This window comes from Rhodococcus gannanensis, from assembly GCF_042681175.1.
In the GTDB taxonomy this organism is placed as follows: domain Bacteria; phylum Actinomycetota; class Actinomycetes; order Mycobacteriales; family Mycobacteriaceae; genus Rhodococcus_G; species Rhodococcus_G gannanensis.
This window is the reverse complement of the sequence record NZ_JBHUFB010000010.1, coordinates 58,857-116,225: the sequence shown is the minus strand read 5'-3', so window position 1 is coordinate 116,225 and position 57,369 is coordinate 58,857. Positions and strand designations below refer to the sequence as shown.

47 protein-coding genes and 1 riboswitch (1 of these 48 cut by a window edge) are annotated in these 57,369 nt (G+C 68.8%); of the genes, 28 read left to right on the top strand and 19 right to left on the bottom strand.

Going from position 1 to position 57,369, the window contains the following annotated elements:
- Positions 1-920 carry part of the coding region annotated (locus ACFSJG_RS11470) for a cbb3-type cytochrome c oxidase subunit I (protein ID WP_378485360.1) on the bottom strand (this coding region is incomplete at its 3' end). 426 nt of the annotated region lie to the left of the window's left edge, so 920 of the 1,346 annotated nt are shown.
- A 203-nt stretch (positions 921-1,123) separates the two neighbouring features.
- The gene (locus ACFSJG_RS11465; RefSeq protein ID WP_378485359.1) at positions 1,124-2,287 is read right to left on the bottom strand and encodes a serine/threonine-protein kinase; all 1,164 of its coding nucleotides are present in this window, start codon (positions 2,285-2,287) and stop codon (positions 1,124-1,126) included.
- 270 nt (positions 2,288-2,557) lie between these two features.
- On the opposite strand from ACFSJG_RS11465, the gene ACFSJG_RS11460 reads away from it, so the two are divergent.
- The 5 genes from ACFSJG_RS11460 (at position 2,558) to ACFSJG_RS11440 (ending at position 7,194) form a co-directional block, all read left to right on the top strand.
- Positions 2,558-3,328 carry a hypothetical protein gene (locus ACFSJG_RS11460; protein WP_378485358.1) on the top strand — a complete coding sequence of 257 codons (771 nt, stop codon included), beginning with the start codon at positions 2,558-2,560 and terminating at the stop codon, positions 3,326-3,328.
- Positions 3,325-4,923 (top strand): DNA polymerase Y family protein, encoded by a 1,599-nt coding sequence (locus ACFSJG_RS11455; protein WP_378485357.1) that lies wholly within the window; start codon positions 3,325-3,327, stop codon positions 4,921-4,923. Before ACFSJG_RS11460 ends, ACFSJG_RS11455 begins: the two co-directional genes overlap by 4 nt.
- Positions 4,924-5,001: 78 nt before the next feature.
- Complete coding sequence (locus ACFSJG_RS11450; protein WP_378485948.1) at positions 5,002-5,757, top strand: alpha/beta fold hydrolase; 756 nt, start codon at positions 5,002-5,004, stop codon at positions 5,755-5,757.
- A 7-nt stretch (positions 5,758-5,764) separates the two neighbouring features.
- Complete coding sequence (locus ACFSJG_RS11445; protein ID WP_378485356.1) at positions 5,765-6,307, top strand: TetR/AcrR family transcriptional regulator; 543 nt, start codon at positions 5,765-5,767, stop codon at positions 6,305-6,307.
- Positions 6,304-7,194, top strand: a complete 891-nt coding sequence (locus tag ACFSJG_RS11440) for a sucrase ferredoxin (protein WP_378485355.1) — start codon at positions 6,304-6,306, stop codon at positions 7,192-7,194. The genes ACFSJG_RS11445 and ACFSJG_RS11440 overlap by 4 nt, the downstream gene beginning before the upstream one ends.
- A gap of 57 nt (positions 7,195-7,251) precedes the next feature.
- On the opposite strand, the gene ACFSJG_RS11435 is transcribed toward ACFSJG_RS11440, so the two are convergent.
- From ACFSJG_RS11435 to ACFSJG_RS11420, 4 genes are all read right to left on the bottom strand, one after another.
- Entirely contained in the window at positions 7,252-9,381 is a 2,130-nt protein-coding gene (locus ACFSJG_RS11435) for an NACHT domain-containing protein (protein WP_378485354.1), read from the bottom strand.
- Positions 9,381-10,283, bottom strand: coding sequence for a hypothetical protein (locus ACFSJG_RS11430; RefSeq protein WP_378485353.1), 903 nt, complete (start codon positions 10,281-10,283; stop codon positions 9,381-9,383). Before ACFSJG_RS11430 ends, ACFSJG_RS11435 begins: the two co-directional genes overlap by 1 nt.
- A 294-nt stretch (positions 10,284-10,577) precedes the next feature.
- Positions 10,578-12,569: an SDR family oxidoreductase gene (locus ACFSJG_RS11425; protein WP_378485352.1), complete on the bottom strand. Its 1,992-nt coding sequence runs from the start codon at positions 12,567-12,569 to the stop codon at positions 10,578-10,580.
- 66 nt (positions 12,570-12,635) lie between these two features.
- The gene (locus ACFSJG_RS11420; protein WP_378485351.1) at positions 12,636-14,747 is read right to left on the bottom strand and encodes an MMPL family transporter; all 2,112 of its coding nucleotides are present in this window, start codon (positions 14,745-14,747) and stop codon (positions 12,636-12,638) included.
- A gap of 145 nt (positions 14,748-14,892) precedes the next feature.
- Here ACFSJG_RS11420 and ACFSJG_RS11415 point away from each other — a divergent pair, with 145 nt between their 5' ends.
- The gene (locus tag ACFSJG_RS11415; RefSeq protein WP_378485947.1) at positions 14,893-15,897 is read left to right on the top strand and encodes a zinc-binding alcohol dehydrogenase family protein; all 1,005 of its coding nucleotides are present in this window, start codon (positions 14,893-14,895) and stop codon (positions 15,895-15,897) included.
- Between the two features lie 15 nt (positions 15,898-15,912).
- Here the strand turns inward: ACFSJG_RS11415 and ACFSJG_RS11410 are convergent, their stop codons facing one another.
- From ACFSJG_RS11410 to ACFSJG_RS11385, 6 genes are all read right to left on the bottom strand, one after another.
- The gene (locus ACFSJG_RS11410) at positions 15,913-17,538 is read right to left on the bottom strand and encodes an MFS transporter (protein WP_378485350.1); all 1,626 of its coding nucleotides are present in this window, start codon (positions 17,536-17,538) and stop codon (positions 15,913-15,915) included.
- The gene (glsA, locus tag ACFSJG_RS11405) at positions 17,535-18,548 is read right to left on the bottom strand and encodes a glutaminase A (RefSeq protein ID WP_378485349.1); all 1,014 of its coding nucleotides are present in this window, start codon (positions 18,546-18,548) and stop codon (positions 17,535-17,537) included. The genes ACFSJG_RS11410 and glsA overlap by 4 nt, the downstream gene beginning before the upstream one ends.
- Positions 18,549-18,727: 179 nt before the next feature.
- Positions 18,728-19,507 (bottom strand): ABC transporter permease, encoded by a 780-nt coding sequence (locus ACFSJG_RS11400; protein ID WP_378485348.1) that lies wholly within the window; start codon positions 19,505-19,507, stop codon positions 18,728-18,730.
- A complete protein-coding gene (locus tag ACFSJG_RS11395) occupies positions 19,504-20,277 on the bottom strand; it encodes an ABC transporter ATP-binding protein (protein WP_378485347.1) in 774 nt (257 codons plus the stop codon). Before ACFSJG_RS11395 ends, ACFSJG_RS11400 begins: the two co-directional genes overlap by 4 nt.
- The gene (locus tag ACFSJG_RS11390) at positions 20,274-20,642 is read right to left on the bottom strand and encodes a DUF1048 domain-containing protein (protein ID WP_378485346.1); all 369 of its coding nucleotides are present in this window, start codon (positions 20,640-20,642) and stop codon (positions 20,274-20,276) included. The genes ACFSJG_RS11395 and ACFSJG_RS11390 overlap by 4 nt, the downstream gene beginning before the upstream one ends.
- A 2-nt stretch (positions 20,643-20,644) precedes the next feature.
- Entirely contained in the window at positions 20,645-20,974 is a 330-nt protein-coding gene (locus ACFSJG_RS11385) for a PadR family transcriptional regulator (protein WP_378485345.1), read from the bottom strand.
- 228 nt (positions 20,975-21,202) lie between these two features.
- Here ACFSJG_RS11385 and ACFSJG_RS11380 point away from each other — a divergent pair, with 228 nt between their 5' ends.
- From ACFSJG_RS11380 to ACFSJG_RS11365, 4 genes are all read left to right on the top strand, one after another.
- Entirely contained in the window at positions 21,203-22,192 is a 990-nt protein-coding gene (locus ACFSJG_RS11380) for a linear amide C-N hydrolase (RefSeq protein WP_378485344.1), read from the top strand.
- A 134-nt stretch (positions 22,193-22,326) separates the two neighbouring features.
- Positions 22,327-25,635, top strand: coding sequence for an error-prone DNA polymerase (locus ACFSJG_RS11375; protein ID WP_378485343.1), 3,309 nt, complete (start codon positions 22,327-22,329; stop codon positions 25,633-25,635).
- Positions 25,636-25,723: 88 nt separating this feature from the next.
- Positions 25,724-27,391, top strand: coding sequence for an FAD-dependent oxidoreductase (locus tag ACFSJG_RS11370; RefSeq protein WP_378485342.1), 1,668 nt, complete (start codon positions 25,724-25,726; stop codon positions 27,389-27,391).
- A gap of 84 nt (positions 27,392-27,475) precedes the next feature.
- Positions 27,476-29,662, top strand: coding sequence for an MMPL family transporter (locus ACFSJG_RS11365; RefSeq protein WP_378485341.1), 2,187 nt, complete (start codon positions 27,476-27,478; stop codon positions 29,660-29,662).
- Between the two features lie 4 nt (positions 29,663-29,666).
- Here the strand turns inward: ACFSJG_RS11365 and ACFSJG_RS11360 are convergent, their stop codons facing one another.
- Positions 29,667-30,092 (bottom strand): hypothetical protein, encoded by a 426-nt coding sequence (locus ACFSJG_RS11360; RefSeq protein WP_378485340.1) that lies wholly within the window; start codon positions 30,090-30,092, stop codon positions 29,667-29,669.
- Between the two features lie 162 nt (positions 30,093-30,254).
- On the opposite strand from ACFSJG_RS11360, the gene ACFSJG_RS11355 reads away from it, so the two are divergent.
- From ACFSJG_RS11355 to ACFSJG_RS11335, 5 genes are all read left to right on the top strand, one after another.
- A complete protein-coding gene (locus ACFSJG_RS11355; protein ID WP_007529080.1) occupies positions 30,255-30,524 on the top strand; it encodes a metal-sensitive transcriptional regulator in 270 nt (89 codons plus the stop codon).
- 2 nt (positions 30,525-30,526) lie between these two features.
- Positions 30,527-31,120: a class I SAM-dependent methyltransferase gene (locus ACFSJG_RS11350; RefSeq protein WP_378485946.1), complete on the top strand. Its 594-nt coding sequence runs from the start codon at positions 30,527-30,529 to the stop codon at positions 31,118-31,120.
- Between the two features lie 201 nt (positions 31,121-31,321).
- On the top strand, positions 31,322-32,497 hold the full coding sequence (locus ACFSJG_RS11345) for a hypothetical protein (RefSeq protein WP_378485339.1): 1,176 nt from the start codon (positions 31,322-31,324) through the stop codon (positions 32,495-32,497).
- Between the two features lie 64 nt (positions 32,498-32,561).
- Positions 32,562-33,455 carry a LysR family transcriptional regulator gene (locus tag ACFSJG_RS11340; RefSeq protein WP_378485338.1) on the top strand — a complete coding sequence of 298 codons (894 nt, stop codon included), beginning with the start codon at positions 32,562-32,564 and terminating at the stop codon, positions 33,453-33,455.
- Positions 33,456-33,719: 264 nt separating this feature from the next.
- Positions 33,720-35,159 carry an aldehyde dehydrogenase family protein gene (locus ACFSJG_RS11335; protein ID WP_378485945.1) on the top strand — a complete coding sequence of 480 codons (1,440 nt, stop codon included), beginning with the start codon at positions 33,720-33,722 and terminating at the stop codon, positions 35,157-35,159.
- Between the two features lie 99 nt (positions 35,160-35,258).
- On the opposite strand, the gene ACFSJG_RS11330 is transcribed toward ACFSJG_RS11335, so the two are convergent.
- The gene (locus ACFSJG_RS11330) at positions 35,259-36,614 is read right to left on the bottom strand and encodes a sulfatase family protein (protein ID WP_378485337.1); all 1,356 of its coding nucleotides are present in this window, start codon (positions 36,612-36,614) and stop codon (positions 35,259-35,261) included.
- Between the two features lie 126 nt (positions 36,615-36,740).
- Between ACFSJG_RS11330 and stf0 the strand changes: the two genes are divergently transcribed.
- Genes stf0 through ACFSJG_RS11305 form a run of 5 tightly spaced genes read left to right on the top strand, consistent with a single transcriptional unit; the run spans position 36,741 to position 41,989 of the window.
- Positions 36,741-37,544: a trehalose 2-sulfotransferase gene (gene stf0, locus ACFSJG_RS11325; protein ID WP_378485336.1), complete on the top strand. Its 804-nt coding sequence runs from the start codon at positions 36,741-36,743 to the stop codon at positions 37,542-37,544.
- On the top strand, positions 37,493-38,479 hold the full coding sequence (gene cysD, locus ACFSJG_RS11320) for a sulfate adenylyltransferase subunit CysD (protein WP_378485335.1): 987 nt from the start codon (positions 37,493-37,495) through the stop codon (positions 38,477-38,479). Before stf0 ends, cysD begins: the two co-directional genes overlap by 52 nt.
- Positions 38,479-40,377 (top strand): adenylyl-sulfate kinase, encoded by a 1,899-nt coding sequence (cysC, locus tag ACFSJG_RS11315; RefSeq protein WP_378485334.1) that lies wholly within the window; start codon positions 38,479-38,481, stop codon positions 40,375-40,377. Before cysD ends, cysC begins: the two co-directional genes overlap by 1 nt.
- A gap of 52 nt (positions 40,378-40,429) precedes the next feature.
- Positions 40,430-41,212 (top strand): class I SAM-dependent methyltransferase, encoded by a 783-nt coding sequence (locus ACFSJG_RS11310; RefSeq protein WP_378485333.1) that lies wholly within the window; start codon positions 40,430-40,432, stop codon positions 41,210-41,212.
- Between the two features lie 6 nt (positions 41,213-41,218).
- Complete coding sequence (locus ACFSJG_RS11305; protein ID WP_378485332.1) at positions 41,219-41,989, top strand: maleylpyruvate isomerase family mycothiol-dependent enzyme; 771 nt, start codon at positions 41,219-41,221, stop codon at positions 41,987-41,989.
- Here the strand turns inward: ACFSJG_RS11305 and ACFSJG_RS11300 are convergent.
- A complete protein-coding gene (locus tag ACFSJG_RS11300) occupies positions 41,871-42,335 on the bottom strand; it encodes a tRNA (cytidine(34)-2'-O)-methyltransferase (protein WP_378485331.1) in 465 nt (154 codons plus the stop codon). The two genes, ACFSJG_RS11305 and ACFSJG_RS11300, sit on opposite strands and share 119 nt — an antisense overlap.
- A 196-nt stretch (positions 42,336-42,531) precedes the next feature.
- Between ACFSJG_RS11300 and ACFSJG_RS11295 the strand changes: the two genes are divergently transcribed.
- From ACFSJG_RS11295 to ACFSJG_RS11270, 6 genes are read left to right on the top strand one after another with little or no spacing between them, the layout of a single operon-like run.
- A complete protein-coding gene (locus ACFSJG_RS11295) occupies positions 42,532-45,861 on the top strand; it encodes a transglutaminase family protein (protein WP_378485330.1) in 3,330 nt (1,109 codons plus the stop codon).
- A gap of 45 nt (positions 45,862-45,906) precedes the next feature.
- Positions 45,907-48,474 carry a circularly permuted type 2 ATP-grasp protein gene (locus ACFSJG_RS11290; protein ID WP_378485329.1) on the top strand — a complete coding sequence of 856 codons (2,568 nt, stop codon included), beginning with the start codon at positions 45,907-45,909 and terminating at the stop codon, positions 48,472-48,474.
- Positions 48,471-49,358 carry a transglutaminase family protein gene (locus tag ACFSJG_RS11285; protein WP_378485328.1) on the top strand — a complete coding sequence of 296 codons (888 nt, stop codon included), beginning with the start codon at positions 48,471-48,473 and terminating at the stop codon, positions 49,356-49,358. Before ACFSJG_RS11290 ends, ACFSJG_RS11285 begins: the two co-directional genes overlap by 4 nt.
- Positions 49,351-50,400 carry a zinc-binding metallopeptidase family protein gene (locus ACFSJG_RS11280; protein ID WP_378485327.1) on the top strand — a complete coding sequence of 350 codons (1,050 nt, stop codon included), beginning with the start codon at positions 49,351-49,353 and terminating at the stop codon, positions 50,398-50,400. Before ACFSJG_RS11285 ends, ACFSJG_RS11280 begins: the two co-directional genes overlap by 8 nt.
- 43 nt (positions 50,401-50,443) lie before the next feature.
- Positions 50,444-51,049, top strand: coding sequence for a pentapeptide repeat-containing protein (locus ACFSJG_RS11275; protein ID WP_378485326.1), 606 nt, complete (start codon positions 50,444-50,446; stop codon positions 51,047-51,049).
- A 43-nt stretch (positions 51,050-51,092) separates the two neighbouring features.
- Entirely contained in the window at positions 51,093-51,530 is a 438-nt protein-coding gene (locus ACFSJG_RS11270) for a hypothetical protein (protein ID WP_378485325.1), read from the top strand.
- A 24-nt stretch (positions 51,531-51,554) separates the two neighbouring features.
- On the opposite strand, the gene ACFSJG_RS11265 is transcribed toward ACFSJG_RS11270, so the two are convergent.
- A complete protein-coding gene (locus ACFSJG_RS11265) occupies positions 51,555-52,076 on the bottom strand; it encodes a GNAT family N-acetyltransferase (protein ID WP_378485324.1) in 522 nt (173 codons plus the stop codon).
- 31 nt (positions 52,077-52,107) lie between these two features.
- Between ACFSJG_RS11265 and ACFSJG_RS11260 the strand changes: the two genes are divergently transcribed.
- A complete protein-coding gene (locus ACFSJG_RS11260) occupies positions 52,108-52,968 on the top strand; it encodes a bifunctional methylenetetrahydrofolate dehydrogenase/methenyltetrahydrofolate cyclohydrolase (protein WP_378485323.1) in 861 nt (286 codons plus the stop codon).
- Positions 52,969-52,973: 5 nt separating this feature from the next.
- A complete protein-coding gene (locus ACFSJG_RS11255; RefSeq protein ID WP_378485322.1) occupies positions 52,974-53,279 on the top strand; it encodes a DUF3017 domain-containing protein in 306 nt (101 codons plus the stop codon).
- 66 nt (positions 53,280-53,345) lie between these two features.
- Here ACFSJG_RS11255 and metX (ACFSJG_RS11250) read toward each other — a convergent pair whose 3' ends face one another.
- The 3 genes from metX (ACFSJG_RS11250) to ACFSJG_RS11240 are packed head-to-tail and all read right to left on the bottom strand — an operon-like array spanning position 53,346 to position 57,045.
- Positions 53,346-54,518: a homoserine O-acetyltransferase MetX gene (gene metX, locus ACFSJG_RS11250; protein ID WP_378485321.1), complete on the bottom strand. Its 1,173-nt coding sequence runs from the start codon at positions 54,516-54,518 to the stop codon at positions 53,346-53,348.
- A 41-nt stretch (positions 54,519-54,559) separates the two neighbouring features.
- Positions 54,560-55,708 carry a homoserine O-acetyltransferase MetX gene (metX, locus tag ACFSJG_RS11245; RefSeq protein WP_378485320.1) on the bottom strand — a complete coding sequence of 383 codons (1,149 nt, stop codon included), beginning with the start codon at positions 55,706-55,708 and terminating at the stop codon, positions 54,560-54,562.
- 32 nt (positions 55,709-55,740) lie between these two features.
- Positions 55,741-57,045, bottom strand: coding sequence for a bifunctional o-acetylhomoserine/o-acetylserine sulfhydrylase (locus ACFSJG_RS11240; protein ID WP_378485319.1), 1,305 nt, complete (start codon positions 57,043-57,045; stop codon positions 55,741-55,743).
- Positions 57,046-57,179: 134 nt separating this feature from the next.
- Positions 57,180-57,294, bottom strand: a riboswitch (SAM riboswitch).
- Positions 57,295-57,369 lie beyond the last annotated feature (75 nt).

Sequence of the window (57,369 nt, the reverse complement as noted above, 5' to 3'; positions counted from 1 at the left end):
ATGCCGAGGGTGGCGTAGACGAGGCCGCTGTAACCGAAGATCGGCTTACGCGAGAAGACCGGGAAGATCTCCGAGACGATGCCGAAGAACGGCAGCGCCAGCACGTACACCTCCGGGTGGCCGAAGAACCAGAACAGGTGCTGCCACAACATCACTCCACCGTTGGCGGGGTCGAAGATGTGCGCGCCGAAGTGCCGATCGACGAACAGCGCCAGCAGCGCCGCCGCGAGCAACGGGAAGATCATGAGGGCGAGCAGGCTCGCGACGAGGGTGTTCCAGGTGAAGATCGGCATCCGGAACATGGTCATGCCGGGGGCGCGCAGGCAGACGATCGTGGAGATGAAGTTGACGGAGCCGAGGATGGTGCCGAGTCCGCCGAGGGTCAGGCCGATGATCCACAGGTCCGCGCCGACCCCGGGGGAGTGCGCCATGTCGGTGAGGGGTACGTACGCGGTCCAACCGAAGTCGGCGGCGCCGCCGGGGGTGATGAAGCCGGCCATCGCGATCAGTCCGCCGAACAGGTACATCCAGTAGCTCACCGCGTTCAGGCGCGGGAAACAGACGTCGGGAGAACCGATCTGCAGAGGCATGATGTAGTTCGCGAAGCCGAAGAAGATCGGCGTCGCGTACAGCAGCAGCATGATCGTGCCGTGCATGGTGAACATCTGGTTGTACTGCTCGTTCGACAGGAACTGCATGCCGGGAACCGCGAGTTCGGTGCGGATCAGCAGGGCCATCAGTCCGCCGGCGAGGAAGAAGGCGAACGACGTGACGATGTACATCAGGCCGATCGTCTTGTGATCGGTGGTGGTGAGCAGCCTGACGATCACCGATCCCTTCGGCGCTGCGGTGGCAGGTGCGGGCCGGGCGGCGTCGGGGTGGTCGACGGAGGTTCCGGGGCGAGGAGCGAGATCAACCATGCCGCACGCTCACTCGGCCGCCATGGACTGTTCCCGGATCTCCGGATCTTCTGTGCTCACGCATGACTCGGAATGATCGTCCGCCGCGCGGGCGTGAGACAGAGTCGAAGGTCCCGACGAGATTGGGACGTCGGTCACAGTTCCCGGTTCGGCGGACCGATCCGGGACCTGCCGTCAAACATGTTGTACCGTGGCAGTTTTCGTCAGGCCAGGACGGCGATTGCCAGGATCACGACCAGCAGGCCCGCCGCAACGAGCGCGACGATCAACGGCAGGGGCAGGCCCGCGCCCGCCTTCTTCTTCGGCTCGAAAGCCGGTGGCTGTGGCAGGCCGGGGCCGGGACGTCTGACGGACTGCAGCGGCTCCGCCTGCGGCGCGGCGGGGAGGCCGCTCACCGTGCTGTGGTGCAGTCTGCGGGCGGACTCGGGTGCGGCGCCTCGGCGGGCCCAGAAGGGCACCGCGCCGTCGGCGTCGCGCAGCGGGGTGTCCAGGACGTAGTCGATGCCGACGCTCCCGCCGGTTGCCGTGTGCGCCAGGAGGTCACGAGCCTCGGCCATGGTCGGTCGCCGGCTGGGGTCGGGCTCGAGCATCCGCAGGAGGGCGTCGGTGAGTGCGCCGCTGCGGGCCGGTCGCATGATCTCGGCCTTGGCGACCCGGTGCAGCAGGGCGATGGTGTCCTCGTCGATGCCGAACGGGGGCTGTCCCTCGGTCGCCGTGTAGAGAGTGGAGCCGAGGGCGAACACGTCGGACGCCTCGGTCGGATCGCCGCCTCGGGCGACCTCCGGTGCGAGGAACGCCGGTGTGCCGACGATGGACGAGGAGGAGCCGGGCTGGGTCTCGCCCTTGGCGTGGGAGATTCCGAAGTCGCTGATCTTGACGGTTCCCGCCGCCGGGCCGCGGTCGGCGATCAGGATGTTGCCGGGCTTGACGTCGCGATGGACGATGCCTGCCGCGTGGGCCTGGGCGAGGGCGTCGGCCACCTGCGCGCCGATCTGGGCGACCAGTGCCGGTGGTAGGAACTGGGTGGCGTTGAGCGCCTGCGCGAGGCTGCGCGAGGGCATGTACTCCATCACGAGCCACGGATCGTCGCCTTCCAGGGTGACGTCGTACATCGCGATGGCGTGCGGGTGTGTGAGCCGAGCTGCGAGCCTGCCCTCGCGCATGGCACGGGAGCGGGCCTCCTTCACGGCCTCGTCGGTGAGGTCGTCGGGGAAGGAGACCTGCTTGATGGCGACCTCGCGGTCGAGCAGGGTGTCGCGGGCCAGCCACACCGAGCCCATCCCGCCTCCGCCGAGCTTCGAGCGCAGCCGGTAGCGGCCCGCCACGAGATGGTCCGGTCCGACGATTCGCTGCCCCTGCTGCGCCACACCGCGAGGGTAGACGACGCGCTGTCGGGGGCGTTCCCCGGAGCCGTGAACAGGGGATATCTCCTGTCTTGACGACGCGGTCGGGACGGGCTTTACTGAACAAGTATCGAAAGTGTGTTCGATGCGTTTCGGTGGTCCCCGCGTCTTCCCCGCGGCGGTGCCACGGCAACACCGGGGTGTTCGTGGACGTGTCGTTCGCGGGTCGCCGACCGGCCGTCGTGGTCCTCGCGCGTGGGCGGTGTGTGTGGACGGAGTGTGTCTGTGGTTGGGATGAGTGCTGCCGCGCCGGAGGTTTCGGTGGCGCCCGAGACGCCGGGGCTCTCCCGGCGGGAGCGAATCGAGCAGTTGCGCAGTCGGATCGCCGCAGTGCCTGCGCGTGGCGAGTCCGTCGCGGCCCGGCAGGACCGGGCCCCGGGTGTCTCCGCTCGGGAGGTGCTCCCCGTGCCCGGTCCGCTGGCCGAGTTGCTTCCGCAGGGCGGATTGCCCCGTGGGTCGGTGGTCGCCGTCTCGGGTGCGACGTCGCTGCTGGTCGGTCTGCTCGCGTCGGTGACGGGGTCCGGTGGGCACGCCGCCGTCGTCGGCCACCCCCGGCTCGGGCTGCTCGCGGCGTCGGAGATGGGCGCCGACCTCGGGAGGCTGGCGGTGATCCCCGACCCGGGCCCGGACCCGGTCGAGGTCGCGGCGGTGCTCCTCGACGGACTGGACCTGGTCGTGCTGGGCCTCGGTGCGGCGGTGGTCCCGCCGTCGCGGTCGCGGGCGGTCGTCGCCCGCGCGCGCAGCAAGGGCGCGACGCTGCTCGTGACGGGCGGTGGATGGGGTGGAACGGAGATCCGCCTCGACGCCTCTGTGCACGAGTACGACGGACTCGGCCCGGGGTGCGGCCGGCTGCGCGGGTTGCGGTTGTCGGTCGGAGTCGAAGGACGGGCGTTCCAGCGCCGCACCGCCCGCATCGAGCTGTACCCGCGTCGCGGTCGGGTGGAGTGGGTTCCGGAAAACGCCGAACCGCAGCCACTCTCGCGTGTCCCGAGCGGTGCGGCATGAGCTCGGAGGATGCGCCGAAGGCACCTGCGCGTGTACTGGCGTTGTGGTGTGCGGACTGGCCCGCGGTCGCGGCGGCGGCGGCCGAGGACCTGCCGCCGACCGAACCGGTGGCGGTGTTCTCCGCGAACCGGGTCGTCGCGTGCACCGGCCCGGCCAGGGCGGCGGGAGTGGTGCCGGGACTGCGACGCCGGGATGCGCAGGGGCGCTGCCCGCGCCTGCACGTGCGGGCCGCGGACGAGGGGCGTGACGCCCGGGTGTTCGAACCGGTGGCCGCGGCGGTCGACGCGGTGGTGCCCGGGGTCGAGGTGCTGCGTCCCGGACTGCTGGTCCTCGCCGCCCGGGGAGCGGCCCGGTACTTCGGTTCGGAGGAGGCCGCTGCGGAGCGACTGGTGGACGAGGTGGCCGCGGTCGGGGTGGAGTGCCAGATCGGAGTGGCCGACGAGTTGTCCACGGCGGTGGTCGCGGCCCGTCGAGGGGTGCTGGTCCCGCACGGTGAGGGGGCACGATTCCTGGCCCCGCTTCCCGTTGCGGAACTCGCCGCCGAGCCGGCGCTGGCGGCCCCGGACCGCGTCGACCTCGTCGACCTGCTGCGCCGCCTCGGCCTGCGCACCGTCGGGGACTTCGCCGCGTTGACCCCAGTGGCGGTGGCCTCACGGTTCGGGGCGGACGCGGCCGCGGCTCATCGCAGTGCGCGAGCGCAGCCGGAACGTCCACCGTCGGCGCGGGCGCTGCCGCCCGACCTGACGGTGGAACTGCGGCTGGACCCGCCCCTGGACCGGGTGGACGCGGCTGCGTTCGCGGGTCGCACCCTGGCAGAGCGCCTGCACGAGCGGCTGTCGGCCGCCTCGGTCGCGTGCACGAGGCTGGAGGTGTGTGCGAGTACCGGCCACGGGCAGAGCCTTTCGCGGATCTGGCGGTGCGCGGAGCCGCTGACACCGGACGGCACCGCGGATCGGGTGCGCTGGCAATTGGACGGCTGGCTGACCGGCCGCAGCGAGGCGAGGCCCACCGCGGGAATCGAGATGCTGCGGCTGGATCCGGTGGAAGTGGTGGCGGCCGGCGCGTTGCAGCTCGGTCTGTGGGGTGGCGTCGGGGCCGAGGACGAACGCGCTCGCCGAGCCCTGGTCCGGGTGCAGGGACTGCTCGGAGGGGACGCGGTCCGGATCGGTGTGCTCAGTGGCGGTCGCGGACCGGGGGAGCGGGTCACCGTGGTACCCCTCGGCGACGAGAAGGTGCCTGCCACCGACCCGGCGGCGCCGTGGCCGGGGCGTCTGCCCGCACCCGCGCCCACCGCGGTGCTGCCGGTTCCGTTGCCTGTCGCCCTCGAGGACTCGTCGGGTCGCCCGGTGTCGGTCACCGATCGTGGAGAGTTCGACGGTCTCCCCGCCCGACTGCGGTGGGGGCGGCGGAGCTGGGACCTTATCGGGTGCGCAGGACCCTGGCCGGTGGACGAGCGATGGTGGGATCAGGGATCCGCACAGCGACTCACCCGTGCCCAGGTCCTGCTCGGACCTGCGGCAGGGGAGGCCGGCCCTCGTGCGCTGCTGGTGCGGTCCGACGGGTCCGGTTGGTGTGTCGAGGGTGTGTACGAGTGACGCCCACCGAATCGCCGTCCCCGGAAGCCGACTACCCTTTCGACGAGGACCAGCACGAGGAACGGACACGGCTCGATGATGACGACGGCGACGGCGACGTTCGGCGATGTCGACATCCACTACCGCGATTCACGCGGCGCCGATCCGGTTCCGGTCCTCCTCGTCCACGGGATGGGCAGCGACGGCGCCACGTGGGACCGGTTCGCCGGGTCGCTCGCGGGACGGGGCCGCCGGGTGATCGTCGCCGACCTGCGTGGCCACGGCCGCAGCGCGCACGCACCGAGTTACCGATTCGACGAGTTCGGCGCGGACCTGCTGGCGTTGTGCGATCACCTGGCGCTCGATCGCGTCGATCTGGTCGGGCACTCCCTCGGTGGGCATGCGGCGTCGCTGGTCGCCCAGTCGCAACCCGACCGTGTGCGGCGCCTGGTCCTCGAGGAGGCGCCGCTGCCGTTGCGGGCAGGGGAGGAACTGGGCACCCTCGCCCGACGGCTGCCGAGCCCGGTGGAGCTGTGGCACGCGACGACGAGCCTGCTGCGCAGCCCCCGCGCCACGTTCGCCTTCGACCGATCGATGACGCGATCGCTGCTCGAACAGTTCCGCACCCCGCAGCCCGACTGGTGGTCGGCGCTGCCGTCGATGTCGGCGTCGACGCTGATGGTCAGCGGTGGGCCGCGGGGCATGGTCGATCCGGCCCGTCTGACCGCCGCGATGTCGGGTATCCCGGACGGTGGCGCGGTGACGATCGAGGTCGGGCACAGTGTGCACCGCGACCGGCCGCGGGAGTTCGAATCGGTCGTTTCCGGATTTCTGGACCACGGCGGACGGGGATAATGGCGCGATGCGGTCGCGGAAGAAGATCTTGGACGCCACGCTCGATCTGATCGGGCGCAACGGTTTCGAGGGCATCACCATCGCATCGGTCGCGCAGGCGGCCGGTGTGACGAGACAGACCGTGTACGCGAACTTCGGCAGTCGCGAGGAGGTGGTCTCGCAGGCGATGGTCAGCCGCCTGACCGAGGTCGCCGCCGAGATCCAGCGTGAATTGACGTCCGCTGCCGACCCCGGCGACTATGTCGTCGAACTCGTCGTCGCGGGCCGCCGGGCGGTGCGCACCGACCCGGTTCTCACCGCACTGCTGCGGTCCGAGACCAACAACCCGCTGTTCGACGAGGACGCCGTCACCCGAGCGAAGGTCGTCACGGGCGTTCTCCTCCAACCACTCGGCGAACTGTTTCCCGACGTCGTCGACCGGATCGACGACTTCGCCGCGATCGCCGCGCACCTGGGTCTGTCGGTGGTGTGTTTCGACGACGCCGCGCTGCGCGACGACGACGATCTGCGCGCCTTCCTGTTCCGATGGCTCGCACCGGGAATCGCATGAGTACCGCTGCCGCTGGGCTCCGAGCGGACACCTGCGCCGCGATTTCCGCCGTCGACGAGCCGCTACCCGGGACGGCCGCCCAGGTGACAGCGTGGCTGTGCCTGGAACATCCGGGTCCGTGGGGCCGGGACGTGTTCGCCGGGGAGGCATTCGGCCCGCAGCTGTCGGAGCGTCTGCAGGCACACGTGGACGCGGCCGGGGTCCGGCTCCTGCTGATCCGCAGGCCCGGACGATCGGAAGCTCAGGCCGTCAGAACGGTGCTGTTCGCGAGGTCCGCGCCGGACGGATCGTGGTGCGAGCGAATCGAAGTCGCCTCGCCCGAGGACCTGCTCGACCTCGACCTCACTGCCACGGCCTCGCCGCCGCGCCTCGGCGAGCCCGTCACCGAACCGGTCGCGCTGGTGTGCGCACACGGCAAACGAGACCTGTGCTGCGCGGTGCTCGGCCGGCCCGTCGCGGCCGAGCTGTCGGAGCGTTTCGGCGATGCCGTGTGGGAGTGCTCGCACACCGGTGGTCACCGGTTCGCGCCGTCGATGATCCTGCTCCCCACCGGCTACACCTACGGTCGGCTCGGGCCCTCCGAGTCGACCGACGCCGTGGACGCTGCTGCCCGTGGCGAGGTGTATCTGCAGGGTCTGCGTGGTCGCAGCTGCTGGAGCCCCGCCGGTCAGGTCGCGGAAGTCGCCGTCCGGGAACAGGTCTCGGCCGGAGTCGACGACCTCACCGTCGAGGGCCCGGAGGGCAGTCCGGTGGTGCGGCACCGGGACGGCCGCACCTGGACCGTCCCGGTCGCAACCGTCTCCCTAGCACCCCGCCCCGCCAGCTGCGGCGCCGACCCCAAACCATTGTCGAGTATCTGTCGTCAGTCCACGAGCGGACCAGAATGATTCGTTACCGGAAGTGCATCTGACTGACGGTCGTTTAACGCTGGCTAGCCGGTGTAATCATGCTCCGATCTCTCGCACAGCCTCATTTATCAGCCGCTTGTAATTTTGATCAGAAAAATCCAAATTGCGAATCGACCCAATGTTGAATTCGCCGTCCAACCGATAGTATGGCTCGTCGATCCAAATGTACCCTCGCATTTTAAGATACTCGAACATCGCTATCGATGCACGCCCCTTCGATAGGATGGCATCCATTTTTTCGCGCGAGAATCGCATACCGCCTCGACCAAACCAAACCGCGATTCGCCTAAGTGCGAGCGCGGTAAATAGGATGTCCGACTCTGCTGGGTCCTGATTTGGGGAGTCGACAACTCTAAAGGGCTGCCACGGATGGGGGGCCGTGGGCACTCGAACGGCGAACTCCTCTCTCGCTCCTGTAATTCGACGGACCACCCCGTCAATTCGATCCGTCCAAAGCGTAACTCCGTTGGATCGATTTCCTGCATTCGATCCTATTGTCTGGACGGAATTGTTGATATGCACCTCGGAACTTTGTCCTACAAACTTCTCCACCTGCATAGACAGGCGCGGCCCAAGGTCGCATTCGGCCGATTCTTGCCCGATCATGACTGTCGATCCAGGCAGGGAAAATACCGAATACGCGGCGGATCTTCCGAGTCTAACGCACTCTCGGTCCACTTGTATCAGTACGCCGGCAGTTTCCGCTGGATCGTTCTCGAACGATATCGAGATCTGGTCGTCCATGCTAACGGACTCCAGATCTGAAAACTCTCCGTTCCGCCATTCGACATATGCCAGCTCCGAGGTTTCCGGAACTTGCTGCGTATGCGAGTCGATGAGAAAAAGGAGTGACTCAGGGTGAAGAATCGTACCGTCGCGAACCTGCGGCGAAGACCTAATAAAGCGTGAGAGCATTGGGGAGGGAACGACCTCAGGTTGAAGCCAGTACGCAACGAGTACCTCCAGATAATCCCTATCCGGATTGGTAAGGTAGCGTCCAAGTACGTAGTCGCGAAACGCAGTACTGGTAAAACCGAGTAGTACATTCCTGGCGTGGTCGCCGTTTACTGACTTTAGGAATGGGTGGTCCTCAAACTGATCCCTGAGTCGTTGATCGATATCGTCCAGCCATTCAGGTTTCACTGCGAGGTCTAGGTCTGGTTCGGCGTGTAAGGATACCAGATCATCCGCGAGAAGCCACTGTATCTGCGTGGTGGTCGAGTAGGCTGACGCCGCAAATTTCTGCTTAGCAGCATTATTCCCGCCGAAGCTTGCGGCAAATTTGTTGGTCTCCCTTTCGAGGATTCTGTCAAGCATCTCGGCTATTAGGGACCACGTGCGGGAGGACTCTTCCGCGAACCTGCGCAACTCCTTGAATGGGTTTTCAAATCTGGTCGCGAATAGTGCCATTGAATCGAGTACCGGCGCGTATCCCAGGAAGGGGCCCACGGACTGCCAATCTTCGGAGCCGAATGCTTCACGCACCCGTGTAAAGAATGATTCAACGAACTGGTCTAGTTCATTGACGGGCTCACCGGACGGCCCGACCGACTTGAGGTGAACGAAGGATTGGGCTGCGGACTCGGAAAAGTACGCGACCTCCAGTACCTCGGTATCTACATCAAGTTCACTTAGATAGAGGTGCGTGTCGATAATGGTTTCGGGACGGCCGAGAATTACTGCGCAGGCATTGGGGCTTTTGGCGCCAACAATAATCTCGGCCAGATTCTGTAGCGCCGCATTATAATTGGTCGACGTAGACGCGACAATTGCCTCGTCGGCGGCATCTAGAATCAGGCAGGCGTACCCGGACCTTAGTTCGTCGATCACTGCGGCATAGTTGCGTACACCATACGAGGTGGACAATATTCCTGAGAAGAATCCTGAACCCATTGAGAACTTCCCGAGGTCCCAGTATGGATTTCCGGTTATTCTCGCCAAGTTCGTCGCTAGGGTTGTTTTTCCGACGGCTGCGGAGGCCGAGATCAAGATTACCCGGGCGTTAGCGTCCGGTGAGTGAAATCCCTCAGCAAGTTGAAGATCAGGAGCAATAAACTTTGCTCCGGCCTCTTCGGAGGGGATCATGACACCTGGAGGCGCGTCTGGTTCCTCAGTCAATCGATTGCTCCGATTTGGCAAGCGTTCGATCAGTTTCTGAAGTTCCACTAGTCTTGTCCTTCTCTTTCGGATACTTCGGAATTGGACCACCGTCGAACCCACGCCCTGCCGCCTAGTGCTATGGCGAAGGCGGCCATGATCGAAATTGAGAGGGCAGGTATTCCGGGGAGATCGAACGGGAATTCGGCTGACGGCAGAACATTCGACCCCAGGAATGCAAACAGAAGCATGGGGAAAAGTGTGACGGCGCCGAGGTCTGCAATTCGGCGGTCTCTCTCGCGCTCCTGTTTCTCCTTTTGGTCAGTGACCGCAGCCAAATGCTGAGTTGCGCGTTCAAGTATGGCAGTCTGCCAAACCGTCAAGCTCATGAGCGCGGCTTCGACCCTATCGGATGCACTACGCACGATGTTCGCGGTGACTTCGTCGTCAGTCGCTGTCCTTGCGATGGCGTATACATCGATGAGGGCCGCCCTCGAGGTAATCAGCGGATGAAGTTGTAGCAGTAGATCTGTCGTATGTGGCTTTGTCCCCCACTGGAGGGCGTTGTGGTAAGGCACGCGAATCGTTTCATTGAGATTGATGTCGAGATCCTCATAGAACCATCGGCGTATATCACTCTGGAAGGTGTCGAAGCGTTTGTTTCGGGAGCACCTCGCGAGTGATTTCTTTACCGCATCGCATATATCGGTAGATTGATTCGACTTTGTGCTCTGTTGTGAAGAATTTGGGCCAGTGATATGTTGCTCAGTTGTCACGAGTGTGCGGTGATGGCACGATTCGATCGTTGCAATGTGGACGACGAGTGGAGGACTCGCAGCGGCCCTGACTGTCATGAGCTTCGCATGCGAAGCTGGACACGAGTCCTTGCATGGCTCAATGCCGAACTGTGCATCGCCGAAGTCATGGTTCTCCGCGATGGCCAAGATGTGGTCATCACTCGTGGTGTCCACCGGGCTGTTGATAGGCCGAGCAACGCCGCTTCTGATTCGAAACAGCTTGGTCAACAGGTTTGATCCTTCCGGTCCGCATCGGGGTCGCATCATAGTAGACGGCAAGAAGTGATTCGCCTGCATGAAACGCGGTTGGAGTGCGGATTGCATGAGTGGCTTATGTGAGCGTGCTTCTGGCGCTCCGACGCAGGTCTAAGAACACCATTGCGGTTCGAGGTTGGTGGCTTGATCCGCTCGATGGGATGGTGGGCTGCTGTGGAGAGGTGAGGAACGTTGCGTTTTGGAGTTTGGGCGTCACCAGTGGGTGCCGGGGACGAGTCGGGCGAGGCGGCGGCCGGCGCGCACGGCGCGGTTCGGGCGGCGCCGTCCCGACGATCCCGGCGCGCGGGACGGATCAGGTTCTGATTGCGAATTTCCTTGGGCTGCGGGTGAATCGGGGAAGGCTCGGTACATCTGGTGCCGCACCAGTTCAGCGGTGCGCGGTGCGATCAGCTGGCCGTACTCGCCGAGGGTGCCGATCGGCACGTCGATCCGCTTGGGACGCTGCACCAGTGCCCGCACCACCATCGCGGCCGCCGTCTCGGCGCTGATCGCGCGGCCGGGATTCGCCCGCCCGGACGGCGCGATCATCGGGGTCCGCACCAGCGGCATGTGGATGGTGGTGAACGTGATTCCGTCGGACAGGGTCTCGGCGGCGACGGTGTCGGTGAACGCGTCGAGAGCCGCCTTGCTGGCGACGTACGCCGAGTAGCGCGGGACCCGGCTCTGCACCCCGGCGGTGCTGATGTTCACGACGTGCCCGAAACGCCGCTCGCGCATCGTGGGCAGCAGTGCCAGCACGAGCCGGACCGCGGCGAAGTAGTTGACGGCCATGGTGCGTTCGTAGTCGTGGAACCGGTCGGTCGACGCGTACACCCCACGGCGGATGGACCGTCCCGCGTTGTTGACCAGCATGTCCACGTGCCCGTGCTCGGCGAGCACCCGCGTGACGACGGCGTCGACGGCCGCCTCGTCGGTGATGTCGCACGGATAGGTGTGCGCCCGACCGCCCGCGGCCCGGATCTCCCCGGCGACCTCGTCCAGCTCGTCGCCGCGTCGGGCGAGCAGCAGCACGGTGGCGCCGCGTTCGGCCACCGCCAGCGCCGACGCCCGCCCGATCCCGGACGACGCTCCCGTGATCAGGACGATCCGGCCGACCAGCGGCCCCTCGGGATCGGGTCGTCGGTGCCGTGCCGGGTCGAGGTGCTCACGCCAGTATCGCCACAGGACGTCGGCGTAGGTGCCGAACGGCGGCACCGTGATTCCCGCGGGGTCGAGGACGCGGCGGGCTCGGGCGTCGTCGAAGGTGCTCGGCAGGGCGAGGTGTTCGAGGATCACCGCTGGGATGCCGAGCCCGGCGAGCAGGCCGTTGCGGACGGAGGTTGCCGAACCACGCGGAGGGTGCAGTACCGGTGCTGCGATCATCGCGGGCAGGTCGGCGACGGGTCGCGGCGCACCGGCCGCGGAGGCGAGTGCCGCGTACACCTCCCGGATAGGTTGCGGCCGTGGGTTGACGAGGTGCAGGGCCTGTCCGTCGAGTCCGGGTGCGGCCATCAGTTCCACCATCGCGCGGGCGACGTAGTCGACCGGAACGATGTTGGTGGCGCCGAGGTTCGGGACTCCCACCGGCAGTCGCGACGGCAGTGCGCCGAGTCGGGAGATCAGCGGGAAGAGATAGTAGGGGCCGTCGATCTTGTCGATCTCGCCGGTGCGGGAGTCGCCGACGACGGCGGCCGGCCGGTACACCCGCCACCGCAGGCCCTCGCTCTCGCGGACCAGCTTCTCGGCCTCGAACTTGGTGCGGTGGTAGGCGGTGGGGAACGACTGACCGAGGTCGAAGTCGGCTTCGGTGAACGGGCCGCGGTGGTCTCCCGCGACGGCGATCGACGACACGTGGTGCAGGGTGGCGCCGAGGTCGCGGGCGAGTGCGATCACCGCGGCGGTGCCGTCGACGTTCGTTGCGGACTGGTCGTCGCCTGCGGTGAGGTCGTAGACGGCGCCGAGGTGCAGCACGTGGTCGGCTGCGGGCGGCGGGCCGTCGAGACCCAGTGCGGGGAGGGTGAGGTCGCCGAGCAGTGGCGCGATCCGCTCGCCGCCGTGCCACTCCGCGGACAGGCGGGAGAGCCTGTCCCCGGAGGCCGGGCGGACGAGGACGTGGATCGTCGCGTCGGGATGACGGGCCAGCAGCATGGGCAGGACGTGGCGGCCGAGGAATCCGGTTCCGCCGGTCACGATGAACGTGGACATGGCACTCCTGACGAGGACGGCTGCCGCCTAACTTACTTCAAAGTAAGAAAGGTGGGAAGGTCCCGATCAGTGTCCGATTCCGACCTTCTCGTACACCCGCCGCATCCATGCCGGAGCCCACCAGTTCGCCTCGCCCATCAGCTTCACCAGCGACGGGACCAACAGCATCCGGACGACCGTCGCGTCGATGATCAGCGCGATGATCATGCCGACGCCGAGGAATCGCATGATCGACAGTCCGGAGATGGTGAACGCGCCGGTGACGATGATCAGCAGCGCTGCCGCGGCGGTGACGATCCGTCCGGTGCGAGCCGTGCCGATCCGGACGGCCTCCTCGGTGTCCGCGCCGGACTGCCGGGCCTCCACCATCCTCGACATGAGGAACACCTCGTAGTCGGTGGACAGGCCGAAGACGACGGCAAGGATCAACACCACGAACGTCGGTTCGAGCGGATTCGGTGTCACGCCCAGCAGGCTTGCCCCGTGGCCTTCCTGGAAGATCCAGGTGAGGATGCCGAACGTCGCCGCGAGACTCAGGCCCGCCATCGCCACCGCCTTGATCGGCAACACCACCGAACCGAAGGCGAGGAACAGCAGGATCAGCGTCGAGACCACCATGATCGTGATCATCAGCGGCAGGTGGCTCACGATCGAGGCGTTGGTGTCCTGGGTGAGCGCGGCACCGCCGCCGACCATGACGTCGGTGCCGTCGGGCGGGTCGAGGGCCCGGATGTCGCGGACGAGTTCCCCTCCGGGCACGTCGTTGTTGAACGTCGCGGTGAGCACCGACACGTCGTCGGTGGTCGCGACGAGGCGCACCTGGTCGATGCCGTCGACGGCCCGCAGGTCCTGGCTGAACTCGGACAGCTGAGCGGTCGTCGGCGGCTGACCGTCGGAACCGCGGAGCAGGATGCCTGCGGCGTCGCCTGCGCTGGCGAACTCGGTGTACATCGTCTCGGTGGCGGCCCGTGACGGATCGTCGGCGGGCAGCGCGGTGTAGGTGATCTCGCCGAGCGTGACGCGCAGCAGCGGCGACGCCAACACCAGCAGGCCCGCGACGATCGTCACCGAGAACACCACCGGACGACGCATCACCTTGGTGACCACGCCGCTCCAGAACCGCTCCGCGCGGGCGTCACCGCGTTCGACGGCGCCCTTCCGCCAGGCGAGCGAGTTGATCCGGTGCCCGAGGATCGCGAGCAGCGCCGGGATCGCGGTGAGCGACAGGATCGCGGCGCTGGTGACCGACGCGATCGCACCGAAGCCGAGCGACCTGATCACCGGCTGCGGGAAGACCAGCATGCCCGCGAAGGCGCACACCAGCAGCAGACCGGAGAACATCACCGTGCGGCCCGCGGTGAGCACGGTGCGCCGGACGGCCTCGGCGGTGTCGCTGCCGCGGCCCAGTTCCTCCCGGAACCGGCTGACGATGAACAGCCCGTAGTCGATGGCGAGGCCGAGGCCGAGGAGGGAGGCGACGTTCAGGGCGAACGAGGAGATCTCGGTGATCTCGGTGAGCAGTCGCAGGGTGCCGAGCGCGCTGAACACCGTGAGCATGCCGACGAACACCGGCACCGCGGCGGCGGTGACGGTTCCGAAGATCACCACGAGCAGCAGCAGCGTGATCGGAATGGCGATCGCCTCGGCCTTGAGCAGGTCCTGCTGCAGGTGCTGGTTGAACGAGTGACCGACGAGCGTCCCGCCGGCGAACTCCGATTCGACGCCGGGGACCGTGAGATCCTCCGTCATCGCGTCGATGTCGGCGAGGTCGACGTCGGAGTCCCAGTCGACGACCACCGTCGCGATCGCTTTGGTGCCGTCGAGCGAGAGCATCGGTTCCGCGGCCGACCCGCTCACCGACCAGTAGGAGACGACCGAGTCGGTCGGCCACTCCTGCTGGAACGCGGACAGGCGCTCCTGCACCTCGGGTCCGATGTCGTCGACGGTGCGGCCGTCCGGTGCGGTGTAGATGGCCACGATGTCCGGGGACTGCTGCCCCAGCTTCTCGTTGATCAGCGTGGTGACGCGGGCGGATTCGCTGTCCGGGTCGAAGTAGCCCTCCTGGCTCATCTTCCCGAACACGCCGAGGCCCCACAGCCCGGACAGCACGACGGCGGCAACGGCGACTGCCAGTACCCACCATTTCCGCGAAACGACGAAGGCGGCCCAGCGCGTCATTGAATCTGCATCCTCGAAGTGGTGGGTGTTCGGGTCACGAGCGCCCCGACTCTACCGACGCCTTCCTGAGGCGAAGCTGAGGCCGTCACCGGTGGCGGAGCGCCCCCGATCGGGGGACAGTGGACGGGTGAACGTCCCCGGCACGATGACGGGTTGGCGGGTGCGCGAGCCCGGACCGATCCGGGCCCGGCCGCTCGCGCAGTTCACCATGCCGGTTCCCGAACCGGGTCCCGACGAGTTGCTGGTGCGGGTCCGGGTCTGCGGGGTGTGCCGGACGGATCTGCACGTCGCCGAGGGGGATCTTCCGGTGCACCGGCCGTCGGTGGTGCCCGGGCACGAGGTGGTGGGTGAGGTCGTCGCGTGGGGTGATCGCGTCGGGGGAGATTTCGGGCTCGGCGACCGGGTCGGGATCGGCTGGTTGCGTGGGACCTGCGGCCGCTGTCGCTACTGCCTGCGCGGCGACGAGAACCTGTGCCCCGAGTCGCGGTACACCGGCTGGGACGAGGACGGTGGGTACACCGAGTACGCGGTGGTGCCCGCCGCGTTCGCGCACCGACTGCCCGACGGCTACCTAGACGAGGAGCTCGCGCCGCTGCTGTGCGCCGGGATCATCGGCTACCGCGCGTTGCAGCGCGCCGAGCTGCCCGAGGGCGGTCGCCTCGGCATCTACGGATTCGGCGGCAGCGCGCATCTCGCCGCCCAGGTGGCACTCGCCCGCGGTGCCGAGGTGCACGTGATGACGCGTGGGGAGCGGGCCCGGAAACTCGCCCTCGAGCTGGGGGTGGCATCCGTGCAGGGGGCGACCGACTCGCCTCCGGTGGCACTGGATTCCGCGATCCTGTTCGCGCCCGTGGGAACCCTGGTTCCACCCGCGATGGGGGCACTGGACCGGGGCGGAACCCTCGCCGTCGCGGGCATCCACCTCACCGACATCCCCAGGCTCGGGTACCAGGCGCACCTCTTCGAGGAACGGACGCTGCGCTCGGTCACCGCCAACACACGCCAGGACGCCCGCGAGTTCCTGGAGTTCGCCGGGAAGCACAGGCTGCTCGTCACGGCGAACGCCTACACGCTCGACGAGGCCGACCGCGCCCTCACCGATCTGAAGGAGGGGCGGGTCGTCGGGGCCGCGGTCCTCATCGCGGGCTGAACGACCCGCCCCGGTTCACGCGTCGGGGTCGGGGATCTCGTGCGGCCGGTAGTCGGGGAGCCGGGATGCGGGGAGGATCGCCGTCGCGCTGACCGCCGCGAGGATCAGCAGGCCGAGCTTGAGGGTGCGAAGGCGGGCGTCCTCGTTCACCGTGACCGCGGCGTCGACCTGTTCCGGCGTCGCATCGGTGTTCGCCTCGAGCACCTCGCGGAGTTGGTCGTTGCTGACGAAATTGACCTGGTCGAGGTCGACCTGCGCGACGAGGTTCTCCGGCAGGTCGACGTTCGACACGACGGCCTGACCGACGCTGAAGCTCAGAATCGTCACGAGCAGTGCGCCTGCCACGGCCGTCCCGACCGCGGAGGCCAGGTTCTGCGTCGTTCCCCGCACGGATCCGACGTCACCGGCGAGTTCTCTCGGTGAGGCCGTGACGAGGACGTTGAACACGAGGGTGACCAGGGCGCCCTGGCCGACGCCGAAGACGATGAGGCCGGCGATGGTCGGCACCGTCTCCCAGTTGTTGGTTACGACGAACGCGAGCCAGGCCAGTGCGACGGTGGTGAGGGTGAACGAGAACACGCCGATGGTGCGGGGGCTGTACGTCTTGTAGAAGCGGACCACGAGGGTGGCGGTGACGAAGACCGTCAGGTTGAACGGGATCATCGCGAGAGAGGTGTCGAACGGTGTCCGGCCCTGGACGATCTGGATGTACAGCGGGACGGTGAAATTCAGTGCCGCCTCGAGCGCGACGACGATGAACATCGCGTAGACGGCGGCGCGCTCGCGGGAGCTGCCGAGGACTGACAGGTCGACGAGTGGTGCCTTTCCCTCCCGCATCCGTTTGCGCGTCCACAGGAAGAACGCCTGCCCCAGGATCACGCCGAGCAGGATCATCAGCGGTGCGGGCGACATGCCGAGCACGTCGAACGGGGCGTCCTTCGACGCGAAGAACACACCCCACGAGTTGAGGTTGTTGAAGCCCAGCGTGAGCAGGACGACGGCCGCGCCGACGAGGACGGCGGCGACGAGGTCGATCTCGATGCCGGCGTGGCCACGGTCGGACCGCAGCGTGAAACTGAGCGCGAAGACGAGAACCGCGAGGGCCAGCACGATGCCGAACACCGGACGCCACCCGACGAGGGTGCCGAGCGCGCCGCCGAGGAAGAAGGCGCTCATTCCGGAGATCGCGCGTGCCGAGCCGAGTGAGCCGATCGCGGTGGCCTGCTGTGAGCCGCGGTAGTTCTCGGCGATCAGTGCGACGAGTGAGGGCACGATGATCGCGGCGGATGCGCCTGCCACGGCCTGACCGGCGATCGCCCACCCCACCGACGGGGACAGGATCATCATCAGGGCCGAACACCCGAAGGTCGCGACGACGACCCGGAAGACGAGGACCCAGCCGACTCGCTGCCCGAGCTTGGAGCCGACCATCACCAGGGCCGCGACAGCGAGGCCGTAGACGACGATCGTCGTGCTGGCGGTGGTGGGCGCGACACCGAAGTCCTCGACCATGCCTCCGAGCGACACCGGAAGCGCGGCGACGTTGAACGACATCAGGATCTGCGCGAAGAACAAGCCCACCATCGGTAGCCACGAGCGCCGCTCGGCGTCGACCGAGGTGTCGTCGATATCGGTTGTCATCGAGTTCCTTCCAGGTCCGTCGGATGGGCTGCCGACGCGAACACGTTGAGCCCGAGCGTGCGCGAGAGGTATGCGGTGGCGTGCTGGCCGCGAACGCTGTTGCCCGCGGAATCGAGGCGAGGGGAGAAGGTGCCGATGGCACCCTTGCCGGGCGCGACGGCGACGATGCCGCCGGACACACCGGATTTCGCGGGTAGCCCGATCTCGAACAACCATTCGCCGGACCGTTCGTACATTCCGGTCGCAGCGAGTACGGAGAGCGTGTCGCGGCACACCTGCGGCGAGACGACGCGTTCGCCGGTGACGGGATTGACGCCGCCGTCGGCCAGTGTGGCTCCCATGACGGCGATGTCGCGGGCGGTGACGTTCAGCGAGCACTGCCTGGTGTAGGTGTCGACGACGTCGAGCGGATCGAGGTCGATACGGCCGTAGCTCTCGAGTAGTCGCGCGATGGCCTTGTTGCGCTGGTTGGTCAGCATCTCGGAGTGGTAGACCTCGCCGTCGAGCTCGAGCTGTCGGCCCGCGAAGCGGGACAGCCCGGCCCGGATCCGTTCCCATTGCTCGGCAGGCGTCGCGCCGGGTACGAGCGCGGTGGTGGCGAGCGCGCCCGCGTTCACCATCGGGTTCATCGGGTGCCCGTCGTTCAGTTCGATCGCGATGACCGAATTGAACGACAGCCCGGTGTTGTTCACGCCGACGCGTTCACGCACCACGTCGTGGCCCAGCGCATCGCTCACGAGCGCGTACACGAAGGCCTTCGAGATCGACTGGATCGAGAACGCCGTGTCCGCGGCACCGACGGCATGCACGGAGCCCGACACTTCCGCCACCGAGATCCCGAACAGGTCCGGGTCGGCGGCGGCCAACGCGGGGATGTAGTCGGCGACGGCGCCCTCGGTGCGAGGCAGGTACCGCTCGTGCGCGTCGACGACATGAGCCTCGACCTGCTCCCACCCCGGCAGTGACCCCGTGGCGACTGCCTGTTCGACTTCGTCGACGTCGGTCTGCATCCGGCCCTCCTCGTCCGCGATCGTCTCGACCGTAGCGGCGAAGCCGGTTGTTGCGTGGGTAACACGGCTGTGTCGTTCCGACTGCACGCGACGTGAAAGCGGTTGATCGGGATTCCGGATGGATTCCGATCAACCGCTTCGTGTCGAGTGCCTGCCGGCGGCGCTGTTCCAGCGTGGGGTCAGGCGAACTTGCGTCGGTAGATCGCCGTCGCGGCCAGGTACGAGACGATCAGGATGCCTGCGCACCAGGCGAGGGCGACCCAGATGTCCGAGCCCGCAGGGTGTCCCGCGAGGAGGTCGCGGATCGCGTTCACGATCGAGGTCACGGGCTGGTTGTCGGCGAACGCCCGTACCGGCCCGGGCATCGACTCGGTGGGAACGAACGCGGAGCTGACGAACGGCAGGAAGATGAGCGGGTAGGCGAACGCCCCCGCGCCGTCCACCGAGCTCGCCGAGAGGCCGGCGATCACGGCCAGCCAGGTCAACGCCAGCGTGAACAGGATCAGAATGCCAGCCACGGCAAGCCATTCGAGGACGTTCGCTCCCGAACGGAAACCCATGAGCAGGGCGACACCGACGACGATCACGAGGGCGCTCACGTTGGCGACCAACGAGGTCAGTACGTGTGACCACAGCACCGACGGGCGGGCGATCGGCATCGACTGGAATCGCTCGACGATGCCGCCCTGCAGATCGTTGAACAAGCGCACCGAGGTGTACGCGACACCCGAGGCGATCGTGATGAGCAGGATGCCGGGCAGCAGGTAGGTCGCGTACGCGCCGGTGCTCGTGCCGGTGCCGGTGCCGGTGTCGATGGCCCCGGCGAACACGAACACGAACAACAGCATGATTGCCACGGGCGTGACGGCCGTCGTGATGATCGTGTCCGGACTGCGGGTGATGTGGCGCAGGGAGCGCCCTGTGAGTGCCGTGGTGTCGGCGAGAACGTGGGTGGTCATGACTGGTCCCTGCTTCCTGTTCCGGCGCTGACGATGCTGAGGAAGACCTCTTCGAGGGTCGGTTGCTTCTCGACGTACTCCACCGTTGCCGGTGGCAGCAGTCGCTTGAGTTCGGCGAGTGTGCCGTCGACGATGATCCGACCCTCGTGGAGGATCGCGATCCTGTCGGCGAGCTGCTCGGCCTCCTCCAGATATTGCGTGGTCAGCAGCACCGTGGTGCCGCTCGCCGCGAGTTCCCGCACGGCCTGCCACACCTCGTTGCGGGCCTGGGGGTCGAGCCCCGTCGTCGGTTCGTCGAGGAAGACGACCGGTGGGTCGCCGATGAGACTCATGGCGATGTCGAGTCGCCGACGCATACCACCCGAATACGTCGACACCTTCCGGTCCCCGGCGTCGGTGAGCGAGAACCGCGCGAGCAACCCGTCCGCGACCGCCTTCGGATCGGCGAGGTGCCGGAGCCTGGCGATCAGCGTGAGATTCTCCCGGCCGCTGAGTATCTCGTCGACTGCCGCGAACTGCCCTGTCAGGCTGATGGATTCGCGTACCTCCGCAGCCTGGGTGGCGACGTCGTATCCGTTGACGGTGGCGGTGCCTGCATCGCTGCGGAGCAGGGTGGCCAGGATCTTCACCAGGGTGGTCTTGCCCGCGCCGTTGGAGCCGAGCAGGGCGAAGATGCTGCCCCGCTCGATCTCCAGGTCGACGCCGCGTAGCACGTGGAGCTGCTCGTACGACTTCTCGAGGCCCTGGACTCGGATGGCTGCCGTGGTCATTGCCGCTCCTCTCGTTCTGCATCCTCGATCGCCTGCACGAGGCGGGCGCGTTCCTTGTCGATCCACTTCTTGCCGCTGTACGACTGCACGAAGGTCTCCGCGAACTCGACCGGGTCGTCACCGACGATCCCGCGAACCGGAGTGCCGTCTGTGGCGGCGCGTTCCCAGAGGTCGGCGAAGTCGCCGAACATCGTCAGCAGCGTGTCGCCGTCGGTGATGCCCCCGTAGTACGTGAAGTACCGCTGCAACGCCTTCGCGGCGGCGGCGTACGGCTCAGGGAGCGCGTCGATCCGGGCCGCGTACTGCCTGAACTGCTTCTTCTGCTCCAGCGAGCCGGTGATGGTCTCGATCCACTTGGCAGCCATGGTCACTTCTCTCCTTCGTGGAGCTGTTCGATACGTTCCGCGAGGAAGCTCCAGTTCCTCCAGAACTCGTCCAGTTGGTCTCGTCCCCGCGCGTTGAGGGTGTACACCTTGCGCGGCGGTCCCTTCTCGGATGGAACCTTCTCCACGTCGACGAGGTCACGCTGCTCGACTCGGACGAGCAGGGCGTAGACGGTGCCCTCTGCAATGTCCGCGAAGCCCTGCTCGCGCAGTCGCGTGGTGATCTCGTATCCGTAGGCGGGTCGCACCGACAGGATCGCCAGCACGATGCCCTCGAGGACGCCCTTGAGCATCTCGGTCGCCTGCTTGCCCATCGCACCTCTCCCACTACTTGGTGTTGCTGAGTACCGGTACAAAGTAACACTGAGTACCGGTACCTAGCAACAGTTGGTAGTGGGCAATTTCGGTGTCGCCACGGTCGGTGTCGGGTCGCCGATGCATGTCCGGTGTGAGAGCTTGATGACGGCGCACTTCTGTCCGATTCGGGAGAACTGGTCGCGACCGCGTTCGGATTCTCCTTCGAGCAATGGAGGCGAAAATCGATGTGCACGCGAGTGATCTGGCCGGATGCGGCGGGTGCGGTGCTGGTCGGGCGCAACATGGACTACCACCGCGACACGCGGACGAACCTGTGGTTGCTGCCCCGTGGGATCGCGCGTACCGACGGAGTCGGTGGGGCGCTGCACTGGTCCGCCGAGTACGGCAGTGTCGTGGCAGGCGCGTTCGACATGATGACCGTCGACGGAATGAACGAAGCCGGTCTGGCGGGCCACATCCTGTGGCTCGCGGAATCGGACTACGGCACGCGTGACGAGTCCCGGCCGGCGTTGAGTATGGCGATCTGGCTGCAGTACTTCCTGGACAACCACGCCACGGTGGCGGATGCGGTCGCGTGGATCGCGGAGACGGGAGTGCAGGTCGTACCCCTCGGTGACCCGGAGACGGGCGAGGTGCCCACCGTGCATCTCGCACTCGACGATGCCGGTGGTGACTCGGCGATCATCGAGTACATCGGCGGTGAGGCCACCGTCTGGCACAGTCGCGACCACCGCGTGATGACCAATTCGCCCACCTATGACCAGCAGATCGAACTGCTCAAGGAGATAGAGGGATTCGGCGGGACCGCTCCGCTGCCGGGATCGACCGGGGCGGTCGACCGGTTCGCCCGTGCCGCGTACTACGTGGGTAGATTGCCCGAGCCGAAGGGCGAAGTCGAGGCGGTCGCCGGGATGTTCAGCGTCATGCGCAATGTCGCGCAGCCGTTCCGCATTCCCGATCCCGACAAGCCGAACGCGTCGCAGACGATCTGGCAGACGGTCGCCGACCTCACCAACAAGCGCTACGTCTTCGACTCGACGACCCGTCCCAACATCGTGTGGGTGGATCTCGACAAGCTGGACTTCGCCGAGGGTGCGCCGGCCGGCAAGCTCGACCTGATGGGTGACGTCGCGCTCGAGGGTGGACTGGCGGGCAACGTCTCCGGCCGCTTCGAGGAGACCGCCCCGCTGCGCTTCCTCGAACTGCGGTCCTGACGGGGGTGGCCGGCGCGACCGGGGCGAGTTGACGAAGGGTCTGCCCGCGGTCCAGTATGGGAACGTATGTTCGAAGCGTCTTCCCCGCTTCGCCGAGTCCGGAGGTTCCGGCGAGCGACGGGAGGAGCCTGCGCATGGGCTGGAACAACGGTCCGCCGACGTGGTCGGAGATGGAGCGGGTGCTCTCGGGCAGGTCGGGGCGCAATCCGCCGGAGGCGATGTACCCGGGCGACGGAAGCGACAGCCCGGCCTGGTCCCGTAAACGCAGTCCGTACCGGGCCGGGGAACGGAGGTCCGGCGAGGCGCCGACGGTGCCGTACGCGGAACTGCACACCCATTCGTCGTTCAGTTTCCTCGACGGCGCCAGCGGCCCGGAGGAACTGGTCGAGGAGGCGGTTCGGCTCGGTCTCGAGGCGATCGCCCTGACCGACCACGACGGGCTGTACGGGGTGGTGCGCTTCGCGGAGGCAGCCAAGGAACTGCGCATGCGCACCGTCTTCGGCGCCGAACTGTCGCTTCCGGCCGGGGGTGCCGAGGTCGCCCCGCCGCGCACCGGAACACCCGATCCGGGCGGGACCCACCTGCTGGTGCTGGCCCGGGGGCAGGAGGGGTACCGGCGGCTGTCCCGGCAGATCGCCGCCGCACACCTGGCGGGCGGGGAGAAGGGGAAGCCGACCTACGACATCGATTCTCTCGCCGAGGCCGCCGGTGGGCACTGGCAGATCCTCACCGGGTGCCGCAAGGGGCACGTACGTGCTGCGCTCGACTCGGACGGTGCATCGGCCGGCGAGGTCGAATTGCGGCGACTGATCGAGAGATTCGGCGCGGACCGGATCGCCGTCGAACTCACCGCGCACGGCGTCGCCGAGGACGAGGAACGCAACGCGGCGCTCGCCGACATCGCCCACCGCTGCGGGGTTCCGGTGGTCGCCACCACCGCCGCGCACTTCGCAGGCCCCGACCGGCGCCGGCTCGCGATGGCGATGGCCGCCGTCCGGGCGCGGCAGTCGCTGGACGAGGCCGCCGGCTGGCTCGCGCCGACCGGTGGCGCGCACCTGCGCTCCGGTGCCGAGATGGCCCGGCTGTTCGCCGCGCATCCGTCCGCGGTACCCGCCGCCGTCGACCTCGGCCGGGACTGCGCCTTCGACCTCGCTCTCATCGCGCCGAAGCTGCCGCCCTTCGACGTCCCCGACGGGCACACCGAGGACAGCTGGTTGCGGGAGCTGACCATGGAGGGAGCACTCCGCCGGTACGGCACCCCCGGTGAGCGACCTGATGCCTACCGGCAGATCGAGCACGAGCTGGCCATCGTCGCCCAACTGGGATTCCCCGGCTACTTCCTGGTCGTCCACGACATCGTGTGGTTCTGCAAACGCAGCGACATCCTGTGCCAGGGCAGGGGATCGGCGGCGAACTCCGCGATCTGTTACGCCATCGGCATCACCAATGTCGACCCGGTCGGCAACAAGCTGCTCTTCGAACGGTTCCTGTCCCCGGAGCGGGACGGCCCGCCGGACATCGACGTCGACATCGAGTCCGACCGTCGCGAGGAGGCGATCCAGTACGTCTACAACCGGTACGGCCGCGAGTACGCCGCGCAGGTCGCGAACGTCATCACCTACCGCGGCAAGATGGCGGTCCGCGACATGGCCCGTGCCCTCGGCTACTCGCAGGGGCAGCAGGACGCGTGGAGCAAACAGGTCAGCCGCTGGTCCGGCGTGAAACACGAGACCGGGACCGACATTCCGCCCGCGGTGCTGGACCTGGCCGGGCAGATCGAGGGCTTCCCCCGGCATCTCGGCATCCACTCCGGCGGCATGGTGATCTGCGACCGACCCATCGCGGACGTGTGCCCGGTCGAGTGGGCGCGGATGGAGAACCGCAGCGTCCTGCAGTGGGACAAGGACGACTGCGCCGCCGTCGGACTGGTCAAGTTCGACCTGCTCGGCCTCGGGATGCTGTCCGCGCTGCACTACATGATCGACCTCGTCGCCGAGCACAAGGATCTCGAGGTGGATCTCGCGAAGCTGGACCTGTCCGAACCCGCGGTGTACGAGATGCTCTGCCGCGCAGACTCCGTCGGCGTGTTCCAGGTGGAGTCGCGCGCGCAGATGGCGACGTTGCCGCGGTTGAGGCCGCGCACCTTCTACGACCTGGTGGTGGAGGTGGCGCTCATCCGTCCCGGCCCGATCCAGGGCGGGTCCGTGCACCCGTACATCCGGCGGCGCAACGGCCGTGAGGCGGTCACCTACGACCATCCGAGCCTGCAGAACTCGCTCGAACGCACCCTCGGTGTGCCGCTGTTCCAGGAACAGCTGATGCAGATGGCGGTCGACGTCGCCGGCTTCACCGCCGCCGAGGCCGACCAGTTGCGCCGCGCGATGGGGTCGAAGCGGTCCCCGGAACGGATGGAGCGGCTGCGCGACAGGCTCTACGACGGGATGCGGGAACTGCACGGCATCACCGGCGCGGTGGCCGACCGGATCTACGAGAAGCTGTACGCGTTCGCGAACTTCGGCTTCCCCGAGAGTCATTCGCAGTCGTTCGCCTCGCTGGTGTTCTACTCGTCATGGTTCAAGCTGCACCACCCGGCCGCGTTCTGCGCAGGCTTGTTGCGCGCCCAGCCGATGGGCTTCTACTCGCCGCAGTCCCTCGTTGCCGATGCCCGCAGGCACGGTGTCGTCGTGCACGGACCCGACGTGAACCTCTCGCTCTCGTACGCCGGACTCGAACTCGGCGGTACCGAGGTGCGGCTCGGACTCGGCGAGGTGCGGCACATCGGGTCCGCGCTGGCGGAGAAGATCGTCGCCGCGCGCGAGGAGGGTGGACCGTTCACCTCGCTGCTCGACCTCACCGGCCGGGTGGAACTGTCCACCGCGCAGGCGGAGTCGCTGGCCACCGCGGGGGCGCTGTCCGGGTTCGCCGGCACCCGCAGGCAGGCACTGTGGGCGGCGGGTGCGGCGGCGGGGGAGCGGCCAGACCGGCTGCCCGGCACCGGCGCGTCGGTGGCCGCGCCCACCCTGCCGGGGATGAGCGATGTCGAGCTGGCGGCGGCGGACGTGTGGGCCACCGGCGTCTCCCCGGACTCGTACCCGACCGAGTTCCTGCGGCCCCAGCTGGACGCGCTCGGGGTTGTCCCGGCCTCGCGGCTGCTGTCGATACCGGACGGGGACCGGGTGCTGGTCGGCGGCGCCGTCACCCATCGCCAGCGTCCCGCGACGGCGGGGGGCGTCACCTTCGTCAACCTCGAGGACGAGACCGGGATGGTCAACGTTGTCTGCTCGGTGGGGTTGTGGGCCCGGTACCGCACCCTCGCGCAGACCGCACCCGCCCTGCTGGTGCGCGGCCGGGTGCAGAACGCGGAGGGCGCGGTGACGGTCGTCGCGGACCGGCTGCAACGCATGGATCTGCGGATGGTGGGGAAGTCGCGCGACTTCCGGTGACCTGCACCACCGCGGGGAACGGCCCGAACGTCCTCGCCGTTACCATACCCCAGGGGGTATATTGCCAAACGAACGAAGGGAGTGGGCGATGAAGGTCGTCATCGTGGGTGGGGTCGCGGGCGGTATGTCCGCCGCGACCAGGCTGCGCCGGCTGAACGAGGATGCGCAGATCGTGGTGTTCGAGCGGGGCGCACACGTCTCGTTCGCCAACTGCGGCCTGCCGTACTACGCGGGCGGGGTGATCGACGACCGTGACGCGCTGCTGTTGCAGACACCGGCGTCGCTCGCCGCACGGTTCGCGCTCGACGTGCGGGTGCGCACCGAGGTGACCTCGATCGACCCGGCCGCCCGCACCGTCACCGTCCGCGACCTGACGACCGGCGCCGAGACGGTCGAGACCTACGACGAACTGATCCTCAGCCCCGGCGCGAGCCCGATCGTCCCCGACCTGCCCGGAGTCGAACGGGCGCTGGTGCTGCGCGACGTCGAGGACGTCGACCGCCTCGTCGCAGCGCTCGACGCGCAGGCCGCGACGAAGGATGCGGCCCATGTCCCCGCCCGCACCGCCGTCATCGTCGGTGCCGGCTTCATCGGGATCGAGCTGGCGGAGAACCTGCGGCGCCGCGGACTCGACGTCACCGTCGTCGAACTCGCCGACCAGGTGCTCGGCCCGCTCGATCCGGAGATGGCCGCGCCCGTCGCGGACGAGCTGCGCGCCAACGGAGTTCGTCTCGAACTCGGTAACGAGGTGACCGCGATCGGCGCCGACGACGTCACCCTCGGCGACGGTGGAACCGTGCCCGCGGACGTCGTGGTCATGGCGATCGGTGTTCGCCCCGAAGCGGCGCTCGCGGTCGCCGCGGGCATCGCGACGGGAACGCGCGGCGGCATCGCCGTCGACGAGTCGATGCGCACCTCCGCCGACCACGTCTACGCGGTCGGTGATGCAGTGGAGAAGATCGACGCCGTCTCCGGCCGGTCCGGGCTCGTCCCGCTCGCCAACCCCGCCAACCGGCAGGGCCGCCTCGTGGCCGACGTGATCTCCGGGTTGTCCGTGCGTCCGCGCCCCGTCGTCGGCACCGCGATCGTCGGTGCGTTCAGCCTGATGGCGGCGGCGGTCGGCTGGAACGAGAAGCGACTGCGCGCCGACGGGCGGCCGTACCGCGCGATCCATACCCACCCGCAGTCGCACGCCGGGTACTACCCGGGTGCGCAGGGCATGTCGCTGAAGTTGCTGGTCGATCCGGAGACGGACGCGATCCTCGGTGCTCAGGGCGTCGGTGGTGAAGGCGTCGACAAGCGCATCGACGTGATCGCCACGGCGATGGTCGGCGGCATCACCGCATCCGAACTCGCCGACCTGGAGCTCGCGTACGCGCCGCAGTTCGGTTCGGCGAAGGACCCGGTGAACATGCTCGGCTACGTCGCCGACAACCTGCGCGTCGGCACCGCCGCCACCATCCAGTGGCACGAGCTGTCTGCTGCGCTCGATGCGGGAGCGACCCTCGTCGACGTCCGCACACCTGCGGAGTTCGCGGCCGGATCGATTCCGGGCGCCGTCAACGTCGAGCTGGACGCACTGCGCTCCCGCGCGGGTGAACTGCCCGAGGGGGAGCTGATCGTGCACTGCCACGTCGGCCAGCGCGGCCACACCGCCGCCCGCATCCTGCGACAGCTCGGGCGTGAGGTCCGCAACCTGGACGGCGGTTACCGCACCTGGGCCGCCGGCGCCGCCCGCACCGACGCGCTCGTCTGACCTTCACGAGAACCCCCGGTTCGCCGGGGGTTTTCTCGGCCCGTTCATATACCCCCACCCGTATTGATAAGGATGTTCGATGCCATGACCACCGACACGCACGCGCCCCCGACCGAGCAGGCGCCCGGACCGATGGCCCGTCTCGGCGCCGCGATGGCCGACCGCTTCGGCCTCGTCGTCGTCGCCTGGATCGCCGTCGTCGTCGCACTCGGCGCCGCCGCTCCCAGCGTCTTCACCTCGCTCGCCGGTGCGGGTTGGCAGGCCGACGGTTCCGAGTCCGTCCAGGTCCGCGAACTCGCGGCCGAGCACTTCGGTGGCACCGGGTCCGACGCGCTGCAGGTCGTCGTGCACTCCGAGACGCACACCGTCGACGACCCCGAGATGGTCGCGGCCATCGCAGGCGTCACCGACGTCCTCGCCGCCGACCCGCGCATCGCCGGGGTGGTGGCGCCACAGCAGGGGATGACGATCAGCCCCGACGGACACACTGCGATCGTGATCGGTGGAGCCGCCGCCGATCCCAACGAAATGGTCACCGCCGCGGGGGATCTCGCCGATCCTCTCGCGGCCGTCGCAGCGGGCACATCACCCGAGGCGGCTTCGCCCGAGGGCATCGGAGTGGAGATCCATCCGACCGGCGCATCGGCACTGTGGAGCGACTTCAACGCCGCCAACCACGACGCGATGATCAAGGCCGAGATGGTGTCGTGGCCGGTCACCCTCGCGATCATGGTGCTCGCGTTCGGCTCGCTGGTCGCCGCCGGGCTGCCGCTGCTGCTCACCATGGCCGGGCTCGTCGCATCGGCAGGTGCACTCGTGCTGCTGGGCGAACTCACCCCGATCTCGGTGTGGGCCATGAACTTCGCGATGATGTTCGCCCTCGCGCTCGGCATCGACTACGCGCTCTTCCTGGTGGTCCGCTTCCGGGACGCGCTGCGCAAGGGGGTGAGCGCCCGCGTGGCTGTCGTCGAGACGATGGACACCGCGGGCAAGGCCGTGCTGCTGTCGGGCCTGACGGTCCTCGTCAGCCTGTCCGCGGTCCTGCTGGTGCCCGCCCCCGCGGTCCGCACCATGGCCGTCGGAATCATGTTGGCGGTGCTGTTCGTCCTCGCGGCGACGCTCACCCTGCTGCCCGCTGTGCTCGGCAAGCTGGGCCCGAAGGTGAATGCGGGATCGCTGCCGTACGCGAAGCGTCAGCAGCACCGCTCGCCGTGGTTCGGTCGCTGGGGAGCCGTCGTGCACCGACGTCCGTGGCCGTTGGCGATCGGCGCGCTCGGAGTGCTCGTGCTGCTGTCGATCCCGGTGTTCGGGCTCAAGGTCGCGATGCCGTCGATCCATGTCGTCCCCGAGGACGCCGCGGTCCGGCAGGGCTACGAGATCGTGCAGGAGCAGATGGGCGACGGTGTGCCCGGCACCCTGCAGATCGTCGCGGACGCGCAGGACGCGGAGGGCGTGACCCGGATCGCGGCCGCGACCGAGGGGGTGGCGCAGGTGAGCCCGGCGATCCCCGCCACCAGCGGAGGCCGGGACGGCGAGGGGCCGGTTCTCGTGCAGGCCGTACCGGACGTCGACCCGTCGGACCCCGCGCTGGCCGACGTCGTGGACCGACTGCGCGCGGACCTGCCCGAGTCCGCGATCGTCGGCGGTGCACCTGCGGAGAACCTCGATCTGCAGCGGGCACTGAACGACTACCTGCCGATCGTGATGGCGGTGATCCTCGTGCTCGGGTTCCTGCTGCTGCTCGTCGCGCTGCGGGCCCCGCTGGTGGCGCTGATGGGCACCGTCGTCAGCCTGCTGTCCACGGGCGCCGCGTTCGGGGTGGCGAAGCTGATCTTCCAGGACGGCCACGGCGCCGGCCTGCTCGGCTTCGAACCGCAGGGCTTCCTCGACGGCTGGGGTCCGGTGTTCTTCTTCGCGATGATCTTCGCGATCGCGATGGACTACACGGTGTTCCTGCTCGCGACGGTCAAGGAGCACTACGAGCGCACCGGTGACGCCACGGCCGCCCAGCGCGAGGGCATGGCGCACTCGGGTCGGATCATCTTCGCCGCCGCCGCAGTGATGGTCGGTGTGTTCTTCAGCTTCGCGCTGGCGGAACCGCTGCCGCCGAAGGAGATGGGCATCATCCTCGGCGTCGCGGTCCTGCTCGACGCGGTGCTCGTGCGGCTGGTCCTGCTGCCCGCGCTGCTACGGCTCACCGGCCGGGCGGCATGGTGGTCGCCGTCGTGGCTGCGCCGGATGCTGCCGGAGATCAGCTTCTCGCACGGCTGAGCAGTCAGTGCTCAGGGTCGGGCTCGACGTCGGCTTCGGCGTCGGCGCCCGATCCGGAGCCGGTGTCGTCGTCGAGTGCGCCGACCGCGATGCCGTACGGAAGGAAACGAACCCGTCGCTGCGGATCGGTGTTGGTCTTGTTCGCACGCAGGGCGTCGAGTTCGGTGGCGTGTACCTGCTCGACCGTCGCGGTCCCGTCCTCGGCGACCAGGACGATCGCCCAGACGCCGTCGCCGGTGTCACCGGTGGTCGCCTTGCGGCGGGGGTAGGCCATGACCACGCCGGGCCGGGTCTCCCACACGGTTTCGAAGCCGGCGTCGTCGATGAGCTTGCCGATGCCGCGGAGCGTGTCGCGGATGCCCTCGCCCAGCGCGCGGGCCGTGCGGTCGAAGTCCTCGGGGTCGAAGCCGAAGGGGCGGTTCTCGGTCATCGGGCTCTCCTGTCGCGTCGGGGCGGCTGCACCACCTGTGTCTCCAGTGTGGTCGCGGAGGGGCCTGTTTCGCCAGGAAACCTCGTGATACCCCGAGGGGTAAGCTCAATTTCAGTCGTTGTCCGAGCGTTCGGACCGAGCGGTGACAAGGAAGGTACGTCGATGACCGGAGACGAGGAGAGCATCGCGCAGGTGCTGAACCGCCTGCGCCGCGCACAGGGTCAGCTGGCCGGTGTGATCTCGATGATCGAGAACGGCCGCGACTGCAAGGACGTCGTGACGCAGCTGGCCGCCGTGTCCCGGGCGCTGGACCGCGCCGGGTTCAAGATCGTCGCCACGGGGCTGCGGGACTGCCTCGACGGGACCCGCCGCGACAACCAGGAGCCGATGACCGAGGCGGAGCTCGAGAAGCTCTTCCTGGCGCTGGCGTGACCATGGACGCCGCAGACTGGGATGCCCGCTACCGCGATCGGCCCGACCCGTGGGGCAGCGAGCCTGCCGACACCGTTCGGCAGCGACTCGCCGGCGCCACCGCGGGCACGGCTGTGGACCTGGCCTGCGGTGACGGCAGGCACGCCCGATGGCTGGCCCGCATGGGGTGGACCGTCACCGCGGTCGACCACTCCGAGGTCGCGATCGAACAGGCCAGGGAGAAGGACACCGACGGACTGATCGACTGGCGCGTCGCCGACGTCACGGACTGGTCGCCCGACCGCCCCGTCGAGCTGGCCCTGATCAGCTTCCTGCACCTGCCCGCGGACGATCTGCGGGCACTCGTCGCCCGGGCTGCGGGCTGGATCGCGCCCGGCGGCCGCCTGCTCTATCTCGGCCATGCGAGCGAGAACTATCACCGCGGAGTCGGAGGCCCGCCCGATCCGGCGATCCTGCCCGGGATCGCCGATCTCGCATCCGCCGCCGTCGGCCTGCGCGTCCATGCGCTCGAACACGTGCTCCGGCCGCAGGGGGACGGCACCGCGATCGACATCCTCCTCGACGCGTCACCCTGGCAGTTGCTGGAGCATCGCTGACGGGTTCGCCCGGTTCGCTGCCCTGAGTTCGCTGCGGTCGTGAATGATGCTGCTTGTTTGCTGCGTGCGCGGCGCCGGCGGCGGTCGCGGCGGGGCGGTGAGATCTTCGGCGCGACAGCGTGTGTCCCGGCCGTCGAGTTCGGGAATGGCCCCGCCGAGCGCGTAGATTGCTCTGATGTTCGTCGCTCGAATGGAGTACGCATGTCTGTGGGAATTGGGCTACGGGTCGGCAGCCTCGTCTCGACCCTCGTCGTGGCGTCGAACGAGCCGGGCACACCGGACCCGATAGTCATCGTCCGGGACACCGTCCTCTACGTCTGCTCCGACGGCGAGGTGCTCCTCGGCGGCGGTGACCCACCGGACGGAAGCGACTTCGTCGGCACCGTGACGGGTTTCGTCGCCCGGGTCGGAGATCCGGAAGGTGTGGCCGCCAGCGACGGCACCAGGTACCGGGCCGAGGACGTGGTCGCCTCGGCCATGCGGTCACTGGTTCGCGAGTGCGAGCCGCTGCCGACCTTCGGTGGCCGCGACGGCGGCACGCCGGCGGTGGTCGCGGCGTACCCGTCGATGTGGGATGCGGACAACATCGCGGATCTGCGCAACTCCCTGAACTATTCGGGACTGGGTGAGGTCGCGCTGGTCTCCGATGCGGAGGCGGTGTGCGCCTGGTTCGAGTCGGAGGTTGCCTCGAAGCCCGGTCAGCTGATCGGTGCCTACCACGTCGACGACGCCGGAGCCACCGTCACGCTCGTGCGGTCGGGAGTCTCCAGCGGAAAGTCGTTCCGGTTCGCCGCCGGTCGCGGTTCGTCGCCGACCTCCCAGTTGTCCACGGCGCTCGGCGCATTCGGCTGGCTGCCGTCCAACCTCGACGCCGTGGTGGTGACCGCCGACGGCCTGGTCGCCCGCGACGACGATGCGTTGCGGGGCGTCGCCGACGCGCTCGCCGCGAAGTTCGGAGTGCACGTCGTCGTCGGGCCGGGTCCGGAGCAGGCCGCGGCCCTCGGCGCGGCGATCGTCGCGGCCGGGTTCCGCAGTGCGACGCGACCGAACAAGCCCATCGGTTTGCCGCCGTCCTATGACGTCACCGAGGTGCTGACGGCGATTCGTGGCCCGCTTCTCCCGCCCGAGATGCTGGCCGATCGCGAGGCCGCACTCGTCTCCAAGGCCGGGGTGGTCGAGGTTGCCGAGGCGCTGCCCGTGGTCGACGCGGGCGGCTCGGGTGAGGTCGGTGCCGACGCGGCGGGCGTGGGTGCCGCCGAGGAGCCGGAGAAGGCCGGGGAGGTCGAGGGATCGGGTGCCCGGACCGCGGTGAAGGTGCTGGTGGCGGTGGCCATGCTCGCGCTGCTGGCGGCGGTGGTGGTGTTCCTGCTGCTGTGAGGTGGGTGTCACACCCACCTTGTGTCCCCACAACACGGCTTTGTGGCGCGGGTACTGTGTCCCCATGCCCCTCTCGCCCCGCGTCCCCGAACTGGCCGCACTCGACGTGCTCCTGTCCGTCGCGCGGCTCGGCAGCATGGGTGCGGCGGGCCGTGAGCACGGCCTCAGTCAGCAGGCGATCAGCGCCCGCGTCCGGTCCGCGGAACGTCAGCTCGGCATCAAGGTGTTCGACCGTGCGACCACCGGTGTGACCCCCACATACGAGGGTGGGCTCGTCCTCGAGTGGGCTGCCGGAACCCTCACCGCCGCAGAGCAACTCGCCTCCGGAATCTCCGCGCTGCGCGGCGAGCGGGAGGCTAATCTCACCGTCGCCGCGAGCATGACGATCGCCGAGTACCTGGTCCCCGGCTGGACCGTCACGATGCGCCGCAAGCACCCGACGGTGGTCACCTCCGTGCGGTTGCTCAACTCCACCGACGTCGTCACCCAGGTGCTCGCCGGCCACGCGGAACTCGGCTTCGTCGAGGGCCCGGAGGTGCCGGCCGGCCTCGACTCCAGGGAAGTCGCGCGGGACGAGCTCGTGGTGGTGGTCCCGCCCGCGCATCCCTGGGCCCGCTCCGGCCCGATCAAGCCGGACGAACTCGCGCGGACGCCGCTGATTCAGCGTGAATTCGGGTCCGGCACCCGCAACACTCTCGAGAAGGCGCTGCCCGGTTGCGTGGCCCCGCTTCTCGAGCTGACGTCCTGTACGGCGGTCAAGGCTGCCGTCGTCGCGGGCAACGCCCCCGCCGTGGTGTCCTCGCTCGCGGTCGCGGCGGACCTCACCGACGGCCGGCTCGTTCGCGTCGAACTGCAGGGGCTGGCATTGCCGCGCAAACTGCTCGCGGTGTGGGATCGGGGTCGGGGGCTGCGCGGATCGGCCCGGGAATTCCTCGATCTCGCAACGGGTGCTCGGTAGCGTCGCGTAGGTTCCGTCGGACAGTGCAACGTGTCCGGCGCACGGTTCCGGTGCCTGGGCGCCCGCGGTGCGCGGAATCGTCTCCGTCGACGGTCGACGCCCGGTCGGCGCCCATCTTCATGTCGAACTATGGACTCATAGTTATCTAGGTGAGTATTGTCACGCCCAGACCTAGCCGCATGGTCCGTCCCTCGACGGGTCCGATGGTGGCGGCTTCGTGCCCCGAATGTCGCGACGAAAGGACGAATGACAGTGACCAACACGATGGACGTCGATTCCGCGGTGCAGAATCGCGGCTCGGGCGGAATCATCCCCGTCTTCAACCCGTCGAACGAAGAGCGGATCGCGGAGGTCCTCGACTCCGACCAGGCAACCGTCGACGCGGCGGTCGCGCGGGCCCGGGAAACCTTCGAGTCCGGTGTGTGGCGCAAGCTGCCCGCGGCGCACCGGGCGAACGTCCTGTTCCGCGCGGCCGAGATCATCAAGGCCCGCACCGAGGAACTGGCCGAGATCGAGGCCCGGGACAACGGCATGAACGCGATGGCCGCGCAGCAGATCATCAAGGTCGCCAACGAGATGCTGGTCTACTACGCAGGCTGGGTCGGAAAGATCCACGGCGAGTCGGCCAACCTGGTCTCGGACGGACTGCTCGGCCACTTCGAGGAGTACCACACGTTCACCCAGCTGGAGCCGGTCGGCGTCGTCGGGTTGATCATCCCGTGGAACGGCCCGTTCTTCGTCGCGATGCTCAAGGTTGCACCCGCGCTCGCTGCCGGGTGCAGCGCGGTCCTCAAGCCCGCTGAGGAGACGCCGCTGTCGGCGCTCAAGCTCGAGGAGATCTTCCGCGAGGCCGGCCTGCCCGACGGCGTCCTGAACGTCGTCACAGGCTACGGCGAGACCACCGGCGCGGCGCTCACCGCCCACCCCGACGTCGACAAGATCGCGTTCACCGGATCGACGGAGGTCGGGCGCCTGATCGTCAAGGCCGCCGCAGGCAACCTCAAGCGGCTGACCCTCGAACTCGGCGGCAAGTCCCCGCTGATCATGTTCGACGACGCCAACCTCGACAAGGCGATCATGGGCGCGGGCATGGGCCTGCTCGCCGGATCCGGCCAGAACTGTTCCTGCACGTCCCGCATCTACGTCCAGCGCAAGATCTACGACCAGGTCGTCGAGGGTCTCGCCGGGTTCGCCCGGATGCTGCCGATGGGCGGTTACGAGGACCCGACGTCGGTCCTCGGTCCGCTGATCAGCGAGAAGCAGCGCACGCGCGTCGAGGGGATCGTCAACGACGGTGTGGCCGGTGGCGCCGAGATCATCACCGGTGGCAAGCCGATGGACCGCAAGGGCTACTTCTACGAGGCGACCATCGTCACCAACACCACCCCGGACATGCGTCTCATCAAGGAGGAGATCTTCGGTCCGGTCGGCTCGGTGATTCCGTTCGACGAGGAGGACGAGGCGATCGCCGCGGCCAACGACACCGAGTACGGTCTCGCGGGCGCCATCTGGACGGAGAACCTCGGTCGCGCCCACCGCGTCGCGAACGCCCTTCGGGGTGGCCAGATCTGGGTGAACTCCGCACTCGCGGCCGACCCGTCCATGCCGATCTGCGGTCACAAGCAGTCGGGCTGGGGTGGTGAGCGAGGGAAGAAGGGGCTGGAGGCCTACTTCAACACCAAGTCGGTGTACATCGGTCTCTGATCGGCGTGACGATCCTGCGGTTCCGGGTGACGGGTGCACCGCGCGCCGAGTCCGGAACCGCAGTGCGCGACTGTGGCGTCGCGGTCGCCGGAGGTGCGATCACGCCGTTGTCGCCTCGTCGAGAATTCCGCGATCCACGCTGAGCGCGGAGCGAACGTTCGGCGGCGACTCGAGCTTCGCGAGATAGTCCGCCATCGCCCGTTCGGCATAGGCCGTTCCCTCGGCTTCGCTGGGGATCACGTCACCTGTCTTCGCACGCCACCGGAGCAGCTCGCCGGCCAGCTCCGCCTGTACTGCTGCCAGAGCCGGAGTTCCCGCGAGGTTCGTGACCTCGTCCGGATCAGCGGTGAGGTCGTACAGTTCGTGCTCGGCGCGGGGCGTGAGGTGGCCGGTCCCCAGTGCGGCCCGCGACGGACTGTTCTCGATGTCGAGCGGCAGATCGAGCGCGGGCCGAGTCGCGTAGTTCTCGATGTAGCTGTATCGCGCCGACCGCACGGCCCGGATCGGGTCGAAGCTGTCGTGGTAGGTCTTCTCGGTGAACAGCAGTTCGCGAGGGGAGTCTGCGCTCCGTCCCAGCCAGCGCTGCGCATGCGACACCCCGGTCACGGACTCGGGCACGTCGACCCCGAGCAGCTCGAGGAGGGTCGGCACGAAGTCGACGCCGCTGAACAGGTCGTCGTCGACTGCCGGATCGAGACGCAACCGGCGCGGCGGGCGCACGACCATCGCGATCCCGGTGCCGCGTGAGTACAGCGTCGACTTCGCCCGGGGGAACGCCTCGCCGTGATCGGTGAAGAACACCACCCATGTGCTGTCGTCGAGCCCTTCGGCGGTGAGTGTCTCCAACAGCCTGCCCACCGCCGCGTCGGCGACCTCGATCGACCCGTGGAACGCCGCGAGGTCGTCTCGTACCTGCGGATGGTCCGGCAGGTACGACGGCACGTCGAAGCCGTTGGGGTCCTCGAGCGGATACAGGTCCGGCGGATAGGGGCGATGTGTCTCGAAGAAGCCCGTGGTCAGCATGAAAGGTGTCGGGGGGTGCCGGGTCAACCAGTTCGATGCCCGGTCCACGACGAAGTCGCAGTACGAATTCGACACGTCGTACTCGTGGTAGCCGAGGCGACTCGGGTAGGCCGTCTCGTGCTGCATCCCGAAAAGCGCTGTGTACCAACCTGCCTCGGACAGCACCGAGGGAAGGGTGCGGACGTCGCCGTGGTACTCCCATCCGTGGTGAGCCAGCCCGATCAGTCCGTTGTCGTGCGGGTACCGCCCGGAGAACAACGCGCCACGCGACGGTGAGCACAGCGGCGAAGCCGCGTGCGCATTCGTCAGCAGGATGCCTTCCGACGCCAGTCGGTCGAGGTTGGGGCTGTGCACGCCCGACTCCCCGTAGCACCCGAGGTGGCGACCGAGATCGTGCCAGTGCACGACCAGGACGTTGTCGGGTGCGGACATGCGGAACTCCTTCGGGCGGGTGGACAACGGTCGATTGTGGCGGCGCCGCGCGATGCGTTCAATAGTTCGGCTCACCTCGATTCTCACCGGTCGCGGGCCGGTTGCTCGGGATCTAATCTTCCCCGCATGTCCGAGCCCAGTTCGTATCTTGTCTGTGCGTCCCAGCGCAGTGGGAGCACCCTGCTCGTCGAGTCCCTGCGGGCCACGACGGTCGCGGGTAACCCCGAGGAGTACTTCCAGTATCTGCCGTCGACCAGCCGTTCGCCGCAACCCCGGCAATGGTTCGAGGGCATCACGGACGAGAGCGTGCTGTCGCTGCTCGCGCCACTGGAGCAGGGCATCGTCGACACCCGCACCTCGGAGCAGTGGCGTGACCAGCTGCGCAGCCTCGGCAAGACGCCGAACGGCGTCTGGGGCGGCAAGCTGATGTGGAACCAGGTGCCGCTCGTGCTCGATCGCGCCGCCGGACTTCGGGACCGGTCCGGGGAGGGGCTCCGCGCCGCGCTCGACGACATCCTCGGGCCCGGGCTCACCTTCGTCCACGTCTTCCGCGGCGATGTCGTCGCGCAGGCGGTGTCCATGTGGCGGGCCGTGCAGACCCAGGTGTGGCGGGACGATGCGACTCCGCCCAACCTGCACGACGGCGCCGAATATCACGCAGACGGTATCGCCCACCTCGTGCGGATCCTGAGTGAACAGGACAGACAGTGGCGCTGGTGGTTCGAGGCCGAGGGGCTCGACCACGTCGACGTCAGCTTCGACGACCTGGTCCGGAACCCGCAGGCGACGGTGGCGAAGGTGCTGATCGAGCTCGGCCTCGACCCGCAGCTCGCGCCGCCGCCGCCGCTCAAGAGACAGAGTGACGGCCGGTCCAGGGAATGGGTGGAGCGGTACCGCGAAGAAGCAGCCGAGAAGGGACTTCCGCTGTGACGACGATTCCGACCGAGCTCGCCGTGGACAACCCGGTGTGGGTCGACGAACTGCGCGCACTCGAGGCGGAGGCGGTTCACATCATCCGCGAGGTCGTGGCCGAACTCGAGCGTCCGGTCCTGCTGTTCTCGGCAGGCAAGGACTCCATCGTGCTGTTGCGATTGGCGGAGAAGGCGTTCCGGCCTGCGCCCCTGCCGTTCCCGATCCTGCACGTCGACACGGGCCACAACTTTCCCGAGGTGATCGAGTTCCGCGATCGCCTCGTCGCGGAGACCGGTCACCGGCTGATCGTCGCGTCGGTGCAGGAGTCGATCGACCGCGGACGCGTCACCGAGGCAGACGGTCCGAGTTCCTCCCGTAACCGCTTGCAGACCCGAACCCTCCTGGACGCGTTGGAGGAGAACCGCTTCGACGCCGCGTTCGGAGGTGCGCGGCGGGACGAGGAGCGGGCGCGAGCGAAGGAGCGGGTGCTCAGCTTCCGCGACGAGTTCGGGCAGTGGGATCCTCGCTCGCAGCGGCCCGAACCGTGGTCGCTGTACAACGGCCGGATCCGTCGCGGCGAGCAGGTGCGGGTGTTCCCGCTGAGCAACTGGACCGAGATCGACGTGTGGCGGTACATCGAGCTGGAGAACCTGGCGTTGCCGTCGATCTACTTCGCGCACGACCGTCAGGTGTTCGAACGCGACGGGATCCTGCTCGGACTGTCCGAGTACACGCTGCCGACGGATGACGAACTGGTGCAACGCCTTCGGGTCCGGTACCGCACGGTCGGCGACCTCACCATCACCGGGGCGGTGCGCTCCGATGCCGACGACATCACCGGTGTCATCGAGGAGATCGCCGCGGCAACGGTCTCCGAGCGCGGCGAGACCAGGGCCGACGACAGGACTTCCGTCGCCGCGATGGAAGACCGCAAGCGTGAGGGGTACTTCTGATGACCACCACGGCACCTCGGACGCTGCCTCCCCGCCAGTTGCTCAGGCTCGCCACGGCGGGCAGTGTCGACGACGGCAAGAGCACCCTGATCGGCCGCCTGCTCCACGACACGGGGTCGCTCCCCGCCGATCACATCGAGGCGGTGACCGGCGACGACGGGGAGACGGACCTCGCGGCGCTGTCCGACGGGTTGCGGGCCGAGCGCGAGCAGGGCATCACCATCGATGTCGCCTACCGGTTCTTCTCGACGACCGCACGTAGTTTCGTGCTGGCGGATACTCCTGGCCACGAGCGGTACACCCGCAACATGTTCACCGGGGCGTCGAACGCCCATGTCGCGGTGCTCCTCGTCGACATCCGCGCGGGGGTGTTGCGGCAGACCAGGAGGCATGCGCGGATCGCGTCGTTGCTCGGCGTGCCCCATCTGGTCGCTGTGGTGAACAAGATCGACCTGGTCGGGTTCGACGAGGTCCGGTTCAAGGAGGTCCAGGCGGAGCTCGGGCTGCTGGCGCAGCGGCTCGGTGTCCCCGAGATCACGGTGATCCCGGTGTCCGCGACGCGTGGCGACAACGTGGTCACCCGCTCTGAGTCGACCGGCTGGTACGACGGCCCCACCCTCCTCGAATACCTCGAAGGCGTCGAGCTCGCCGCCCCGTCTGCCGGCGTAACCGATCTGCGACTGCCGATCCAGTGGGTGTCGCGCCCGGGAGAGGGCCGCCGCAGGCGCTACGCGGGGCGGCTGTCGGCCGGAACCCTTGCCGTCGGGGACGAGGTGATCGTTCTGCCGTCCGGTGCGCGCAGTCGCGTCGTCGCCCTCGACACCCTGGACGAGAACCGGGAGGTGGCCGTCGCCTCGCTGTCGGTGTCGCTGGAGCTCGCGGACGAGTTGGATGTCGCACGCGGGGACCTGATCGTCAGCGCGGCGGCCACAGAGGTTCCCGTCGCCGCACGTGAGATCGACGCGACGGTGTGCTGGCTGAGCGAGACGCCGCTGCGGGCCGGTGATCGGGTGCTGCTCAAACACACCACCAGCACGGTCCGGGCAACGGTGCAGGAACTGCACAGTCGCATCGACCCGGAAACGCTGGAGGAGAACGAGGCTCCCAGCGAGCTGGCGCTCAACGATGTCGGCCGGATCACCCTCCGGACGAGCACGGTCGTCCTCGCCGACCCGTACCGCAGCAACCGTGACGCCGGTGCCTTCATCCTGATCGACGAGCACAGCAACGACACGGTGGGTGCCGGAACGGTCGGCGCGGCAAGGGAAGTCGTCCAGGGTGAGCAGGCGCGTCGCGACATCACCTGGCATCCGTCCGCGCTCGACCGGCACCGGCGATGGAACGCCACCGGCCAACGCGGTGCGACGGTCTGGCTCACGGGGCTTCCGGCGTCGGGAAAGTCGACAGTGGCGGTGGCGCTCGAACGCGCACTCGTCGACGCCGGGCGGGCCGCGTACCTGCTCGACGGTGACAACATCCGGCACGGCATCTCCGACGACCTCGGCTTCACACCGGGGGATCGGGCCGAGAACATTCGCAGGGTCGGCCACCTCACTCGCTTGTTCGCCGACGCCGGGGTCGTCGCGATCGCGTCGATGGTGTCGCCGCTGCGTTCCGACCGCGCGATTGCCCGTGCCCTCAACGAAGCCGCTGACCTGCCGTTCTTCGAGATTCACGTGAGTACTCCGGTGGAGGAGTGCGCGCGTCGCGATCCGAAGGGCCTGTATGCGCGGGCGAAGGCGGGGGAGTTGCGGGGGCTCACCGGAATCGATGCCCCGTACGAGGCTCCTGAGAATCCGGACCTGGCGTTCGACACCACCGGCGTCGATCTCGACGAGCTGGTCGGACGTGTCCTCGACCTGCTCGGACGGGCCGAGGCGGGCGGCGGACAGGACTGACTCGACCACGAACTTGACCGTCGGCAGACGGAATTCTCCGTATGCTGAGTCCGTGCCCCTGTGGGACGGAAACGAATACGCCGAGGTGAGTGCGCTGCAACGCACGCTCGCCGGGCAGGCGCTGGCCGGTATCTCCCTCGTCGGAGACGAGCGGGTGCTCGACATCGGCTGCGGAGACGGCCTGGTCACCCTCGAACTGGCGGCTCGGGTGCCGCGGGGCTCTGTCGTCGGGGTGGACGCGTCGCCGGGCATGATCGAGACGGCGTCGCATCGCCCGGTGCCGGCGGGGGCGACGGCGCGCTTCCAGGTCGCCGACGCCCGCGACCTCCCGTTTGCCGGCGACTTCGACCTCGTGGTGTCGTTCAACGCGCTGCACTGGGTGCCGGAGCAGGAGCGGGCGCTGCGGTCGTTGGCACACGTGTTGCGACCCGGGGGCCGGGCGGTACTCCAGATGGTGTGCGCCAGCGACCGTCCCAGCGTCGAGGACGTCGAGATGGAGGTTGCGGCGCGGCCCGAGTGGGCGCCCGCGTTCGACGGCTTCACGGCGCCGTTCGTGCACCCCGCGCCTGATGAGTACGAGGCGCTCGCCGCGTCGGCGGGGCTTGCCGTGACGGGACGGCGGACGTGGGAAGTGGAGTGGGACTTCGGTTCCCGATGGGATTTCCTGCGATGGTGCACCGTCGGATCGACGGACTGGACCCGTCGCCTCGAACCCGACCGGGTGCCGCGTTTCATGGGCGACGTCGTCGCGGCTTACGAGGGTTCGGCCGGGCGGCCGGGGCTCTTCCGGTTCAGTCAGATGCGTATCGAGCTGGTGCTCCCGGAGGACGGGTGACCGTGGGTGGGCGACGACCTGTGGGCCGCGATCGACGCGCAGCGACTGCGGGTCGTGGACCTGCTGGACTCCCTGTCCGGTGACGACTGGGATCACCCGTCGTTGTGCGAGGGGTGGACGGTGCGGGACGTCGCCGCGCACCTCACGTTGCAGCAACTCCGGCTACGCGACGTCCTCTGGTCGGCGGTCAGGCATCCCGGCACCGTCGGCGGTGTGAACCGGACGATCCGGGAGAGCGCCCGTGATCGGGCGGAGCTGCCGACCGACAGGCTGATCGCCGACATCCGGGCGACGGTCGGATCGCGGCGGCACAACGTCGGGGTGACGCCTGCCGAGACGTTGATCGACATCCTCGTGCACGGTCTGGACATCGCGATTCCGCTCGGCCGGGACATCGAGACGCCGCAGACGGCAGCGGCTCTCGCGGCGTCCCGGGTGTGGCGATTCCGTGGTCGCGGCAAGGCGCGGGTCTTCGCGAGAGTGCCGCTCGCCGGGTCCAGGTTTCGGGCCACCGACACGCACTGGTCGGTGGGCTCCGGCCTGGAGGTGGGGGGCCGATCGTCGCACTGTTGTTGCTGGTCACAGGAAGGACCGTGGCGCTGCGGCAGCTGTCCGGCCCCGGCATCGACGACCTACGGCGGACGATCGGAGCCTGAGCTCAGACGCCGCCGGCGAATCCGTGCTGGCGCCACGCCTCGTAGGTCACCACGGCCGCGGCGTTCGACAGGTTCAACGACCGCCTGCCCGGCAACATCGGGATCCGGACCCGGCTCGTGACGTGCGGGTCGGTGAGCACCTGCTCGGAGAGCCCCGTCGGCTCCGGGCCGAACAGCAGTACGTCACCGGGTCGGTAGGCGATGTCGGCGTAGGAGGTGTCGGCGTGCGCCGTGAACGCGAACACGCGCTCCGGAGCCAACGCCGCCCATGCCGCCTCCAGGCTCGGGTGGACCGTCACCGACGCCAGGTCGTGGTAGTCCAGGCCCGCGCGGCGCAGCTTCGGTTCGGACAGGTCGAAGCCCAGCGGCTCCACGAGGTGGAGTTCGCTTCCGGTGCCCGCCACCAGCCTGATGGCGTTGCCGGTGTTCGGAGGGATGCGGGGTTCGTGGAACAGGAGACGGAACACGTCGTCAAGCTTGCCACCGACGCCACGGCCGCAGTCGGCACCCCCCCGCGAGCCGCTGGACGTTGCCGCAAGGTTCCAGCTTCGTGTCCTGCGCGTGTAGTGCCTGTTGACGAACGGTGCAGGCGCTTTCTCGCCCAGCAGGCGGGGTCGGGCTGTGATGCAATTCGGGCGATCGGTACCTGGGGTTGGAGGCTGCATGGGGATCAAGGTCGCGCTCGAACATCGGACGGTCTACGAGTTCGATCGGGTCGTCGACGTGCATCCGCACGTGATCAGGCTGCGCCCCGCCCCGCACACCCGCACGCCGATCGAGGCGTACTCGCTGACCGTCGAACCGAAGGGACACTTCGTCAACTGGCAGCAGGACGCGTTCGGCAACTTCCTCGCCAGGGTGGTGTTCCCGGAACGAACCAGGAGGATGTCGATCACCGTCGGGCTCGTCGCCGACCTCGAGGTCGTCAACCCGTTCGACTTCTTCATCGAGGAGTACGCGGAGCACTTCGGCTGGGAGTACCCACCGGAGTTGACCGCCGAACTGGAGCCCTACCTCCGGCCGGTCGACGAGGGCGAGCCCGGTTCGGGGCCGGGGGAGGTGGTCCGAAAGTGGTTGCAGGGATTCCACATTCCTTCCGAGATCCGAACCATCGACGTGCTGGTCACTCTCAACCAGGCACTCGAACGGGACATCGACTACAGCATCCGGATGGAGCCGGGCGTCCAGAGCCCCGATCGCACCCTCACCACCGCCGTCGGATCGTGCCGCGACTCGGCTTGGCTGCTTGTATCCGTGCTGCGTCAGCTCGGTCTCGCCGCGCGCTTCGTCTCCGGCTATCTCGTGCAGCTCGTCTCGGACGAGGAAGCGCTCGACGGCCCGTCCGGCCCCACCGAGGACTTCACGGACCTGCACGCCTGGGCGGAGGTGTACGTCCCGGGAGCTGGCTGGATCGGCCTCGACCCCACCTCCGGCCTCTTCGCCGGCGAGGGGCACATCCCACTCTCCGCCGCTCCGCATCCCACCTCGGCCGCCGCGATCACCGGTGCGACGGGGACATGCGAATCGACCCTCGACTACTCGAACACCGTCACCCGGTTCCACGAGGACCCGCGAGTCACGTTGCCCTACACCGATGCCCAGTGGGAAAGAATCCTGGCCGCCGGTGCCGCGCTCGACGAGCGGGCCGTCGCCTCGGACCTGCGCCTCACCGTGGGTGGAGAGCCGACCTTCGTGTCCGTCGACCGCCACGGCGATCCGGAGTGGACCACGGACGCGGACGGCGAGCACAAGCGTGAGCGGGCATCCGATCTCGCCGATCGGCTGCGGCGCATCTACGCGCCCAACGGCCTGGTGATGCGGGGTCAGGGCAAGTGGTATCCGGGAGAACCGTTGCCGCGCTGGCAGATCGCGCTGCTATGGCGCAAGGACGGCGGCGACCTGTGGCGTGATCCCACTCTGCTTGCCGACCCCTGGGATCCGGACCGCGTGCACGCCACCCCCGCCGCCGGCGCCCAGGCGCTCGCCGACGACCTGGCGCGGCGCCTCGGGCTGCCCGCGGACGTCGTTCAGCCCGCATACGAGGACCCGCTGGCCCGACTGCACCGGTTCGTGCGCCAGCCCGCGGGCCCACCGCCCCCGGACGACGAGGACCTGCCGCCGGGCGTGGACGGCGCCGCCGCCCGTCAGGCATTGCTCGACACACTCGACACCGCCGTCACCACACCGACGGCGTGGGTGATCCCGTTGGAGTGGGACGACGCCGAGTCGCGCTGGGACAGCGGGCGGTGGGCGATGCGCCGCGGCCGGATCGTCCTCGTGGAAGGGGATTCCCCGGCCGGCCTGCGCCTGCCGATCCGGTCGATCGCGTGGGACCAGCCCGACCCGAGAGCGGATGCCGACCCGCTCGACGATCGGCCTCCGCTGTTGTTCCAGCCGACGTCCCGGCCCGCGGTCCCCGTGACCTCCTCGCCGGCCGTGGACATGCCCACCGCGCTCGTCACGGAGGTGCGCGGCGGCGAACTGTACGTGTTCCTGCCGCCACTCGGTGCCCTCGAGGAGTTCAGTGATCTCGTTGCGGCCGTGGAGCAGTCGTGCGCGGCGACCGGGCTGCGCGTGGTCGTCGAGGGGTACGATCCTCCCGACGACGGCCGCCTGCAGTCCCTGTCGGTCACCCCGGACCCCGGGGTCATCGAGGTGAACGTCCAGCCCACCGGAAGCTTCGCCGAGCAACTGGAACTGACCGAGACGCTCTACGCCCAGGCACGGGCGGCGCGGCTCGGAGCCGAGACCTTCGACGTCGACGGCACCCACAGCGGCACCGGCGGTGGCAACCACATCACCCTCGGTGGGGAACGGCCGAGCGAGTCACCGTTGCTGCGCCGCCCGGACCTACTGGTCTCGATGGTGACCTACTGGCAGCGGCACCCGTCGCTGTCCTACCTGTTCTCCGGGAGGTTCATCGGCCCCACCTCCCAGGCGCCACGGGTCGACGAGGGCAGGCCGGAGACGTTGTACGAACTGGAGATCGCGTTCGCCGAGATCGCCCGGCTCTCGGGCGACGGCGATGCGGCGCCGTCACCGTGGATCGTGGACCGGGCGCTGCGACACCTGCTCACCGACGTCACCGGCAACACCCACCGGGCCGAGTTCTGCATCGACAAGCTCTACAGTCCGGACTCGGCGCGTGGACGCCTGGGAGTCCTGGAACTGCGCGGGTTCGAGATGCCGCCCCATCCGCGCCTGGCGATGGTGCAGTCGCTGCTGGTTCGAGGGCTCGTCGCCCGCTTCTGGGACGCGCCGGTGCGCGCCCCGCTGATCCGGCACGGCGCGAACCTGCACGGCAGGCACCTGCTTCCGCACTTCGTCGCCTCCGACATCGCCGACGTCGCCGCGGACCTGCGGGCGCACGGCGTCGACTTCGACACCGCGTGGCTCGATCCCTTCCTCGAATTCCGTTTCCCGAAGCTGGGATTCGTCCAGGCCGGTCCGGTGGGCCTGGAACTGCGGTCCGCGATCGAGCCGTGGAACGTGCTCGGCGAGGAGGCGACCGCCGGCGGTACCGCCCGCTACGTCGACTCGTCGGTGGAGCGTGTGCAGGTGACCGTCACCGGCGCCGACGCGGGCCGATACGTCGTCACCTGCAACGGGGTGCCGCTCTCGCTGCTGGAGACGGGCAAGGACGACGTGCAGGTGGCCGGCGTCCGCTACCGCGCCTGGCAGCCGCCCAGTGCACTGCACCCGACGATCGAGGTGCACAGCCCGCTCGTGTTCGACGTCGTGGACCTCGAGTCCGGACGGTCCCGCGGCGGCTGCACCTACCACGTCGTGCACCCGGGTGGCCGTGCCTACGACACCTCGCCCGTCAACGCGGTCGAGGCGCACTCGCGCCGCGGGCGTCGCTTCGAGAATCACGGATTCACACCGGGTGACGTCGACCTGGCAGAGTTGGCGGAGACACAGTCGAGGCTCGCCGTGGACAGAACCGCTCCCGGCATCCTCGACCTGCGTCGGATCGACACCGCCCGGACGTGACGGTATGAAGCGCCGTCGTACCCTGCGCAGGAGGACAGCGACGCGATGACCGACGTGTTGGCCGATGTGGCGATGCGTTCCGGGTACCGGCACGACGGGCCCGGCTACGACGAACTCCTGGATGCCGAAGGGCGCATCCGTGGCCAGTGGGAGGAGCTGACCGCCGGGCTCGGTGGCCGCGAATCCGCGGTGCTGGCTCGGCACCGGCAGCGGTTGCGGACCCTCGTCGACAACCACGGGATCACCTACAACCCCGTCGACCGGGAGGGTGGCCCGTCGGTGCGATGGGACGTCGACGGCGTTCCGCTGGTACTCGCCGCCGATGACTGGGCGCAGCTCGAACGTGGCCTCGTGCAGCGGTCGCGGCTGCTGGACGCGCTGCTCGCCGATCTGTACGGCGACCTGCGCACCGTGCGGGAGGGGCTGGTACCGCCGCGGCTGGTGTTCGGTCACTCCGGGTACGTCCGCGCCGCGCACGGCCTGACGCTGCCCGGACCGCACCAGCTGTTCAGCCACGCGGTGGATGTGTCGCGCGGTACCGACGGACGGTTCCGCGTGTTGCGGGACCTCACTCAGGCGCCCTCCGGGGTGGGCTACGCGATGGCCGACCGGCGGGTCGTCGCCCGCGCCATGCCGGACCTGTACCAGGCCAGCGGTCCGCGTCCGTTGTCGCCGTTCGCGCAGGCGATGCGCTTGGCGCTGCGCGACGTCGCCCCGGTCGGCGCCGAGGACCCCGTCGTCGTGGTCCTCTCGCCCGGGACGTCCTCGGAGACCGCCTTCGACCAGGCGTACATCGCGGGAACCCTCGGCTTCCCGCTCGTCGAGGCCGCCGACCTGACGGTGCGCGAGGGTCGCGTGTGGATGAGATCGCTCGGCTCGCTGACACGGGTGGACGTCATCCTGCGCCGCGTCGACGCCGTGTACACCGATCCGCTGGACCTGCGGCCCGACTCGCAGCTCGGTGTCGTCGGGCTCGTCGAGGTCCTGCGCCGAGGCGGGGTCACCGTCGTGAACACCCTCGGCAGCGGGGTCCTCGAGAATCCCGCGCTGGCAGCGCTTCTGCCGTCGCTGTGTCGCGCGCTCCTCGACGAGGACCTGCTTCTCGACTCGGTGCCCTCGTTCTGGGGCGGCACCCGGGACGGGCTGTCGGCGATCACGTCACGCTTCGGCGACCTGGTGCTGAAGTCGGCGGTCACCTCGGAGACGGTGGTCGCCGGCACGCTCGCCGCCGCCGATCGGGAGGCGCTGCTCGCGCGGGTCACTGCTCGGCCGGAGCGATGGGTGGGCTGCGAGCTCGCCGAGTTCTCCATGGCGCCGACACTGTCCGGGGACGGCACCGAGATCGGAGCCGCGCCGGTCGGCGTGCGGTTGTTCACGGTCGCGCAGCGGGTCGGGTTCACGCCGATGGCGGGTGGTTTGGGGGAGGTGCCCGGTTCGGACGATCCGAGCCGCGTGCTGGTGAAGGACGTCTGGGTGCGGGCGCGCAGCCTCTCCGTGACCGCGGACTCCGCGGCTGCCACGGAGCCGATGCCGGACTTCGCCGTTCCGGCGACGGACGTGGTCACCTCGCCGCGTGTGCTCGGCGACCTGTTCTGGATCGGCCGGTACTCCGAGCGGGCGGAGGACTCCGCCCGCCTCCTCATCGCGGTGCGCGAGCGATACCAGGACTACCGGTTCCGGCCCTGGCTCGAGGGCAGCGGCTGCCTGCCGGTACTGCTCGCCACTCTCACGACTCCGGCGCCGTCCTCCCCGTTCGAGGTGGCCGATCCGGTGGCCGCTGCCGAGGGGCCGGGCGCGATCCGAATCGACGCCTATCGCGCCGCCACCGCCGAGTTCCGTTCCCTGACGGTCGATGTCGAGAGGCTCGGTTCGCTGGCACAGTCCTTCGCCGGCCTCGACAAGGCCGCACGATCGGTCCGGGACCAGCTCTCGGCGGACACCTGGACCGTCCTCGCCGACGTGCAGCGCGCACTCGATGCACTCGCCGACGACCCCGCCGACGACGGATCGGTGCTCGGGGTCACCCAGTCGGCCGTGCTCGGTGGCATGCTCGCGCTGTCCGGGCTCGGCGCCGAATCCATGGTGCGTGATCTCGGCTGGCACGTGATGGACATCGGCAAGCGCATCGAGCGCGGCCTGGCGCTGTCGGCGTTGCTGTCCGCCACACTGACCGAGGTGCGCGACGAGGCCACCGAACGGGCGCTGATCGACAGTGTGCTCGTCGCCGCGGAGAGCGCGGTGACGTTCCGCAGGCGGCACCGCCGGGTTCGCCTCGCCGCGGTTGCACAGTTGCTGCTGTTCGACACGACCAACCCGCGCTCGCTGGTCAACCTGCTCGACCGGATCCAGGAGAACCTGCGCGCACTGCCGGACTCGTCGGGTGCCTCGCAGCCGGAGCTGATCGTGCAGGAACTGCTCGCGGGGCTGCGGCGGGCGGACCCGGTCGGTCTCGAGACCGTCGCCGACGGCACCCGCCCCGAGCTGGCCGATCTGCTCACCACCATCCACAGCGGTCTGTCCGAGCTGTCCGATGTGCTGTTGCGGGGCCCGCTGTCCCTGCCCGGAGGAACCCGACCGCTGTGGGGCGGCTCGGAGAACAGGATCGCGACGTGACCGACACCTGCCGATACCGGATCGTGCACCGCACCGTCTACCGCTACTCGGATCCCGTGACCTCGTCCTACGGCAGGGGGTACCTCACTCCGCGCGACACGGACGTTCAGCGCGTGCTGACCACCGACGTCCGGGTCGACCCGGAGCCTGCCGACGCCTCCACCGGCGTCGACGTCTGGGGGAACCGGGACCTGTACTTCCACGTGACGCAGCCACACGACACCCTGGTCGTGACGGCGGAATCCGAGGTCGAAGTGGCGGGGTCGCCTGCGGTGGGTGCCGCCGACGTGGCGTGGGAGACCGCCCGTCCCGACGATTCCGTGGGCGCGCTGGCCGTCGACTTCGTGCTCGACCTCGAGCCCCCCGAGATCGACGCCGCCGTGATCGCGTACGCGGCGCCGTCGTTCCCTCCGGGCCGCCCACTGCGGGAGGCGGTGGTCGACCTGACCCATCGCATCTTCACGGACTTCACGTACTGCTCCGGCTCCACGCTGGTGTCCACGCGGGTCGCCGAGGTGCTCGCGTCCCGGTCCGGGGTGTGCCAGGACTTCGCCCGCCTCGCGATCGCCTGTCTCCGTGCGAACGGCCTTGCGGCACGCTATGTCTCGGGGTATCTCGCAACCGACCCGCCGCCCGGGAAGGAACGGATGGTGGGTGTCGACGCGACCCATGCGTGGGCGGCGGTCTGGATGCCGGGTGACGTGTGGCTCGCGTTCGATCCTACGAACGACCAGCTCGTGGACGAGCGGTACACGACGGTCGCGTGGGGCCGCGACTACGCCGACGTCCCGCCGCTGCGAGGCGTCATCTACACGGAGGCGAAGGACAGCACGATCGAGGTCTCCGTCGACGTCGCACCGGTTCCGGGTGACGCCGATGCGTGACTTCGCCTGCCCCGCGTGCGGACACCAACTGGCCTTCGAGAACTCCCTGTGCCTGCGCTGCAACACCCGCATCGGCTTCGATTCCGAGTCGGTCACGCTGGTCGCCATCGTCGACGACGCCGTGGAGTCGTCCGACGGCGCGGTACCCGCGGACGCATTCCGGTTGTGCGACAACATGCACCTGGCGCGGTGCAACTGGATCGTCCCGGCGGCGTCCGGCGGCGGGCTGTGCCCGTCGTGTGCGCTGACCCGGACCCGCCCGGCTGACGACGACCCCGCCATGGACGCGTTCGCGGACGCGGAGGCGGCCAAACGTCGTCTACTCGTCGAACTCGTCGAGCTGGGGCTCCCCGTGGTGGGGAGGGAGGAGGATCCCGACACGGGCCTCGCCTTCGACCTGCTGTCGAGCCGCGACCATCCGGTGACGACGGGTCACGCGTCGGGGGTGATCACCCTCGACCTCGCCGAGGGCGATGACGCGCACCGCGAGCAGTTGCGCGTGCAGATGGCCGAGCCCTACCGGACCCTGCTCGGACACTTCCGCCACGAGATCGGCCACTACTACCAGACCGTCCTGGTCGCCGCGGACGACGACCGGGCCGAGTTCACCGCATCGTTCGGCGACCCGGACGAGGACTACGGCGCTGCACTGGACCGGTACTACGCGGACGGGCCGGCCCCCGGCTGGCAGGAGAGCCACGTCTCCGCGTACGCGACCATGCACCCGGCGGAGGACTGGGCGGAGACCTTCGCCCACTACCTGCACCTGCGGGACACCCTCGACACCGCCGCCGAGTTCGGACTCGCACCAGCGCGGACCAGCCTCGACCGCCGTCGGGTCGAACCGGGCGAGTTCGACAGGCTGATCGAAGCCTGGGTACCGCTGACCTGGTCGCTGAACATGCTGAACCGGTCGATGGGCCGTCCGGACCTGTACCCGTTCGTGCTCGCACCCGCGGTCCTCGAGAAGATGCGGTTCGTGCACGCCCGCATCTCGGCCGCGCCCGGCGTGGACACCCACCTTGCGTCGGGGGCGCGCTGAGGGTCCGTGACCGCCTGCCGGGGCGGGAGTGCAGGATCGAGGTATGGATGCGGAGATCGAGGAATTCGTCGGCGAGGACTTCTCGGAGGCGCGGCTGCCGCGGCAGCACTGGGTACGCAGGCACTACACGGGATGCACGTTCCGGGACGCCGACCTGAGCGAGCTTCGCACCGAGCACGTCGTCTTCACGGACTGCGACTTCACCGGCGCCGACCTCTCCGACGGGGAGCACATCGTCACTGCCTTCCGGTCGTGCACCTTCGCCCGAACGTCACTGTGGCACAGCGTGTTCCGGAGCTCGACGATGATGGGCTCGACCTTCGAGCAGTGCCGGCTGCGACCCGTCGAGTTCGACGAGGTGGACTTCACCCTGGTCTCGCTCGGTCGCGCCGACCTGCGCGGAGTCGACTTCACGGACTGCCGGCTGCGCGAGGCGAACCTCGTGGAGACGGATCTGCGCAACTCCGATCTGCGCGCGGTCGACCTGCACGGTGCCCGCACCTTCGGGGTCCGGCTGGAGAACGCGGACCTGCGCGGCGCCCACGTCGACGCGTCGCTGTGGACCACGGCGAAGCTGACCGGAACGAAGATCGACCTCGCCCAGGCCGTCGCGATGGCTGCGGCACACGGGATGGTCGTCGAACAGTGAGTGAACGGTGGCGGCCCGCGGGCGGCACCGGCATGCTGGGGCAATGGGAACGGTGACAAGGACCATCGACCTGCCGATCGCCGCGGACGCCGCGTGCGCCCTCGCCCGCAAACCCGAGCTCTTCGCATTCGTGGTCGGGCCGATCCTCGCAGTTCGATCCCTGCGCCTGCCCGATCTCGTCGCCCCTGGTGCCCGGATCTCGGGCCGGCTGTGGTGGTTCGGCGTGCTGCCGGCGTGGACCCATCACATCACGCTCCTCGAACTGAGCGACACGGAGATCCGCACCCGAGAGCAGGGTGGGCTCGTCCGGACGTGGAACCACCACCTCACGTTCGTCCCGACAGGTGAGCGCAGCTGCCGCTACACCGACGAGATCGAGATCGACGACGGGTGGCGCGGCGTCCTCGTCCGTCCCGTCGCGCACCTGCTGTTCCGGCACCGCCACCGCCGGTGGCGGACACTCGCCGGTCTCCTCGCGTGACGAGGGGGCTGGCCCCCGGTGCGATCAGCGCACGAACTCGCGGGCCAGCAGGTCCATGAGCAGACCGTCGTCCCAGGTGCCGTCGTGCCGCATCTCGTACTCGCGCATGACGCCCACGTCCTTGAAACCGACCTTGCGGTAGCACGCGATCGCCGCGGTGTTCTCCACCTTCGGGTCGATGACGAGCCGGTGATGGTGGTGGTCGTCGATCAGGTGGGCGCACAGCACCCGCACCACCTCGGTGCCCAGGCCGCGACCCTGTACCGACGCCGACAGGAACAGGTCGATGCCCGCGTGCCGGTAGTCCGGGTCAGGTTCGAAGTACCACTGCGCGAACCCGACGATCTCGCCACCCTCGACGACCGTGTACTCGGTGGTGTCGGGACCGGGGTTGCCCGGCCAGTCGTCGTCGGGCATCTGCCACCAGCGGCGGACCTCCGGCTCGCGGTGGATCGCCCGCAACCGGGCACGGTGCTCCGCGCGCAGCGGGGTCAACACCACCCGCGGACCGCGCAGTTCTGGAGTTTGATCCGGACTGTGTGCCATGCATCCAGTGTCACCTGAAACAATGGGCAGCGTGACTGCGACGATCCTGGATGGCAAAGCGACCCGCGACGAGATCTTCATCGATCTGAAGGCCCGGGTGGACGCACTCAAGGCCAAGGGCATCACGCCCGGCCTCGGCACGGTCCTGGTCGGCGACGACCCCGGATCCGCGTCCTACGTGCGCGGCAAGCACGCCGACTGCGCGAAGGTCGGCATCAACTCGCTGCGCCGCGACCTGCCCGCGGACATCTCACAGGCCGAACTCGAAGCCGTCATCGACGAGCTCAACGCGAACCCGGAGTGCACCGGGTACATCGTGCAGTTGCCGCTGCCCAAGCACCTCGACGAGAACGCCGCGCTCGAGCGCATCGACCCCGACAAGGACGCGGACGGGCTGCATCCGGTGAACCTGGGCCGCCTGGTTCTCGGCAAGGAGGCGACGCTGCCCTGCACCCCGCGTGGCGTGGTGCACCTGCTGCGTCGTTACGACGTCCCGATCGACGGCGCCCGGGTGACGGTCGTGGGGCGCGGTGTCACCATCGGCCGGCCGATCGGCCTGCTGCTGACCCGGCGCAGTGAGAACGCCACCGTCACCCTGTGCCACACCGGCACCAAGGACCTCGCCGCCGAGGTGCGTCGCGCCGACATTGTGGTCGCCGCCGCCGGTGTCGCAGGCCTGATCACCGCGGACATGGTCAAGCCGGGTGCCGCCGTCCTCGACGTCGGTGTCAGCCGGACCCCCGACGGACTGCGAGGTGACGTCGCCGACGACGTCCGAGAGGTCGCGGGCTTCATCTCGCCGAACCCGGGTGGTGTCGGACCGCTGACCCGCGCGTTCCTGCTGAGCAACGTGGTCGAGCGCGCCGAGCAGCTCGCGGCCGAGTCGGTCTGACCGCGGTGACGGCCGCCGCGGAACCGGCGAACCGGTGGCTTCGGTTCGCCCGGAGGAACCTGCCGCTGATCGTGGTCGCGGCGGTCGTCCTGGTCGCTATCGGTTTCGTGCTCGCCGACCGCTGGCGGCGCGGCGCGTTCGTGTTCGGGATCGCGACGCTGTTCGCAGCGGGGTTCCGGCTGTGCCTACGGCCCGAGGAGGTCGGCCTGCTCGCCGTGCGCGGGCAGGCCTTCGACGTCACCGCTCTCACCCTGGTGGGCGGAACGATCGTGTGGCTGGCGGTGTCCATCGACCCGCTCGGAACCGGCTGAGCCGCAAGCAGATCAGGGGGATTCGTCGTGCCGGTGCAACGGACTGCGCCGGCACGACGAGCGGGACTACGAGACGGGCGCGTGCGCCGACTGCCGGGTGGCGCGCGCCGCCCGGGCCATCGCCAGGGTCTCGTCCATCAGTCCGGTCACCCACTCGAATTCGGTGAGGAAGCCATCGTGTCCGGCGGCCGAGTGCACGATCCGCGCGCCGTCGCACCCGGGGAGCAGTTCGGCCATCTCGACGATCTGGTGCAACGGCATGATCCGGTCGGAGTCGATGGCGCCGACCATGACCGGGACCGGAGTCGAGGCGAGGGCGGCGGGAATGCCGCCGCGACCGCGGCCGACGTCGTGCTTGTTGGCGCTGTGGGTCAGCGCGACGAAGGAGCCGGCGTCGAACGTCGCCACCAGCTTGTTCGCGCAGTAGTCGAGGTAGCTGTGCACGGCGTATCGCCCGCCGTTCCAGATGTCCTCGCCCGGCTGCTCGGCGTTCGCGAACTGATCGTCCAGGGCTGCGGCGCCGCGATACGTCAGGTGGGCGAACCGCCTGGCGATGTTCAGCCCGTTGTCCGGCGTCGTCCCGGTGTCGTAGTAGTCGCCGCCGTGCCAGTTCGGGTCCGCGGCGATGACGTCGAGCTGCGCGGTGTGGCCGCCGATCTGGTCGGCGGTGGCGCGGGCGTTGACCGCCAGCAGCAGGGCAGTCTCGACCCGGTCCGGGTGGCCGATGATCCACTCGAGGGCGCGCATGCCGCCGAGCGAACCGCCGACGACGGCCGCGAACCGGTCGATGCCCAGCTGGTCGGCCAGTGCGCGTTCGGTCTCGACCTGGTCGCGGATCGAGATCGCGGGGAACCGCGAGCCCCAGGCGCGGCCGTCGGGCGCGGGCGACCCGGGGCCGGTCGTGCCTCGGCAGCTGCCGAGCACGTTCGTCACGAGCACGCACCATTCGTTGGTGTCGACCGGGGCTCCCGGTCCGACCATCCCCTGCCACCAGCCGGGGGTGGGGTGGTTCTCGTCGGCGGGACCGATCACGTGTGAGTCCCCGGTGAGGGCGTGTTCGATCAGCACGATGTTGTCGAGGGCGGCGTTCGGCTCACCCCAGCATTGGACGGCGACAGTGACCGCAGGGAGCACCGCACCGCTCTCGAGGGGGAGCGAACCGATGTCGATGTAGGTCAGTGTTCCGTCGGTCGGAATCGTCCAGGCGGTGGTCAATGTCTCGGTCACAAGCGACTGCATCGTGCCGATGCTAATGTCCGCGCCTTCGTGGGAAAGGAGTTTCACGAAACCTGTTCACGTCCGGTTTTCGAGGCACGGATCCCGGTCCGCGCCAGCGCCATCGTCTCGTCGAGCAACCCGGTCACCCACGTCGCCTCGGTGAGAAACCCGTCGTGGCCGTCCTTCGAGTTGACCACCCGCAGCCCTTCGCACCCCGCGAGGTGAGCCGCGATCTCCCGCTGCTGCCACAGCGGGTAGAGACGATCGGAGTCCACGCCGCCGACGACCGTCGGCACGGCGCACGAGGCGAGTGCCTTCTCGACGCCGCCGCGACCGAACCCGACGTCGTGCCGGTTCATGGCCTCCGTCAGCAGGACGTACGTGCCCGCGTCGAACCGGGCCACCAGCTTCGACGCCTGGTGCTGGAGATAGCTGTCCACCGCGTAGCGGCCGCCCGCGCGCGGGTCCTCGCCGTCCTGCGCGTCGTTGTGGAACCGAGCGTCGAGTTCACCTTCGGTGCGGTAGCTCAGATGCGCGATCCGCCGAGCGATGCTCAGCCCGGCATCCGGACCGTGTCCGGTGCCGTGGTAGTCACCGCCCTGCCAGGCGGGGTCGGAGGTGATCGCGGCGATCTGTGTGGTCTGGGTGCCGATCTGGTCCGCGGTCGCGCGAGCGCCACAGGCGAGAACCAGTGCGGCCGTTACCCTCTCGGGATGCCCGATGATCCACTCAAGGGTGCGCATTCCGCCCATCGACCCGCCCAGTACTGCAGCGAATCGCTGGATCCCGAGCAGGTCGGCGAGCGCCGCCTCGGCGGCGACCTGATCGCGGATCGAGGTCTCGGGGAAGCGGGATCCCCAGGGCATCCCGTCCGGGGCGGGGGACGATGGACCTGTTGTGCCACGGCAGCCGCCGAGCACGTTCGTCGACAGTACGCACCACTCGTCGGTATCGATGGGTGCGCCTGGCCCGACCATGCCGTCCCACCAGCCGGGGGACGGATGGCCGTCGCCGGCCGGACCGGTGACGTGCGAGTCGCCGGTCAGCGCGTGCTCGACGAGCACGACGTTGTCGCGCGCCTCGTTCGGTTCGCCCCAGCACTGGACGGCGAGCGAGACGTCGGGGAGCACCGCCCCGTTCTCGAGCGTGAGCGAGCCGATGGGAATCGTGGTCAGCCGTCCGTCCGGCGACGGGAAGAGCTCTCGGGACATCGCCGGACGGGGGCTGGAGACGGAACCGACTGTCAAGACGCCGCCGCCGCGAATCCGGCCTCGAGGTCGGCCAGGATGTCGTCGATCCCCTCGATTCCGACCGCGAGACGCACCAGGCCCGGCGTGACACCGGCGGCGAGCTGCTCCTCCGGGGTCAACTGCGAGTGGGTGGTCGACGCGGGGTGGATCACGAGCGACCGGACGTCGCCGATGTTGGCGACGTGGCTGTGCAGCGTGAGCGCATCGACGAACCTCTTGCCCGCGTCGACGCCGCCCGCCAGCTCGAACGCGACGATCGCGCCGGCGCCCTTCGGTGCCAGCTGCTGACCACGCTCGTACCACGGGGAGCTGGGCAGCCCGGCGTAGGCGACCCGGACGACACCGTCGTGGCCCTCGAGGAACTCCGCGACCCGCGTGGCGTTCTGCACGTGCCGCTCGACACGCAGGCTCAGGGTCTCGATGCCCTGGCTGATCAGGAAGGCGTTGAACGGGGACACGGCGGAACCGAGGTCGCGGAGCAGCTGCACCCGGGCCTTGAGCGCGTACGCCGGTGCGCCGAGGTCCGCGAACACCGCGCCGTGGTAGCTGGGATCGGGCGTGGTGAACCCGGGGTGCCTGCCCTGTGTCCAGTCGAAGTTGCCGCCGTCGACGATCACGCCCGCGATCGCGGTGCCGTGACCACCGAGGTACTTGGTTGCCGAGTGCACGACGATGTCCGCTCCGTGCTCGAGCGGACGCAGCAGGTACGGGGTGGCGACGGTGTTGTCGACGATCAGCGGGATTCCCGCCTCGTGTCCGACGGCGGAGATGCCGGGGATGTCGAGGATGTCGTTCCGCGGGTTAGAGATGGACTCGCCGTAGAACGCGACCGTGTTCGGGCGGATCGCCGCACGCCACTGATCGAGGTCGTCGGGGTCGTCGACGAACGTCACCTCGACACCCAGCTTCGGGAGGCTGTAGTGGAACAGGTTGTACGTGCCGCCGTACAGGCTCGGGCTCGAGACGACGTGATCGCCCGCGCCCGCGATGTTCAGGATCGCGAAGGTCGACGCGGCCTGCCCGGACGACAGCAGGAGCGATGCGACGCCGCCCTCGAGAGAGGTGATGCGCTGCTCGACCGCGTCCTGCGTGGGGTTCATGATCCGGGTGTAGATGTTGCCCGGCTCCGCGAGGCCGAAGAGTGCGGCGGCGTGGTCGGTGCTGTCGAAGGTGTACGACGTGGTCTGGTAGATCGGCAGTGCCCGCGCCTTGGTGGTGGCGTCGGAGGTCTGACCCGCGTGGATCTGCTTCGTCTCGAAGGTCCAGTTCGCGGTCGGATCGATCGGGTTCTCGCTCATGGGTCGGCTCTGCTCCAGGATGTGGTCCGAAGATGCGGCGCGTGGGCGCCCGGGCTGATGGGGCCTATCTGCGACAACAACACATGGTTAAACCTCCGGTGGGTCGTGTCCCTGTTGGTGGGTCCGTCCCAACGGACCCGCGCTTGTCCTCCGGCGTCCTCGAAGGACCTGGTCATCACCCGGGGCACCCCACCGCGGAAGGAGGGTTGCCGGCCAGCGAGCCGGGGCTTGATGCTGACACTCATGACCTGGCAGCGATCTTAACGGTTCTCGTCGCACGTACCGACAACGGGGACTCCGGCATGCCCCGGTGTCTGTGCGCCC

What these genes read in the sequence shown, in the direction of transcription:
- ACFSJG_RS11460 (WP_378485358.1), top strand. Translation starts at nt 2,558, where the DNA reads ATGAGTGCTGCCGCGCCGGAGGTTTCGGTGGCGCCCGAGACGCCGGGG.
- ACFSJG_RS11455 (WP_378485357.1), top strand. Translation starts at nt 3,325, where the DNA reads ATGAGCTCGGAGGATGCGCCGAAGGCACCTGCGCGTGTACTGGCGTTG.
- ACFSJG_RS11450 (WP_378485948.1), top strand. Translation starts at nt 5,002, where the DNA reads ATGACGACGGCGACGGCGACGTTCGGCGATGTCGACATCCACTACCGC.
- ACFSJG_RS11445 (WP_378485356.1), top strand. Translation starts at nt 5,765, where the DNA reads ATGCGGTCGCGGAAGAAGATCTTGGACGCCACGCTCGATCTGATCGGG.
- ACFSJG_RS11440 (WP_378485355.1), top strand. Translation starts at nt 6,304, where the DNA reads ATGAGTACCGCTGCCGCTGGGCTCCGAGCGGACACCTGCGCCGCGATT.
- ACFSJG_RS11425 (WP_378485352.1), bottom strand. Translation starts at nt 12,569, where the DNA reads ATGTCCACGTTCATCGTGACCGGCGGAACCGGATTCCTCGGCCGCCAC.
- ACFSJG_RS11420 (WP_378485351.1), bottom strand. Translation starts at nt 14,747, where the DNA reads ATGACGCGCTGGGCCGCCTTCGTCGTTTCGCGGAAATGGTGGGTACTG.
- ACFSJG_RS11415 (WP_378485947.1), top strand. Translation starts at nt 14,893, where the DNA reads ATGACGGGTTGGCGGGTGCGCGAGCCCGGACCGATCCGGGCCCGGCCG.
- ACFSJG_RS11410 (WP_378485350.1), bottom strand. Translation starts at nt 17,538, where the DNA reads ATGACAACCGATATCGACGACACCTCGGTCGACGCCGAGCGGCGCTCG.
- glsA (WP_378485349.1), bottom strand. Translation starts at nt 18,548, where the DNA reads ATGCAGACCGACGTCGACGAAGTCGAACAGGCAGTCGCCACGGGGTCA.
- ACFSJG_RS11400 (WP_378485348.1), bottom strand. Translation starts at nt 19,507, where the DNA reads ATGACCACCCACGTTCTCGCCGACACCACGGCACTCACAGGGCGCTCC.
- ACFSJG_RS11395 (WP_378485347.1), bottom strand. Translation starts at nt 20,277, where the DNA reads ATGACCACGGCAGCCATCCGAGTCCAGGGCCTCGAGAAGTCGTACGAG.
- ACFSJG_RS11390 (WP_378485346.1), bottom strand. Translation starts at nt 20,642, where the DNA reads ATGGCTGCCAAGTGGATCGAGACCATCACCGGCTCGCTGGAGCAGAAG.
- ACFSJG_RS11385 (WP_378485345.1), bottom strand. Translation starts at nt 20,974, where the DNA reads ATGGGCAAGCAGGCGACCGAGATGCTCAAGGGCGTCCTCGAGGGCATC.
- ACFSJG_RS11380 (WP_378485344.1), top strand. Translation starts at nt 21,203, where the DNA reads ATGTGCACGCGAGTGATCTGGCCGGATGCGGCGGGTGCGGTGCTGGTC.
- ACFSJG_RS11375 (WP_378485343.1), top strand. Translation starts at nt 22,327, where the DNA reads ATGGGCTGGAACAACGGTCCGCCGACGTGGTCGGAGATGGAGCGGGTG.
- ACFSJG_RS11370 (WP_378485342.1), top strand. Translation starts at nt 25,724, where the DNA reads ATGAAGGTCGTCATCGTGGGTGGGGTCGCGGGCGGTATGTCCGCCGCG.
- ACFSJG_RS11365 (WP_378485341.1), top strand. Translation starts at nt 27,476, where the DNA reads ATGACCACCGACACGCACGCGCCCCCGACCGAGCAGGCGCCCGGACCG.
- ACFSJG_RS11360 (WP_378485340.1), bottom strand. Translation starts at nt 30,092, where the DNA reads ATGACCGAGAACCGCCCCTTCGGCTTCGACCCCGAGGACTTCGACCGC.
- ACFSJG_RS11355 (WP_007529080.1), top strand. Translation starts at nt 30,255, where the DNA reads ATGACCGGAGACGAGGAGAGCATCGCGCAGGTGCTGAACCGCCTGCGC.
- ACFSJG_RS11350 (WP_378485946.1), top strand. Translation starts at nt 30,527, where the DNA reads ATGGACGCCGCAGACTGGGATGCCCGCTACCGCGATCGGCCCGACCCG.
- ACFSJG_RS11345 (WP_378485339.1), top strand. Translation starts at nt 31,322, where the DNA reads ATGTCTGTGGGAATTGGGCTACGGGTCGGCAGCCTCGTCTCGACCCTC.
- ACFSJG_RS11340 (WP_378485338.1), top strand. Translation starts at nt 32,562, where the DNA reads ATGCCCCTCTCGCCCCGCGTCCCCGAACTGGCCGCACTCGACGTGCTC.
- ACFSJG_RS11335 (WP_378485945.1), top strand. Translation starts at nt 33,720, where the DNA reads ATGGACGTCGATTCCGCGGTGCAGAATCGCGGCTCGGGCGGAATCATC.
- ACFSJG_RS11330 (WP_378485337.1), bottom strand. Translation starts at nt 36,614, where the DNA reads ATGTCCGCACCCGACAACGTCCTGGTCGTGCACTGGCACGATCTCGGT.
- stf0 (WP_378485336.1), top strand. Translation starts at nt 36,741, where the DNA reads ATGTCCGAGCCCAGTTCGTATCTTGTCTGTGCGTCCCAGCGCAGTGGG.
- cysD (WP_378485335.1), top strand. Translation starts at nt 37,493, where the DNA reads ATGGGTGGAGCGGTACCGCGAAGAAGCAGCCGAGAAGGGACTTCCGCT.
- cysC (WP_378485334.1), top strand. Translation starts at nt 38,479, where the DNA reads ATGACCACCACGGCACCTCGGACGCTGCCTCCCCGCCAGTTGCTCAGG.
- ACFSJG_RS11295 (WP_378485330.1), top strand. Translation starts at nt 42,532, where the DNA reads ATGGGGATCAAGGTCGCGCTCGAACATCGGACGGTCTACGAGTTCGAT.
- ACFSJG_RS11290 (WP_378485329.1), top strand. Translation starts at nt 45,907, where the DNA reads ATGACCGACGTGTTGGCCGATGTGGCGATGCGTTCCGGGTACCGGCAC.
- ACFSJG_RS11280 (WP_378485327.1), top strand. Translation starts at nt 49,351, where the DNA reads ATGCGTGACTTCGCCTGCCCCGCGTGCGGACACCAACTGGCCTTCGAG.
- ACFSJG_RS11275 (WP_378485326.1), top strand. Translation starts at nt 50,444, where the DNA reads ATGGATGCGGAGATCGAGGAATTCGTCGGCGAGGACTTCTCGGAGGCG.
- ACFSJG_RS11270 (WP_378485325.1), top strand. Translation starts at nt 51,093, where the DNA reads ATGGGAACGGTGACAAGGACCATCGACCTGCCGATCGCCGCGGACGCC.
- ACFSJG_RS11265 (WP_378485324.1), bottom strand. Translation starts at nt 52,076, where the DNA reads ATGGCACACAGTCCGGATCAAACTCCAGAACTGCGCGGTCCGCGGGTG.
- metX (WP_378485321.1), bottom strand. Translation starts at nt 54,518, where the DNA reads ATGCAGTCGCTTGTGACCGAGACATTGACCACCGCCTGGACGATTCCG.
- metX (WP_378485320.1), bottom strand. Translation starts at nt 55,708, where the DNA reads ATGTCCCGAGAGCTCTTCCCGTCGCCGGACGGACGGCTGACCACGATT.
- ACFSJG_RS11240 (WP_378485319.1), bottom strand. Translation starts at nt 57,045, where the DNA reads ATGAGCGAGAACCCGATCGATCCGACCGCGAACTGGACCTTCGAGACG.